Source organism: Dankookia sp. GCM10030260, from assembly GCF_042666655.1.
In the GTDB taxonomy this organism is placed as follows: Bacteria; Pseudomonadota; Alphaproteobacteria; order Acetobacterales; family Acetobacteraceae; genus Paracraurococcus.
Window position 1 is genome coordinate 220646 of sequence record NZ_JBHTDE010000005.1, and the last position, 55283, is coordinate 275928.

Consider the following 55283-nt stretch of genomic DNA (forward strand, 5'->3'; position numbering starts at 1 on the left):
GCGGCGGCGCCTTCGTAGCACTTTCCGGCATCTCGACCCATGTCGGCACGCCGAACCGGGCGCATGCCTCGGCCTCCAAGGCCGGGCTGGAGGGCCTGGTGCGGGCGATGGCGGTCGAGCTCGCACCGCAGGGCATCCGCTGCAACTGCGTGGCGCCCGGGGCGATCGACACGGTGCGCGGCGCCTCTGCCGGTGCCATGCCGAGCACGCTGCGGGAGGCCGGCATCCCTCTCGGCCGCCGCGGCTCGGTGGAGGAGATCGCCGCCGTGGTGCGGATGCTGGCGGGGCCGGAAGGCGGCTTCGTCACCGGCCAGACCATCCACGCCAATGGCGGCGCCTTCCTCGGCTGAGGCGGCTGCGATAGGCTTCCCCCCAAGGGCACCGAAGTGCCGGGGGGAGGGCGCATGAGCGAGCGCACGTTGCGCGGCAAGGTGGCGATCGCCGGGATCGGCGAGACCATCTACTACAGGCACGGGCAGTCGCCCGATGCGGAGTTCAAGCTGGCGCTGCAGGCGATCCTCGCCGCCTGCCAGGACGCCGGGATCGACCCGCGCGAGGTGGACGGCTTCGCCTCCTACGGCGGTGACCGGTCCGACGCGCCGCGGCTGGCGGCGGCGCTGGGCGTCCATGAGCTGCGCTTCTCCAACATGCATTGGGGCGGCGGCGGCGGCGGCGTCGCGGCGGCGGTCGCCAATGCCGGCGCCGCGGTGCATTCGGGCATGGCGAATTGCGTCATCGCCTTCCGCTCCCTCGCCCAGGGGCAGTTCGCCCGGTACGGCCGGGCCAACACGCTGGCGGCGGTGAGCGGCGATGACGCCTTCCTCGCTCCCTACGGGCTGATGTCGCCGGCGCAGCGCTTCGCCATGAAGATCACCCGCTTCATGACCGACAACGGCATCCGGCATGAAGCGCTGCGGGCCATCGCCATGGCCTCCTACCACCATGCGCAGACCAACCCCCGCGCGGTGATGTACGGCAGGCCGCTGACGACGGAAAAGTATGACGCCTCCCGCTGGATCATCGAGCCCTTCCACCGGCTGTTCGATTGCTGCCAGGAGAACGACGGCGCCGGCGCGGTGCTGGTGGTGCCGGCGGACCGCGCCAGGGACCTGCCGCACAAGCCGGTCTACCTGCTCGGCGCGGCGCAGGGCGGGCATCACCGCAGCGCGGCGCCGGTGCACAACGCGCCCGACTATGCCTCCGCCCATTTCAAGACGGTGGCGCGGAACATGTGGGAGATGGCGAAGCTCGGCCCCAAGGATGTCGATGTCGTGCAGGCCTATGAGAATTTCACCGGCGGCGTGCTGCTGAGCCTGGTGGAGCACGGCTTCGTCGACCCGGCGACGGCGAACGAATTCCTCACCCTCGACAACCTGCAATTCGATGGCGGGACGATGCCGATGAACACCAGCGGCGGCAACCTGGCCGAGTGCTACATGCACGGGCTGGAGATGGTGAACGAGAATGTCCGGCAGCTGCGCGGCACCGCCATCAACCAGGTGGCCGATGCGCAGGTCGCGGCCGTCCTCGGCGGCCCGATGGTGACGCCCGTCAGCAGCCTGGTCCTCGGTACGGAGGCAAGCCTGTGAGCACCGCCCTTCCCGCCGGCCTGCCGGCGCCGGCGATCGAGCCGCTGACCCAGCCCTATTGGGACGGCACCCGCGCCGGCCGCCTGGTGGTGCAGCGCTGCCGAGGCTGCGGCAAGCACCAATGGGGCCCGGAATGGGTCTGCCACCGCTGCCATTCCTTCGACCTGGGCTGGGAAGACGTGGCACCGCGCGGCCGGATCTGGTCCTGGCAGCGGCCGCACCATCCGGTGCATCCGGCGCTGAATGGCCATGGCCCCTATACCATCGTGCTGGTCGAGCTGCCGGGCGCCGATGCCATCCGCATGGTCGGCAACCTGCTCTGCCCGCCCGATGCGTCGGTGACCATCGGCGCCGAGGTCGAGGCCGTGTTCGAGCCGCACGAGGATGCCACGCCGCCCTATACGCTGGTGCAGTGGCGGCTGGTGGGCTAGCCCGCCGCGGCACGGGGGCGGGCGGCCTCGCGCCTGCCCGCCTTAGGCCGGCTCGTCGCCGCAGCGGCTACTCGGCCGCCTGGACCAGCCGCGGCGCGGCCGCCTTGCCGCGCATCTCGGCTTCCTCGTGCTCGGCCGCGGCGATCGCGCGGTCCAGCGCCGCACGCAGCCCCTTCGCCGTCTCCAGCGTCAGTTCCACCCCGGCCCGCGCCGCGGGGCCGAGGCCGGTGTTGAGGAAGTCGAGGGTGATGACGTCGCCCAGCGGCGCATGCCGGGCGTGATCATAGGCGACCACCGCCTGCGCCAGCGGGAACCAGTCCTCGCCGCGCTTCGCCATGCCCTCCGCCTGGGCGATCTCGACGATCGAGGTGCACATCGCCGCTCGCCCCCTACTTCGACAGGTGCTTGCCGAGGAAGGCGTGCACCTTGGCCCAGCCGTCCATCGCCTGCTCCGGCCGGTACAGCGGCCGGTGCCAGTAGAAGAAGCCATGGCCGGCGCCGTCGTAGCGATGGAATTCGTAAGACTTGCCGTGCTGCTTCAGCGCCGCCTCGTGCTGGTCCACCTGCTCCGGGCTCGGCGCCCGGTCGTCGTTGCCGAACAGGCCGAGCAGCGGGCAGGACAGGTCCTTCGTCATGTCGATCGGCGCGACCGGCGTCTTGGCGTTCAGCTCCTCCGCGCCCATCACCACGCGGCCGCCCCAGAGGTCGACGCAGGCATCGACGTCGCGCTTCTGCGACGCGTAGATGACGGCGTGGCGGCCACCGGAACACGACCCGAACAGGCCGACCTTGCCGTTGTGCTCCGGCTGCGCCCGCATCCAGGCCACCGCGGCGGCGGTGTCGCCGACCATCTGCGCGTCGGGGATGCCGCCCTCGGCGCGCACCTTGGCGGCGACGTCGTCCGGGTTGCCCTCGCCGGCACGCTCGTACAGGTTGGCGCAGATCGCCAGATAGCCGTGATGCGCGAAGCGGCGGGTGGTCTCGATGTAGAATTCGCTCCAGCCCGGCAGGTGGTGCACCAGCACGACGCCGGGGAAGGGGCCCGGCCCGGCGGGCTTGGCCACATAGGCAGTGATCGGGGTGCCGCCATCGCCCGTGAGGGTGACGTTCCCGCAGCTCATGTCGCGGTAGAATGCCATCGGTCTTCCTCCATGCGCCTGGGTCTTGGGCCGCGAGCGGGCCAGGCCGCGAGTATTCGACGATCGCCCGCCCCGGGGCAACCGCCGCGGCTCAGCGGGCCGCCAGGCGGCGCGCCTCCGCCGCGCTCGGCTTCGGCAGGCCGAGATTCTCCCGCAGCGTGTCGCCACGGTAGTCCTTCTGGTAGACGCCGCGCCGCTGCAATTCCGGCACCACCAGCCGGGTGAAGTCCTCGTAGGCGCCGGGCATGTGGGTGGCGGCCATGACGAAGCCGTCGCAGGCGCGGCCGTGGAACCATTCCTCCATCTGGTCGGCCACCATCGCCGGCGTGCCGACGAAGGCGTGGTGTTCCTTGATGGTGCCGCGGCCGGAGAAGTGGACGAAGTCGGCGACGCTCGGGTTGCGCTTGCCGCTCAGCGCGACGACGCGGTCGCGGAAGCCGTGCCAGGACAGCCCGGCGAGCTCCTCGTCGCTCAGCGGTTCCTCATAGGGCTTGCGCGCCAGGTCGTAGTTCAGCACCTCGGACAGCAGGGTCAGCCCGTCGATCGGCTTGGACAGGGTGTCGAGCATCGCCTTCTTCTCGCGGGCGATCGCCTCGGTCTCGCCGCACACGACGTAGCAGGCCGGGGCGACATGCACCTGGTCGGGGTCGCGGCCCTCGGCGGCGATGGCGGCCTTGAGCTCGGCATACTGTTTCTGCCCGGCGGGCAGCGACGGGTAGATGACGAAGACCACCTCCGCCCAGCGCCCGGCGAATTGCCGGCCGCGGCCGGACTGCCCGGCCTGCAGCAGCACCGGATGGCCCTGCGGCGAGCGCGGCACGGAAAACGGCCCGCGCGACTTGAAGTATTTCCCCGCGTGGTTCAGCCGGTGCACCTTGGCGCCGTCGGCGAAACGGCCGCTCGCCTTGTCGAGGATCAGCGCGTCGTCGTCCCAGGCGCCCCAATGGCCCATCACCACCTGCATGAACTCCTCCGCCCGGTCGTAGCGCAGGTCGTGCTCCAGGTGCTCGGTCTTGCCCATGTTGAGCGCCTCGCTGTCGTTCAGCGAGGTGACGATGTTCCAGGCCGAGCGGCCGCGGGTCATCAGGTCCAACGTGGCGAAGGTGCGCGCCACGTGGAACGGCTCGTAGTAGGTGGTGGAGTAGGTGGCGCCGAGGCCGAGCCTCGTCGTCGCGCAGCCCATCGCGGTGACGATGGAGACCAGGTCCATCTTCACCGCACGCACGCCGTTCTCGACCGTGCTGCGGTAGTCGTCGGAATAGATGTCCGGCATGGCCAGGCGGTCGTCGAAGAAGGCCATGTGGAATTTGCCGTCCTCCAGCACCCGGCCGATGCGCTGGTAGTAGTCCGGCGTCAGGAAATCCGTGGCGGAGGCGGGGTGACGCCAGCTGGCCGGCAGGTTCGAGCAATTCTGCGCCTGCAGGAAGGCGATCATCGTCATCTGGCGCTGGGCGGCCATGGCGTTTCCTCCGGGGTCTCTCCCTTCGCACATACTCATGTATACACGAGTGTGCGGTCAAGCCGGGCAGGGGGGGAGGCTACTCCGCCTCGCGCCCGCGGCGGTCGGCCGGGCCGGTCGGCAGCGGCCGGCCGGCGCGGCGCTGGGCGGCGGCGCGGACATCCTCCGCCACCACCCGCATGCGGCTTTCCAGCGCGCTGCGGATATGCTGCCGCGCCGCCTCCTCCGCCCGCGCCGGGTCGCCGGCCAGGATGGCGGCGACGATCGCCTGGTGCTCGGCCAGCGCGGTCGCGACCCGGCCGGGCGCGTGGTAGGTGGTGCGGCCCAGCAGGGGGACGAAATTCAGCAGCGCCCGCAGATTCTTCAGCAGGAAGCGGTTGTGCGCGGCGCCGTAGATATGCTCGTGGAAGGCCTCGTTCTCCCGCGCATGCGTGCGCGGGTCCGCGGGCAGCGCCTGCATCCCTTCCAGGATGGCACGCAGGATGCCGCGCTCGGTCGCATCGGCGTGCTGCGCCGCCAGGGCCGCTGCGGTGCCTTCCAGCGATTCCCGCACGGCGTAGAATTCGGCGATGGCGCGCTGGTCGTAGATCACCACCGACAGGCCGCCGCCGGGGGCGTGTTCCAGCAGCCCCTCGGCCTGCAGCCGGCGCATCGCCTCCCGCACCGGGGTGCGGCTGATGCCCAGCCAGGCGGAGATGTCGGCCTCCATGGTCCGCTGGCCGGGCTCGATGCTGCCCTCGCGGATCGCCTCGTGCAGCCGTTCATAGGCCCATTGGCTGCGGCCGCGCGAAGCGGGGCCTTCCAACTCCGCGGCAGGATCGTCGATGCTCATGCGGGGTCTGTCTAGCCGCTATCCCGCTTCGGCGTCACTGCGCCACGAGGCCAGCCAGCCTCACACGCTCCCCCCACAACGCCCACTGCCGTTCGAGGAAGCGGCCGAAATCGGCGGCCGAAAGCCGCAGCGGCGCCAGCCCATGGCCGGTGAGCCTGGCGCCCAGATCGGCATCGGCCAGCACGGCGCCCAGTGCCGCCTCCAGCCGCGCCAGCACCGCGGCCGGCGTGGCGGCGGGGGCGACCATGGAGAACCACACGCTGGCATCGAAACCCGGCAGGGTAGCGGCCAGCGGCGGCACGCCGGGCGAGAGCGGGAAGGGCCGCCCGAGGCTCTGCGCCAGGGCGCGCACCCGCCCGGCCTCGGCCTGCTGCATCCCGATGCCGAAATCGGCGAAGGTGACGTCGAGCCGGCCGGTGGAGACATCCGTCAGCGCCTCCGTGCTGCCGCGATACGGCACCAGGGTCAGCTTCAGCCCGGCCATGTCGGCCAGCATCGCGCCCATGATGTGACCCCCGGCGTTGCCGTAGCCGAGGCTGAGGTCGCGGCCCCGCACGGCGCGGATCCAGCCGGCGAGATCCTCGCCTGGCGCGGCGGGCGGCACCACCAGCACATAGGGCGTCTCGGCGATGCTGCCGATCGGCGCGAAGTCGCGCAGCGGGTCGTAGGGCAGGCGGCGCAGCGTGTGCGGATTGATGGCGCCGACCGAGGTGCCCATCATCATCAGCGTATAGCCATCCGCCGGCGCCTTGGCCGCGGCCTCGGCGCCGACCACGCCATTGGCGCCCGGCCGGTTCTCCAGCACCACCGCCTGGCCCAGGGCACGGCCGAGCGGGTCGGCCAGCATGCGGGCGAGGATGTCGGTGCCGCTGCCCGCCGGGAAGGGCACGATCAGGCGGATCGGGCGCTCCGGCCAGGCGGCCCGGGCGCGGCCGGCGGCCAGCAGCGCGGGCAAGGCCAGCAAGGCGCGGCGGGAGAGCGGGGCAAGGCCGGGGAGGGAAAAGTGTTCCCTCCCCAAACCCCACCCTGCCTTCTCGTAGGCTTGGCACCTGCCGCGCAGCGAATGCCGACCCACAGAAATAGAGGAGGGTCCAGGGAGGATACTTCCTCCCTGGCCTTGCCGCGCTTCCTCCATCTCACGCACCTCCCAGGCTGCGCATGGTGGCGCGCACCGGCTGTCGGTCGATCGCCAGCACCGCCTCGGCCGCCGCCCGGGCGCGCTCCGGCGTCAGGTGCAGCCCGGCCGCGAGGCTGTATTTCCGCAACGCGCCGTCGCGGTCCAACTGGCGCTCGCCGGCCCCGCTGTTGACCCGCACATGGTGGCGCCGGCGGCTGCCGTCCTGCATCTCCAGCTCGACGCCGCCGGAGAAGTAATCGGGGTAGCCGGTCTCGGGGTCCGCCGCGCAGGTGGTGCGGGCGCACAGCGCCAAAGTGCGCTCGTCCGCCATTGCCGCGGGCCGCAGTTCGCCCAGGCCGAAATGGCCGAGCCTGAGACAGGTGGCGACGATGAAGGGGGCGCTGAACTTGGCGGCGTATTCGGTCTGCGGCCGCGCCTTGGCGGCAACCGGCTCGGCGATGATGGGCAGGGTCGGCGCCGGCAGCAGGATGCGGATGGACCGGATGGCGTCGACGTCCAGTCCCTCGGCCTGCAGCGCGATGGCGGCATCCGCCGCACCATGGGCGAAGTGGCAGACCGGGTAGGGCTTGATCGCCGTCTCCGCCAGCTTCCAGTCGGTGCCGAGCCCGGCCGAGAGCTGCGCCAGGTCCGCATCCTGCAAATGCGCCTGGAGATGCGACTGGAACAGGCCGAACTTGCCCTCGTAAGGCCGGGTCGGGCCGACGAAGCCGTGCTTGGCCAGGGTCGCCGCGGTGATGCCGGCGACCGCGCCCCAGCCCGGGTGGAAGCGCTTGGTCCAGGCGCCTTCCTCCAGGAAGACCTGCACGCCGGAGGCCGTGCTGGCGGCGATCCCCTGCGCCGAGACCAGCTGCGCCGCGGTCAGCCCCAGCAGCCGGGCGGCGACGACGGTGCTGCTGAAATGCGCGATCACCCCGGTGCCGTGGAAGCCGGCATGGTGGAAGCCACCGCGGGCGGCGAGGCCGATGCGGATGGCGACCTCCATTCCCGCCACATAGGCCGCCATCAGCGTCTCGCCGTCGGCGTCGAGATGCTCGCCCAGCGCCAGGGCGCAGGGCAGGGTGGCGACGCTGGCATGGACGATGCTGGCCAGATGCGTGTCGTCGAAGTCGAGCCCGTGCATCAGCACGCCGTTGGCCAGCGCGGCGTCGCGCAGGGGCAGGCGTTCCGGCCGGCCGACGACGCTGCATTCGCCGGCCCCGCCCAGCGCGGCGATGCCCGCCATCGCCTTGGCGGCGAAGGGGAAGGCGTTGGCGGCGAAGCCGACGCCGACGGCGTCCAGCATCTGGATGCGGGCGCGCTCGCGCACCGCCTCGGGGATCGCCGCATAGTCCAGGCCGGCGGCAAATCCGGCGATGTCGGTGGCGTGGCCGGCCGGATGGGTCATGCTACGCCGCCTTGCCCGCCGGCTCGTGCGCATCGCGCCACGCGACATAGCGGGCGAGGCCGGCGCGGAGGCCGACCGCCGCCTCCCAGCCGATCTCCCGCCGTGCCTTGGCCGGGGAGAAGCCGAGATGGGTGCCGCCGGCCGACTTCACCGTGCGGGTATCGGGCCGGTAGTCCAACTGCAGGCCGCCGGCGCCACAGACTTCCAGCAGCGTCCCGACCAGATCGGCATGGGTTGTGTCGACCCCGGTGCAGAGATTGAGCACCTGGCCGCCCCGGCCACGCAGCATCGCCGCGATGCAGCCGGCGGCGACATCGGTGACATGGACATAGTCGTGCACCTCCCGCCCGTCGCCGACGATGACCGGGCGTTCGCCGCGGCGGATGCGGTCATGCGTCTCGGCGATGAAGTTGGCGTTCACCGCGCGGGCATGCTGGCGTTCCCCATACACGGAGGAGAAGCGCATGGCGCTGAACCCGATCCCGTGCCGCTGGGCGTAGAGCAGGCCGAGTTGTTCCCCGAGCAGCTTGGTGGTGCCATAGACCGCGGCGCCGGGGGAGACGCTGGCCATGGTGGTCGCGCAGTCCTCGTCCAGCACCTCGGCCACCGTGTTGCCATAGGCGGCGACGGAGGAGGCGAAGACCACGTGGCGGGCGCGGGCGATCCGCGCCGCCTCCAGCGTGTTGGCCACGCCCGTCGTGTTCACCGCGACGCCGAGCGGCGAGTTCTGGGTGAAGGGCAGGGTGAGGAAGCCGGCCAGGGCGAAGATGCCGTCGACCCCGGCGGTCGCGTCGATCAGCTCGTTCAGCCGCAGGATATCGCCGCGCACCAGGTTGATGCGCGGGTCGCCGACCAGGTGGGCGATGGTCTCCGGCGTGCCGAGCGCGAAATTGTCGAGCAGGCGGATCTCGGCGGCGCCCTGGTCGAGGAGCTGGTCGGCGATGTGCGAGCCGATGAGGCTGGCGCCCCCGGTGATGAGGTAGGCGCGGCCGGCGACCGTCGTCGTCATGTTCGTTTCCCCACGCCGCGGGGTCGCGCCCCGCCGGCCTTGGCGAGATGCTTCCACGGCCCGGCGGCGGGAGTCAACGCAGCCGCACACACTTGTATGCAAGCCTTGCGACCCCGCTGCCGCCGGCTTCGCGCGCCGCGCCGGATGTGGCTGAATGCCGTCCGGCACTTGGGGACCACCGGCAATGACGCTTCCGCTGCGCATCGGCATCTGGGCCCTGGTGCATGGCAACCGGGCGGCGCTGCACGACCCGGAGGAGCCCTACGATGCCTCCTGGCCGCGCAACCGGGCGCTGGTGCTGGAAGCCGAACAACTCGGCTACGACTGCACCCTGGTGGCGCAGCACACCGCCAACCCGCACCAGCCGGACCTCGACCAATTGGAGGCCTGGACCGCCTCGGCCGCGCTGGCGGCGGAGACCAGCCGGATCGAGATCATCGCGGCCATCAAGCCGATGCTCTACCACCCCGTCGTGCTGGCCAAGATGGCCCTGCAGATCGAGCACATCAGCCGCGGCCGCTTCGCCATCAACCTGGTGAATGCCTGGAACCAGAAGGAGATCCGCGATGCCGGCATCCCCTTCCTGGAACACGACGAACGATACGCCTATGGCGGCGAATGGCTGGCGGTGGTCGAACGCCTGCTGCGCGGCGAACGGGTCGACCACGAGGGCCGCTACTTCCGCATCGCCGACTACATGCTGCGCCCGGCCGGCACCTTCCGGCCGCGCCCGCGCATCTATGTCGGCGGCGAGTCCGAGCCCGCCCGCGTGCTGAGCGCGGCGCAGGCCGATGTCTGGTTCATCAACGGCCAGCCGCTGGCCGACGTGCGGGCGCTGATCGAGGATGTCGCCCGCCGCCCGCCGCCCGCGCCCCGGGCCACCGCTGCGCTACGGCCTGTCCGCCTTCGTCATCGCGCGGGAGACCGCGGCCGAGGCCGAGCAGGCCTACCGGCGCCTGCTGGCCCTGGCGGCGCAGGACGGCGACATCAAGGCCTATGTGAAGGCCAACACCGACCCGGCGGTGGTGATGCGCCAGACCATGGCGAAGTCGGTGCGGGTCGGCACCAACGGCGGCACCGCCGCCGGCCTGGTCGGCAGCTACGACCAGGTGGCGGAACGCATCGCCGCCTTCCATGCGATCGGCGTCGAGACGCTGCTGGTGCAGTTCCAGCCCTTCGAGCCGGAGATGCGGCGCTTCGCCGCACATGTCATGCCGCGGCTGCGGGCCTTGCGCGCCGGCTGAGGCTCACTCCGCCCGCGTGCCGGGGGCGGCAATCGCCGCGCCCCGGCGGGCGATCACGGCGGACATGAACGCGCGGGATCCCTCCGGCGTCGAGCCGGCGGCCAGCATGCGGGGCAGCGGCTCCGGCGGGTTGCAGCGTGCGGAGCATCGCCGTGCTGGATCGGGCGCGGAGCCGACCACCCTGCAGGCTTGTTGGCCGCGCGCATCCGGCCGCCCCGCCACGCGGGCAAGGGGGGCGCCGTTGTCATCGGCGCGAGGCCACCGCTAGGCTCGGCGCGGCATCGGGGGAGGCACGTCATGCGGGTGATCGCGCTCGAGGAACACTTCACCGCGCCGCACCTGGCCGGGCGGATCGACGCCGCCCTGCTGCGGGCGCGCGGCTTCCAGCCGCGCCGCGTCGCCCCCGGCGCGCCCAACCCGATGGAACTCGCCGCCGAGATCGGCGAGCGTCGCCTGGCGCTGATGGATGCGGCCGGCATCGACCTGCAGGTGCTGTCGAATACCGGGCCGGGGCCCGATTTGGTGCCGGGGCCGGCGGGCGTGGCGCTGGCCGCGGCGTTGAACGACCACCTGGCCGAGGCGGTGGCCCGCGCGCCGGGCCGCTTCGCCGGCTTCGCCGTGCTGCCGATGGCCAGCCCCGCGGATTGCGCCGCCGAACTCACCCGCGCGGTGCGGGCGCTGGGCTTCAAGGGCGCCATGGTCAACGGCACGACCGATGGCCGCTTCCTCGACCACCCGGCCTATGACGACCTGCTGGCCGAGGCGGTGGCGCTCGACGTGCCGATCTACATCCACCCGCATCTGGCGCCGGCGCCGGTGCGCGAGGCCTATTTCGGCGGGCTGGAGGCCGGCGCCGGCCGGGTGCTGGAAGCCGCCGGCTGGGGCTGGCACCAGGAGACCGCGCTGCAGGTGCTGCGGCTGGTGCTGGCCGGGACGCTGGACCGGCACCCCAGGCTCAAGCTCATCATCGGCCATATGGGGGAGATGCTGCCGATGATGCTGGCGCGGGCCGACGAGGTCTTCGCCAACGACATCGAACACCTGCAGCGCCCGATCAGCCGGGCGATCCTGGAGCAGGTCTGGATCACCACCAGCGGCATCTTCACCACGCCGCCCTTCCTGGCGGCGCTGCAGACCTTCGGCATCGACCGCATCATGTTCTCGGTCGACTACCCCTATGCGCCGAACGCCAAGGGCCGCGCCTTCCTCGACCGCGTCGCGCTGGCGCCCGACGACATGGCGAAGCTGGCCGGCGGCACCGCGGCGGCGCTGCTGCGGCTGTAGCACCGGCGGAGTTGACGCCGCGGCGTTTCCGTGGACCGCTTGCGTCCAGTGGCATGCCGCGCCGCAGCGTGCGCGACTCCGGAGGCGATGGACCGAGCCGATGACCCAATCTGCCATCGTGCTCGGCGCGGGAATGGTCGGCGTCTCGGTCGCGCTGCACCTGCGCCGGCGCGGCTACGACGTGGTGCTTATCGACCGCCGCGGCCCGGGCGAGGGCGCCTCCTTCGGCAATGGCGGGCTGATCCAGCGGGAGGCGGTCTATCCGCACCCCTTCCCGCGGGCGCTGGCCGAGCTGCGGCGGATCGCCGGCAACCGCGCGACCGACGTGCATTACCACCCGCTGGCATTGCCCGGCTTCGTCTCCCCGCTGCTGCGCTACTGGTGGAATTCGGAACCGACGCGCTACTTGGGCGCGGTGCAGGCCTATGCGAAGCTGATCGCCACCTGCCTCGATGAGCATTACGCCCTGGCACGCGGCACCGAGGCCATGGCGCTGCTGCGGCCGATCGGCTGGCTGCGGATCTTCTCGCAGCCCGAGGCGCTGGCCACGGCGCTGGCCCAGGCCGAGACGGCGCGGCGCGACTACGGCGTCGGCTTCGCCGCGCTGGACGGCGCGGCGCTGGCCGCGGCCGAGCCGTCCCTGCTGGTCGCGCGCGCCGGTGCCATCCACTGGACCGACCCCGTCTCGGTCAGCGACCCGCATGCGCTGACGCTGGCTTACGCGGGCATGTTCACCGCCGAGGGTGGCCGGCTGGCGACCGGCGACGCCACCACGCTGCGCCGCGCCGGCGCGGGCTGGCAGGTGCAGACCGAGGCCGGCCCGGTGGAGGCGGCGGAGGTGGTGGTGGCGCTCGGCGCCGCGGCGGGGCAGGTGACCGGGCCGCTCGGCTATGCGCCGCCGATCTTCGGCAAGCGCGGCTACCACATGCATTACGGCCTCCGCGGCAATGCGGTGCTGCACCGGCCGATCCTGGATGCCGAAAGCGGCTTCCTGCTGGCGCCGATGCGGGCCGGCATCAGGCTGACCACGGGCGCCGAATTCGCCCGCACCGATGCGCCGGCCACGCCGGTGCAGCTGGAACGTGCCGAGCCGGCGGCGCGGGCGCTGCTGCCGCTGGCGGACCGCGTGGAATCCGCGCCCTGGATGGGCGTGCGGCCCTGCACGCCGGACATGCTGCCGATCATCGGCAAGCTGCCCGGGCAGCCCGGCGCCTGGTGCGCCTTCGGCCATGCGCATCAGGGCCTGACGCTCGGGCCGACCACGGGCCGGCTGTTGGCCGAGATGATGTGCGGCGAGGCGCCTTTCGTCAGCCCCGCGCCCTACCGGGCGGAGCGCTTCTAGACGCCGCTCCGCGCCTCGTCCCATGCTGGGCGCGCTCAGGGGGAAGCGAGCGATGAAATTCGCGCTGCATTTCGGCAACAACACCTTCCCGGACGGCGCTGGCGCCGCCCGGCTGGCGCGGCTGGCCGAGGCCGCCGGCTTCGATTCCGTCTTCGCGGTGGACCACGTGGTGCTGCCGGATGCCTATGACAGCACCTACCCCTATGCCGCGGGCGGGCGGCTGCCGGGCAACCAGTTCTCCGCCATGCCGGACCCGCTGATCTGGATGGCCTTCGCCGCCGCCGCGACCACGCGGCTGCGGCTGATGACCGGCGTCATCATCCTGCCGCTGCGCAACCCGCTGGTCCTGGCCAAGCAGGTGGCGACGCTGGATGTCATGAGCGGCGGGCGGATCGAGCTGGGCATCGGCGTCGGCTGGCTGAAGGAGGAGTTCGAGGCGCTGGGCGTGCCCTTCGCCGCGCGCGGCCGCCGCGCCGACGACTACCTCGCCGCCATGCGCGCGCTGTGGCGCGACGAGAGCGCCAGCCATGCCGGCGAGTTCGTCCGCTTCCAGGGCGTCAGCTGCAGCCCGCGGCCGGCGGCGCGCGCGGTGCCCATCATCGTCGGCGGCCATTCCGAGGCAGCGGCGCGCCGCGCCGGGCGCCTGGGCGACGGGTTCTTCCCCTCGATCGGCGCGCAGGTGGACACCATGCCGCTGCTCGACGTGGCGCGCCGTGCCGCGGCCGAGGCCGGGCGCGACCCGGCGGCGATCGAGATGCTCGGCGGTTGCCCCGGCGCGCTGCCGGGGTCCGGCGAGGATCCGCTGGCGGCGGTGGAGGCACGGCGGCGGCAGGGCATCGACCGCGTGGTCCTGCCGGTCGGCCGCTTCATGCCGGACCTGGAGGACAGCCTGCCGCGCTTCGGCGAGACGGTGATCCGCGCCTTCGCCTGATCGCTGCAGCGGCCTGCCTATTGCCGCCGCCCGCCGCGACATGCGGTGGCCATCGGGGGCAGGACGCTAGGCGCCGATGAAGGCGGTGGGTACTTCCGCGGCGTGGTCGCGGATGGTGAAGAGCCGCGTGCCCGGCTTCCGCCCGACCCGCAGCGGCGAGACCGGCACCCCCGCCGCCTCCAGCCGCGCATGGGTGGCGCCGACATCCGGCACCCGCCAGGTCAGGCCCCAGATGGTATCGGGCGCATCGGTGATGCCGCCGGCGAGCTCGTGCGAGACCTCCACCACCAGGTCGCCGCAGCGGAAGAACAGCAGCCGCGTGCCCCAGGCGGGGTTGCTGCGGTCGAGCCGCAGTTCAAGCCCCAGCCTGCCGGCGAGCAGGGCGATGGTGCGGTCCGGATCGCCGCTGCGGATCACCGCGTGGTCGAGCCGCGTCTCGGATGCGGCGGAAGGGCCAGGCGGCGTCAGCAGCATGTGCAGGCCGCGCGCGGCATCCGGCAGCAGCGGCACCGCCTGGCGGTCCAGCCAGGGCAAGGCCGGGCCGGCAGCCGGCAGGCCGCGGCGTTCCAGCAGCCGCGCCGCGCCGTCCGGGTCCGCCGCCGCGAAGCCCAGCGCGCCGAGCGCCGCGCGCGCGCCCTCCGGCCGCTGCGCCACCTGCCGCGCCAGTGCGGTCGCCTCGCCCCGCGGCGCCACCAGCACCAGGGCGGTATTCGCCAGCGCGAAGCGCGCCCATTCGAGCCCCGCCGCCTCGCCCCGCGCCGTGCAGCCCTGCGCGAACAGCGATTCATAGGCCGCGACGGTGGCGTCCAGCGCCTCCACCACCAGGGTGATATGGTCCAGTCCGAGGATGAGGTCGGTGTCACGCGATGCCATGCTGCGCGTCCTCCGCGATGGAGGCCGACGCTGCCGCGGGATGGAAATCGCCGCAATGGGGTTGCCGTGCGCGCCCGTGCTCCGCACCCTGGCCAATCCACCGGAGGAAACATCGATGAGCGACGACAGCGCATTGTTCGACAAGGGCCTGCCCATCCGCCGCAGCGTGCTCGGCAGCGACTACGTGGACCGCTCGCTGGGCTCGGCCGACGACTTCATGATGGGCATCCAGCGGGCGGCGACCGCCTGGGGCTGGGGCTGGGCCTGGGGTGACCCGGCGCTGGACCGCCGGACACGATCGATGATGAACCTGGCCATGCTGACCGCGCTCGGCCGGCCGCATGAGCTGAAGCTGCACGTGAAGGGCGCGCTGAACAACGGCATCACGGTCGAGGAGATCAAGGCCGCGCTGCTGCACGCCACCGCCTATTGCGGCATCCCCGCCGGGCTCGATGCCTTCAAGGCGGCACACGAGGTCCTGGTGAAGGAAGGTGCGATCCCGGCGAAGGATTGACGGGGCCGGTATCCGCGGCTTGGCTTGATGGAAGCCAGGTCGCGGGGTCCAAGAACAAGATGAACACCTACGACTACATCGTGGTCGGCGCGGGATCCGCCGGGGCGGTGGTCGCCAACCGGCTGTCCGCCGATCCGGCGCACCGCGTGCTGCTGCTGGAAGCCGGGCCGCCCGGTCATGTCTGGACGCATGTCCCGATCGGCTATGCCCGGATGCTGACCAACCCCGCGGTCAACTGGCTGTATGCGTCCGAGCCCGAGCCGGCGACCAACGGCCGCCGCATCCCCGTGCCGCGCGGCCGCATGCTGGGCGGGTCCAGCGCGCTCAACGGCCTCGCCTTCGTGCGCGGCCAGCGCCAGGATTTCGACACCTGGGCGCAGCTCGGCAATCCCGGCTGGAGCTACGCGGACGTGCTGCCCTTCTTCCGCCGGATGGAGCGCTACGAGGGCGGCGGCGACGATGCCTTCCGCGGCCGCGACGGCCCGCTGCGCGTCACCAACCCGAAGCCCGACGACCCGATCTACGCCGCCGTCATCGCCGCCGCGGCCGAGCTCGGCATCCCGCACAACCCGGACTACAACGGCGCCACGCAGGACGGCATCGCGATGAGCCAGGCGACCATCGCCGGCGGCCGCCGCATGTCCACCGCCGCCTGCTACCTGGCGCCCGCCCGCCGCCGCCCCAACCTGCATATCGAGACCGGCGCGCTGGCCGAGGCGCTGCTGCTGGACGGCACGCGCTGCACCGGCGTCCGCTATTCCGTCGGCGGCGTGGCGCGCGAGGCGCGCGCGGGGCGCGAGGTGGTGGTCAGCGGCGGCTCGATCAACTCGCCGCAATTGCTCGAGCTGTCGGGCATCGGCCAGCCGGACCGCCTGCGCGGCCTCGGCATCGAGGTGCGCCAGGCGCTGCCCGGCGTCGGCGAGAACCTGCGCGACCACTATGCGCCGCGCACCCGCTGGGCGGTCGGCGCGAAGGGCTACACCTTCAACGACCGCGGGCGCGGCCTCGGCCTGGTCGGCCAGGCGATGCGCTTCGCCCTCACCCGCGGCGGCATGCTGAGCATGGTCGGCGCGCCGTTGCGCGCCTTCCTGCGGTCGCGCGAGGGGCTGGAGGCGCCGGACCTGCTGCTCGGCTGGGTGCCGATGCTGATGGAGCCGGGGCCGCGGGGCCCGCGGCTGTCGGCGCAATCGGGCATGACCTGCTACGCGCATCCGATGCGGCCCGAAAGCCGCGGCAGCATCCACGTCACAGCCGCCGACCCGCATCGGCCGCCGGCGATCAATTTCAACTTTCTCTCCTCGCCGGTGGATGCGGAGCTGACGGTCAAGGCGATCCGCCTCGCCCGCCGCATCATGACCGCGCCCAGCATGGCGAAGCTGCAACTGAGCGAGATCGCGCCCGGCGTGGATTTCACGCGGGACGACGAGATCATCGCCTGGGTGAAGCGCGCGGCGGAGACGACCTACCATCCCGTGGGTACGTGCAGGATGGGCACGGATGCGATGGCAGTGGTGGATGCGCGGCTGCGGGTGCACGGCATCGCCGGGCTGCGCGTGGCGGATGCGTCCATCATGCCGACGCTGACCTCGGGCAACACCAATGCGCCGAGCATCATGATCGGCGAGAAGGCGGCGGATATGGTGCTGGCCGACGCCGCCTGAAAACAAGGAAGGCTGGGGGAGAAGGTATTCTCCCCCAGGCCCCCTCATCTATTTCTGTGAGTCGGCACTTGCCGCGCGGTAGGTGCCAACCCACAAAAAGCAAAGGTGGGGTTTGGGGAGGAAATGCTTTTTCCTCCCCAATCTTCAAGCCTCGTTGAGCCGCGCCAGCACCTTCGGCGGCGACATCGGCAGCGCGTAGAACCGCTTGCCGAGCGCGTCGTAGATGGCATTGGCGATCGCCGCGAGCGGCGGCACGATCGGCGCCTCGCCCACGCCGCGCACGCCCTGCGGGTGCTTCGGGTTGGGGATCTCCAGCATCACCGCCTCGATCATCGGGACGTCGGAGCAGACCGGCATCCGGTAGTCGAGGAAGCCGGCGTTATCGAGCTTGCCGTTCCTGTCGTAGAGGTATTCCTCCGACAGCGCCCAGCCGATGCCCTGGACGACGCCGCCCTGGATCTGGCCTTCCACGTAGCTCGGATGCAGGGCGCGTCCCACATCCTGCGCCGCGGTGTAGCGCAGCACCCGGACGATGCCGAGATCGACGTCCACCTCCACGTCCACCACATGGGTGGCGAAGCCCGGATCAGCGCCCACGGTGTTGAGCTGCACGCCGGCGCCGATCGGCCCGCCGGTCTCGGTCGCCTTGGCGGCCAGGTCGGCCAGCGTCAGCGGCGGGAACTTGCCGGCATTCGGCCCGGCCGGGGAGGCCTCGCCATTCTCCCAGTTCACCGCCTCGGGGTCGATCTTCCAGAGCTTCGCGGCGCGCTCCTTCAGCTGGCCGATCACCTTCTCGGCCGACTGCGTCACCACCATGGCGGAGGCGAAGGTGACGCGGCTGCCGCCCGTGAGGTTGCTGTAGCCGATGCTGGCGGTGTCGCCGATCAGCACCGAGACGCGGCTGTGGTCGATGCCCAGCAGCTCCGCGGTGACGTTGGCGATCGAGGCACGCGAGCCGCCGACGTCGGGGTGGCCGGTGGTGACCACCACGTTGCCGTCCTCGGTGATGTTGAGCTGGGCCGAGGATTCGCCGCCGGCATTGTACCAGAAGCCGGAGGCCACCCCGCGGCCACGCTTCACGCCGGGGCGCGGGTTGCGGTCGAGCGGCGCCTTGTAGTGGTCGTGGTCGCGGATGGACTCGATCGTCTCCTCGAAGGTCACCTTGCCGAAGGTGGCGCCATAGGCGGCCTTCGAGCCGGGCTTCGCGGTGTTCTTCAGGCGGATCTCCAGCCGGTCCATGCCCAGCTTCTCGGCGATCTCGTCCACCACGCATTCGGTCGCATAGGCGCCGAGCGGCGCGCCCGGCGCCCGGTAGGCCGCGACCTTGGAGCGGTTGGAGACGACGTCGTAGCCGACCGAGAGCACGTTGGCGATCTCGTACGGCGCGAAGGAACAGCCGACCGGCCCGCGCAGCGGCCCGCCCGGCAGGCAGCCCGCCTGGATGTAGAAGTCGCCCTTGGCGGCGACGAAGGTGCCGTCCTTCTTGGCGCCGATCTTGACCGTGCTGAACGACCCGGAGGTCGGGCCGGTCGCCCGCATCACCTCCTCCCGGGTCATCACCATCTTCACCGGGCGGCCCGACTTCTTCGACAGCAGCAGGGCGACGGGCTCGAGGTAGATGATGGTCTTGGCGCCGAAGCCGCCGCCGATCTCGGCCGGAATCGCCCGGATATTGCTCTGGGAAACCCCGGTCAGCAGGGAGGTCATGGCGCGGACCATGAACTGGCCCTGGCTGCTGCTCCAGATCGTCGCCTTGCCGTCGGCCGAGTAGCTGACGGTGCAGGCCTGCGGCTCGATATAGCCCTGGTGGATCGGCCGGGTGCGGAAGGTCCGCTCGACGATGATGTCGGCCTCGGCGAAGCCGGCCTCCACGTCGCCCAGCTTGGCGGTCATCGTGCCGGCGATGTTGGACGGCTTGCCCTCGAACTTGGCGAAGTCATGCAGGATCGGCGCGTCCGGCTTGATCGCGTCCTCGATCTCGATGACATGTGGCAGCACCTCGTAGTCCACCACGATCAGCGCGCAGGCGGCGGCCGCCACCTCCTCGGAGATCGCGGCGACCGCGGCGATGGGATGGCCGTGGAACAGCGCCTTCTCCCGCGCCATCACGTTGCGGCACATCCAGCGCATGTCCTGGATGCCGAGCATCACGGATGTCTCGAGCGGGAAGTCGACGATGTCCTTCGCCGTCACCACCGCCTTCACGCCCGGCAGGGCTTCCGCCTTGCTGGTGTCGATCGACCGGATCCGGGCATGCGCATGCGGGCTGCGCAGCACCTTGCCCCAGATCATGCCCGGCATGGTGTTGTCGGCGGCGTAGGTCGCGCGTCCCGTCACCTTGTCGGCGCCGTCGGGGCGGATGGTGCGGCTGCCGATCCACTTGTTGTCTTCGACGTGCAGCTTGTCGGTGATGACGTTCATCAGACGGTCTCCCGCATCTCGGCGGCGGTCTCGAGCACCGCGCGGACGATCTTGTCGTAGCCCGTGCAGCGGCACAGGTTGCCGGCCAGGCCGAAGCGCACCTCGGTCTCGGTCGGGTTCGGGTTCTTCTCCAGCAGGGCGCGGGCCGAGATCAGCACGCCCGGCGTGCAGATGCCGCATTGCAGCGCGGCCATCTCCAGGAACTTCTGCTGCAGCGGGTGCAGCGTCTCGCCCTTCGCCATGCCCTCGATGGTGCCGATCTCGGCGCCCTCGGCCTCGACCGCCAGGACCAGGCAGGCACAGACCAGCCGGCCGTCCACGGTGACGCTGCAGGCGCCGCAGTCGCCGGTGCCGCAACCTTCCTTGGTGCCGGTCAGGCCCAGCGTGTTGCGCAGCACGTCGAGCAGGCTGCTGCCCGGATCGGCGAGGAATTCCACCGGCTCGCCGTTGATGCTGGTGGTGATGTGGCTCTTCGACATGGGTCAGTTCCCCCCGGCGCGCGCGGCGGCGATGGCGACGGTGCGCTTCAGCAGCACGCCGGCGACCTTGGTGCGGTAGGCGATGGTGCCGCGCTTGTCGTCGATCGGGTTGCAGGCGGCGCTGCAGGCCGCGGCGGCGGCGTCAAGCGCGGCATCCTCCAGCCGGCTGCCGATCAGCGCCTTGGCGGCGGCCTCCACCAGCAGCACGGTCGGGGCCACGGCGCCGAGGCCGACCCGGGCGGCAGTGACGACGCCACCCTGCATGGTCAGGCTGACGCCGACGCCGACCACGGCGATGTCCATCTCGGTGCGCGGGATCATGCGCAGATAGGCGTCCGCGGAACCGGCCGGGCGCGGCGGCAGGGTGAAGCTGACGACGATCTCGCCTGGCTTGAGGGTGGTGCGGCCCGGCCCGGCCGGGACCGCTTCCACCGGCATGGTCCGTCGCCCCTCCGGGCCCTGCACCGTCACCACCGCCCCGGCCGCGATCATCGCCGGCACGCTGTCCCCGGCCGGCGAGCCGTTGCAGAGGTTGCCGCCCGGCGAGGCGCGGCCCTGCACCTGCTTCGAGCCGATCAGGTTGATCGCCTCCAGCACCCCCGGCCAGGCCTTGCCGAAGCCCTTGTGCTCGGCGAGCTTAGCGCCGGAGACCGCGGCGCCGATGCGGAAGCCGCCCTCCGGCGTCTGCACGATCTCGGTCATTTCGGCGATCTTTTTGATGTCGACGATGAGGCCGGGCTTCGCCGTGCCGGCGCGCATCTGCACCAGCAGGTCGGTGCCGCCGGCCAGGATGCGGGCGGCGCCCTGCGCCGCCGCGAAGGCGCCGACGGCTTCGTCCAGCGTCTGCGCCGCCAAGTATCGGATGTCGGTCATTCTCGTTCCCGTGATCGTTTCCGGTGCCCCATACGGCCAGCGGTCGCCGCCCGCGTCCACGGGCTGCCGCCCTGGTCAGGTGCGGGGCTTGCAACGACGCTACGCCGGGAAGTGCGGCCGGCATAGCCCCTTCGATAGCCGGCTATCCGGGTTTGGCGCCGGACCGGGCGATGAGGCCCGCCACGCGTGGCACCTCCTCGGCCAGGAAGGCGCGGAGCTCGGGCGTGCCCATCTGCGGCCAGAGCACCGTCGCGGTGCCGTCGAAGAACTCCTGCACCCGCCGGTCGCCCATCGCCTCCCGCATCGCGGCGGCCAGGCGGGCGATGGCCTCGGGCGGGGTGCGGGCGGCGACGAACAACCCGGCCCAGGGCACCGCTTCCGCGCCGGGCAGCCCGGCCTCGGCCACCGTCGGCACCTCGGGCGCCAGCCGCACCCGGGCGCTGTCCGTCACCGCCAGCGCCCGCAGCCGGCCCTCGCGGACATGCCCCAGGCTGGTCAGCGGGTAGTCCCACATCACGTCCAGCCTTCCGCCGATGACGTCGTTCAGCGCCTGGGTGCCGTTGGCATAGGGCGCATGGACCATGCGGATGCCGGTCGCCTGCTGCAGCGTCTCGGCGGCCAGGTGCGGCGAGGTGCCGACGCCGACCGAGGCATAGGTCAGCCCGTCCGGCCGCGCCCGCGCCGCCGCGACCAGGTCCGGCAGGCTGCGCCAGGGCCGGTCGGGCGCGGCGACGATCAGGTGCGGCGAGGCGCCGAGCCCGTGCACCGGTGCGAAATCCCGCTGCGGGTCGTAGCGCAGCGCGGGGAACATGGCGGATGCTGCCGCCATCGGCCCCTGGCTGCCATAGAGCAGGGTATAGCCATCGGGGGTGGAGCGGGCGACGGCCTCCGCCCCGATGGTGCCGCCGGCGCCGGGCCGGTTCTCCACCACCACAGACTGGCCGAGGCTGACCCCCATGCGCTGCGCCAGGGTGCGGGCGCTGGTATCGGTGATGCCGCCGGCGGCGAAGGGGACGATCCAGGTGATCGTCCGCGCTGGAAAGGACTGCGCCGCGGCAAGGCCGGGCAGCAGCGCGGGCGCTGCCAGCAGGGCGCGGCGGGTGGGACGGAACATGGCGTGGCCTCCCCAGGCGGTTTTCCCGCAGCCTAGCGAGGCAGCGGGGCGACCGCGACGATTCCGTCAGCCGGCGCGCCCGGCATAGACCGCCGTCTCGAACGCCGCGAACACGTCCAGCACCGCGGCATCGGCGAAGGGCAGGATCTGCGTCAGCAGCAGGCCGGCGATGCCGCTGCGCGGGTCGAGCCAGAACCAGGTATTGCCGAGACCCGCCCAGGCCAGGCTGCCGGCGGCGCGACGGCCCGGCACGTCGGCCCCGTTGATCAGGAAGCCGAGGCCCCATTTGCAGGCCATGCCGGGGAAGGGGTCGCAATCGTTCGACATCGCCGGCATGGCGCTGCGCAGCGGGCGGAAGTCCAGCGCGCCGATCTGGTTGCGGCCCATCTCCGCCACCGTCTCCGGCCGCAGCACCTGCACGCCGTCAAGCGTGCCGCCGTTCAGCAGCATGCGGAGGAAGCAGAGATAGTCCGGCCCGGTCGAGAGCAGCCCGCCGCCGCCGCCGTAGAATTCCGGGTTCTCCGGCAGGGTGAAGTCGATCGGCATGAGGCTGCCGTCCGCCGCGCGCTGGTGGACGCGGGCGCGGCGGGCCTGCTGCGCCGGGCCGGGGACGAAGCCGCTGTCCACCATGCCGAGCGGCGCCAGGATACGGTCGCGGACATAGTGTTCCAGCCGCTCCCCGCTGGCGGCCTCCACCGCCTGGCCGACCCAGTCGGTGGCGATGCTGTACTCCCACCGCTCGCCGGGGTCGAAGACCAGCGGCGCGCGCAGCGCTTCCAGCTTGCCGCTGCGCGGCGCCAGCAGGCCGCTGGCCGCCATGTAGCGGCCCATCTCCGGGTTCCAGGTGTTGTAGGTGAAGCCGGCGGTATGGGTCAGCAGCCGCCGCAGGGTGACCGGCTGCCTGGCCGGACGCAGGACCGGCGCGCCGGCCTCATCAAAGCCTTCCAGCACCTGCGGCGCGGCCAGATGCGGCAGCAGCGGCCCGAGCGGCGCGTCGAGGTCGAGCCGCTGCTCCTCCACCAACTGCATCGCGGCGACCGAGGTGATCGCCTTGGTCATCGAGGCGATCCAGAACACGGTATCCAGCGTCATTGGCGCCGCCGCGTCGAGGTCGCGCCGGCCGAAGGCGCCCTGGTACGTCGTGCCGCTGCGGTCGGCGGCCATCGCCACCACGCCGGGGACCGCGCCGCCGTCCACGGCCCGGCGCAGGACGGCGTCGATGCCCGGCATCAGGACAGCGCCAGGTCGCGGTAGCCCTCGGCCGCCACCCGGTCGCACCAGGCGCGGTAGTCCGGCGCGCTGCCGCTGTAGCGGGCGATGATGCGGGTCTCCTTGCCCTCGACGTTGCGGTTCACCCCGGTCATCCAGCTGTCGACCTCATTGGTCAGCAGGCCGGCGCCAATCTGCTTCACATGCTCGGTCCAGGCGGCGACGGCCTGGGCGCTGGCTTCCGCCCGGGTCAGGCCGCTTGCCTGCATGTGGCGCAGCAGGGCCGCGACCCATTCGACGTTGTACTCGATGCTGCGCGGGATGTTGCCCAGCGCGGTATGTGGGCCGAGCAGCATGAACATGTTGGGGAAATCCTCCACCAGCATGCCCAGCATGGTCTGCGCGCCCTGCGCCCATTTCTGCTTCAGCGGCAGGCCGCCCTCGCCGCGGATGTCGATGCGGTCGAAGGCGCCGGTCAGCGCATCGAAGCCGGTGGCGTAGATGATGATGTCGAATTCGTACTCGGCCTCGGTGGTCCTGAGGCCGGTCGGGGTGATCGCCTGGATCGGCGTCGCCTTGCTGTCCACCAGCAGCACGTTCGGCTGGTTGTAGACCTCGTAGTACCTGGTCTCGAGCGGCACGCGGCGGGTGCCGAAGCCGTGGTTCGTCGGGATCAGCATCTCCGCCACCCGGGGGTCCTTGACCCGCTGGCGGATCTTGCGGGCGACGAAGTCCGAGATCTCCTTGTTCGCCGCCCGGTCGGTCAGGGTGTCCTTGAAGTTCCCCACCCAGATGCATAAGCCGGGGGAGGCATAGAGTTCCTCGTAGAAGGCCTCGCGCTCCTCCTTCGTCACCTCGAAGGTGCCGCGCGGGTCGGGGGTGTGCAGGAAGCAGGAGAAGGTCTCCTGGCAGCGCTGGAACATGGCGGGGTAGTCCGCCCTGATCTTCGCCTGCTCCTCATCGGTGATCTTGCGGTTGTGCAGCGGCGCGCACCAATTGGGCGTGCGCTGGAAGATGGTCAGGTGGCCGGCGGTCTTGGCCACTTCCTGGATGGTCTGCACGCCGGTCGCGCCGGTGCCGATGACCGCCACCCGCTTGCCCGCGAAGTCGATCGGCTCATGCGGCCAGCGGGCGGTATGGAAGGCCAGGCCGCGGAAGCTGTCCATGCCTTCGAACCGCGGCAGGGTCGGCGCCGAGAGCACGCCGATCGCGGTGATCAGGTAGCGGGAGACGTGGCGGCTGCCGTCCTCCAGCGTCACCGCCCAGTGCCGCGCGGCCTCGTCCCAATGCGCGGCGGCGACGCGGGCGCGGAACTGGATGTCGCGGCGGAGGTCGAATTTGTCGGCCACCATGTTGAGGTAGCGCAGCGTCTCCGGCTGCGGCGCGAAATGCTCGGACCAGTTCCATTCCTCGAGCAGCTCCTTGGAAAAGGAGAAGCCGTAGGAATAGCTTTCCGAGTCGAAGCGGGCGCCGGGATAGCGGTTCCAGTACCAGGTGCCGCCGACGCCGGTCCCGGCCTCGAAGACCCGCGCCTTCATTCCCATCTCGCGCAGCCGGAGCAGCTGGAACATCCCCGACATGCCGGCGCCGATGACGATGGCGTCGTAATCCAGGGCCTGTTCGGCTTCGGCCGATGCTTCCAGCGAGGCGGACATCTTGACGTCGCTCCTGCATGCCATGGCGGGCGGGGCGCGGTCTGTTCGGTTCGTTTCCCCTGGACCGGCGGCATGCGGGACCGGTCCGGCGCGAGGTTAGACCCCGATGCGGCGGCTCTGCAATTATCGCCCCGATTGGACTCGGCGCGGCGGCCGCACCTAGCATGCGCGGATGTCCCCCCCGACCGTACCGCCCAGCACCGGCCGCGCCTGGCTGATCCTGGGCAGCGCCTTCCTGGCCTTCACGGTCGGCGCCAGCGTGATGCATTCCTACACCGTCTTCCTGCTGGCCTTCGTCGCCGATTTCGGCTGGACGCGGGCGGAATCCTCGCTGGCCTATTCGGTCGGGCAGCTGGTCGGCGGCTTCAGCTCGCCCTTCATCGGCAACCTGGTGGACCGGTTGGGAACGCGGCGGATGGTGCTGCTGGGCACCGCGCTGCTGGTCATCGGCCTGGTCGGCAGCGCCCAGGCGGATGCGCTGTGGCAGGTGGTGCTGCTCTATGGCGTGGTGATGACCTTCGGGGCGAATTGCGTCGGCCTGCTGGTCTTCGTGCCCCTGGCGTCGCGGCTGTTCCCGACCCGGCGCGGCATGGCGATCTCGGTCCTGCAATCGGCCAACGGCTTCGGCCGCGCCGCCTCCGCCCCCGCGGCCCAGGTGCTGATCACCGGGCTCGGCTGGCGCGGCGCCTACATGGTTTCGGCCGCGGTGGCCGCCCTGGTGCTGCTCCCCTTGGCCCTGTTCTTCGACCGCCGCAACGCCGCCGGCCGGGCCGCCCCGGCGGCCGTTGCCGGCGACCATGCCTGGACCCTGGCCGAGGCGATCCGCACGCCGCAATTCTGGCTGCTGTTCTTCGTCTACATGTGCACCAGCATCGGCAGCTTCCTGGTCTCGCTGCACCAGATCGCCTTCGCCGTCGATGTCGGCTTCGATCCGTTGTACGCCGCCGGGGTGCTGGGGATGGGCGCCTTCCTGGCGATGCCGGGGGTGATCGCGACCGGGACCCTGTCCGACTACATCGGCCGCGAGTATTCGGCGCTGCTGGCCTATGGCATCTCGATCGTCGGCGTGTTCTGCGCGCTGGCGATCACCGAGCCGGGCGACCACCTGCTGCTCTGGCTGCATGCCTGCTTCTTCGGCCTGACCTGGGGCGCGCGCGGCCCGGCGATCACCGCCAAGACCGCCGACCTCTTTCCCGGGCCGCGGCTGGGCACCATCCTCGGCGTCATCACCATCGGCTCGGGGCTCGGCGCCGCCATCGGCTCCTGGGGCGCCGGCTTCATCTTCGACGTCTCCGGCAGCTACCGCGTCGCCTTCATCGGCTCCATCGTCGCCTATGCCGCCGGGTCCCTCGCCTTCTGGGCGCTGCGCCGCCCGGTAGCCGGCCGCGCGGGCGGGGGATAGGCTCGCGGCCAAGAAGAAGGATCGCTCCGTGCCCGAACCCATCCGCCTGCTGCTCTGGACCGACACCCCCGGCCCCTACGAGGCCGCGATCGCCGCCGCCGGCCTCGCCCCTCGCGTCCGCGTCGAGGCGCTGTCGCGCAAGGCGCAGCCCTCCGAGGCACAGATTGCCGAGACCGAGGCGCTGCTCGGCTGGGGCGTGCCGGCCGGCCTGCTGCCGCGCATGCCGAAGCTGCGCTGGGCGCAGTCCCTGACCGCCGGCGTCGAGGGCTGGCTGGCGCTGCCCGACCTGCCGCCCGGGCTGATCCTGACCTGCGCCCGCGGCACGCATGGCGAGTCGATGCCGGAGAACATCCTCGGCGCGCTGTTCCACATCGCCAAGCCTTATGCCGCCATCGCCGAGGACCAGAAGGCAAGCCGCTGGACCCGGCGGGTGGCGACCCCGCTGAACGGCAAGACCCTCGGCATCCTCGGCCTCGGCGCGATCGGGCAGGAGGTGGCGCGGCTGGCCGTGGCGCTGCGCATGCAGGTGATCGGCACCCGCCGCAACCCGGCGCCGCTGCCGGGGGTGGAGGTCCTGCCGCCCGAGCGCACCGACGAGGTGCTGGCCCGCGCCGACTATGTCCTGCTGCTGCTGCCGGCGACGCCGGAGACCGAGAATTTCATGAATGCGGACCGTCTGGGCCGCATGAAGCAGGGCGCCTGGCTGCTGAATTTCGGCCGCGGCCAGGCGATCGTCGATGCCGACCTGATCGCCGCCGTCGGCGACAAGCACCTCGGCGGCGCGGTGCTGGACGTGTTCCGCGAGGAGCCGCTGCCCGCCACCCATCCCTTCTGGACCACGCCCGGCATCCTGGTGGTGCCGCATATGGGCGGCATGCACCCGCAGCGCGACCAGGTGGTGGCGAAGCTGCTGGCCGAGAATCTCGGCCATTTCCTGGATGGCAGGCCGCTGCGCCAGGTGGTGGACCGCAAGGTCGGCTACTGATGCGCCTCAACCACGTCGCCAACCGGCTCGACCCCCGCCATTTCGAGACGGTGGTGGAGATGCTGGTGACGCAGCTCGGCTTCCGCGTGCTGCGGCGGACCGAGCGTTCCATCTGGCTGCGCCAGGCGGGCGCCAACGTGGACCTGCAATTCAGCCGCAGCGAGACGACGCGGCGCGACGCCGACAAGCTGCGTTCGCAGGTCGCCTTCCTCAGCGAGACGCCGCGGGAGGCCCTGCAGGCGCTGGCCGACTGGGCCGCGGCGCATGGCATGGCGGCCAGCGTCGGCGCCTATTCCGACCGCGAGTTCTACCTCGACGCGCCGGAGGCCTTCGTCGACTTCGTCGTGGAGGCGATGCGCCCGGAACTGGCCGACTACGCCGTGCCGGATTGAAGGAGCCCTCCATGCCATTCCTCGACCGCCCCGACGGCCGTATCCGCTACGAGGTCCATGGCGCCGGCTTCCCCGTGCTGCTCTTCGCCCCGGGCGGGCTGCGGTCGCGGCTGGAGATGTGGCCATCGCCGCCCGGTGGCCCGGCGCGGCCCTGGGTGGACTGGACCCGGGCGCTGCCCGAGGCCGGCTTCGCCGCCATCGCCATGGACCAGCGCAACGCCGGGGAATCGCGCACGGAGATCCGCGCCGACCACGGCTGGCACAGCTATGCCGCCGACCACCTGGCGCTGATGGACCATCTGGGCTTCCAGCGCTTCCACGTGCTCGGCGGCTGCATCGGCGGCAGCTTCTGCCTGAAGGCGATCGAGGCCGCGCCCGACCGCGTGGTGTCCGCCGTGCTGCAGAACCCGATCGGCCGGCATCCGGAGCATCCCGAATACTTCCCCGACAGCCATGCCGAATGGAGCCGCGAGCAGCGCGCCGCCCGGCCGGAACTGGACGAGGCGGCGCTGGCCGGGTTCGGCCGCGCCATGTGGGACCACGACTTCGTCTTCAGCGTCCCGCGCGAATTCGTCCGCACCTGCCCGGTGCCGACCATGCTGCTGCCCGGCACCGACATCCCGCACCCGGCCGCGACCAGCACGGAGCTCGCCGCGCTGCTGCCGGGCGTGGACGTCCTGGCCGAATGGCGCGGGCCGCAGCACCTGGACCGGCAGCGCGGCCGCGTGGTCGACTTCCTCCGCCGCATGACACCCTGAGGCACCGCTGATACGCTTCCCCAAAACGAAGGGGGAAGCGCGTGTCGGACCAACCGGAGGAATTCGACTACATCGTCAGCGGGGCCGGCTCGGCCGGCGCCGTCGTCGCCGCGCGGCTGTCGGAGGACGGCCGGCACCGCGTGCTGCTGCTGGAAGCCGGGCCGCCCGACACCAACCCCTGGATCCACATCCCGCTCGGCTTCGCCCGCACCTATGTGAATCCCAAGGTGAACTGGAAGTTCGAGAGCGCGCCGCATGCGCACCTGAATGGCCGGCGGATGTACGTGCCGCGCGGCAAGACGCTGGGCGGCACCAGCTCGATCAACGGCATGGTCTACATGCGCGGCCATCCGCGCGACTACGACGGCTGGCGGCAGCGCGGCTGCACCGGCTGGGACTGGGATTCGGTGCTGCCCTTCTTCCGGAAGGCGGAGAACCAGGCGCGCGGCGAGGACGAGTACCACGGCACCGGCGGCCCGCTGAACGTCTCCGACCAGGCGGAGACCTCGGAACTGGCCGAGGCGATGATCGCCGCCGCCGAGCAGGCCGGCATCCCGCGCAACCGCGATTTCAACGGCGCGCGGCAGGAAGGCGCCGGCTACTACCAGTCGACCACCAGCGGCGCCCGCCGCTGGTCCTCGGCGCGGGCCTACCTGGCGCCGGCGCGCGGGCGGCAGAACCTCATCGTCCGCACGCTCTGCCAGGCGACGCGGCTGCTGTTCGAGGAGGGCCGCGCCACCGGCATCGAATACGCCTCCCCCGCGGGGCGGCAGCGGGCGCGGGCGCGGCGGGAGGTGATCGTCTCCGGCGGCGCCTATGGCTCGCCGCAGCTGCTGCAGCTCTCGGGCCTCGGCCCGGCGGACCACCTGCAGGCGCACGGCATCCCTGTGGTGCGCGACATGCCGGCGGTGGGCGCCAACCTGCACGACCACTTCGCGCTCTACATGCAGTGGCGCTGCACCAGGCCGATCACCTTCAACGATTTCGAGAAAAGCTGGCCGCGCAAGATCGGCGCCGCCATCCGCTATGCGCTGACCCGGAAAGGCCCGATGGCGGTGAACGGCATCCGCGCCGGGTTGCTGACGCGGACCGATGCGCGCCTGGAACGCCCCGACCTGCAGATCAACCTGCTGGAATGGAGCACGCTCGAACGTTCCGGCACCCGCGTCGTTGCGCATGATTTTCCGGGCTTCACCCTCGGCCCGGTGCACCTCTCGCCCGACGGCCGCGGCACGGTGCGGCTGAACGGGCCGGACCCGCTGGCGCCGCCGGCGATCACCTTCGGCTTCCTCGGCTCGGAGTACGACATGCGGGCCATGGTGGCAGGCGCCAGGCTGGCCCGGGCCCTGGTGCGGCAACCGGCCCTGGCGCCGCTGGTGGCGGCGGAGGTCTTCCCTGGGCCGGGCTACGACGACGACGCCGACCTCGAGCGCTTCGTGCGCGAATCCGGCGTCACCAACCACCACCCCGCCGGCAGCTGCGCCATGGGCACCGGGAGCAATTCGGTGGTCGATCCGCGGCTGCGGGTGCATGGCGTGGCCGGGCTGCGGGTGGCGGATGCCTCGATCATGCCCGCCGTCGTCGCCGGCAACACCAACGCGCCCTCGATCATGATCGGCGAGAAGGCGGCGGCGATGATCCTGGAGGACGCGGCCTGACCCGGTGATGCATCGCGGCGGCCCACCGTCGCAGGGTGGGATCCAGGCAAGGCGGGAGGGGCAGTAGCCCTCCGCCGGACGCCTTCGGCGTCCAACCCTCCGCCTGTCGTTGCAAGGCGGCCCGCCGATCTCGAGGCAACCCCCGGGGCCCCTCCGCAGTTGGCGCTGTCCCGCCGAGGAACCCCGATGCCGCCCTTGCCCGCATGACCCTCGACCAGGCGCTCGCCTTCGGCATCCTCGGCGGTACCGTCGGCCTCTTCCTCTGGGGCCGGCTGCCCTACGACCTGGTGGCGCTGCTGGCGCTGCTGGCCGGCATCCTCGCCGGCATCGTGCCGATGTCCGGCGCCTTCGGCGGCTTCAGCGACGACATCGTCATCATCGTCACCGCCGCGCTGGTGGTCAGCGCCGCGGTCGCCCGGTCCGGCGCGGTGGAGACCGCGATGCGGCCGCTGCTGCCGCATCTGCGCACCCGCCGCACCCAGGTGCCGGTGCTGGTGGCGGCGGTGATGGTCGCCTCGGTCTTCACCAAGAACATCGGCGCGCTGGCGATCTTCATGCCGGTGGCGCTGCAGCTGGCGCGGCGCACCGGCACGCCGCCCGGCGCGCTGCTGATGCCGATGGCCTTCGCCTCGCTGCTCGGCGGGCTGGTGACGCTGATCGGCACCTCGCCCAACATCATCGTCTCCCGCGTGCGGGAACAGCTGACCGGCCAGCCCTTCGGCATGTTCGACTATGCGCCGGTGGGCATCGTCATCGCCCTGGCGGGGCTGGCCTTCCTCGCCTTCGGCTGGCGGCTGCTGCCGGCGGCGCGGCGCGGCGCGGCCACGCCGCAATCGGCGATCGAGGCCTATACGACCGAGGCCCGCATCGCCCCCGACAGCCCGTTCGCAGGCCAGACGGTCGGTGCGCTGCAGGCGCATTCCGACAGCCGGGTCGCGGTCGCCACCATCCTGCGCGAAGGCCTGCGGCGCGACGCCCCGCCCGAGGCCTGGGTGCTGCGCGCCGGCGACCTGCTGATCCTGGAAGGCGAGCCGGAAGACCTCGAATCCCTGCAGGCCCGCGCCGGGCTGACCCTGGTGGGGGAAAAATCCACCGCCGACGACGTGCCGGAGGCGGCCAAGACCGTGGTCGAAGGCGTGATCACCGCGGAATCGCCGCTGGTCGGCGCCACCCCAACCGGTGCCGCGCTGGCCGCCCGCTTCGGGGTCAGCCTGCTGGCGGTGAGCCGGCGCGGCGAGCGCGTCCGCGACCGGCTGAAGCAGCTGGTGCTGCGGCGCGGCGACGTCGCCATCCTGAAGGGCGAGGCGGCGCGGCTGCCGGACACCATGGCCGCGCTGCGCATCCTGCCGCTCGGCGAACGCGGCATCGAGCTCGGCCGCAGCCGGCGGAGCTGGCTGCCGGCGGTCGTGCTCGGGCTGGCGATGCTGGCGGTGGCGACGCATGCCGTGCCGGTGACCGTCGCCTTCTTCGCCGCGGCCGTGGCCATGCTGCTGCTGCGCACGCTGACGCCGCAGGAGGCCTACCAGGCGGTGGACTGGCCGGTGATCGTGCTGCTCGGCGCGCTGATCCCGGTCTCGGAGGCGATCCGCACCACCGGCGGCACGGAATTGGTCGCCGGCTGGCTCTCCGGCACGATGGAGGCGCTGCCGCCGCTCGGCGCGCTCGGGCTCATCATGCTGGTGGCGATGGCGGTGACGCCCTTCCTGAACAATGCCGCCACGGTGCTGATGCTGGGGCCGATCGCCGGCAGCCTGGCGCAGCGGCTGGGGCTCAGCCCCGATGCCTTCCTGATGGCGGTGGCGGTGGGCGCGGCCTGCGACTTCCTCACCCCGATCGGCCACCAGTGCAACACGCTGGTGATGGGACCCGGCGGGTACAGGTTCGGCGACTACTGGCGGCTGGGGCTGCCGCTGTCGCTCATCGTGCTGGCGGTGGGCGTGCCGATGATCGCGCTGGTCTGGCCGATGGCGCGGTAGCACGAGGCCAGGGAGGAGGTATCCTCCCTGGACCCGCCTCTATTTCTGGGGGCTTGGCACCGGCCGCGCGGCGCGGCCTAGTCCAGGTCGCGCCGGGCCGCTTCCAGCGCCGCGGTGAACTCCGCCCGGTCGTCGAGCAGGTTGGCGAGGGCGAGCGCCAGCTTCGCCAGGAACAGCACGCGCCGGTCGGGCGGCACCGCGTCCAGCGCCTCGGCCAGCTGGTCGTAGGCGTCTTCCAGCGACGGCGTGTCGAGGCGTTTCGGCAGCATGGCTCAGCCCTTCCCACAGGCGGTGTCGAGCGCGGCCCGCAGCAACGCCGGCGTCGGCCGCCGCCAGCGGGCGCAGACATGGGTGTCCGGCCGGGCGAGATAGGCGCTGCCCGGCGGCGCGTCGTACAAGGCGGCGACGCGGCCGGCGGGATCGGCCAGCACCGTCTCCGCCCGCCCCGGCAAGGCCTGCGGCGCGACCAGCAGGCAGGCCACCGGCACCGCCGCCGCGGCCGCCGCGCGCAGGACCGCCTCCAGCGTCGCATCCGGCCCCTCCGGCCCGGCGAATCCGATCAACTGGAAGCCGCGGCCGAGATGGTCGAGCAAATGGTCGTCCGCGCCCAGCTTCACGTTCCGCAGCGGCGCGCCCGGCGGCACGCCGCCCGCGAAGCCGGCATCACCGGCCGCGTTCAGCGCCGAGCGCGCATAGACATGCGGCCGCGAGGTGCGCCAGTGCAGCAGCTCCTTGCAGAAATCCTCGCTCAGCGTGAAGGACAGCACCGCGTCGCGTAGCACCCGGTACCCCTCGGTCGGCGGGGTCATGAAGCGGGTGCTGCGGCCGGCCTCCGCGCAGATCTCCCGCGCCGCGCCGACGCGCTCCTCGGAATAGCTCCGCAGCAGCGCCGGGGGGGCGGCACCGCGCGCCACCAGCGCCAGCCGCCAGGCCAGCGCGTCGGCATCCTGGATGCCGGTATTGGCGCCGCGCACGCCGAAGATCGGCAGCAGGTGCGCCGCGTCGCCGACGAAGCAGACCCGCCCGGCCACATAGTCCGGCAGGGTCAGTGTCGAGGCCGAATAGACCGCGGCCCAGTCGAGCTCCCAGGCCACCGGCCGGCCGACCATGGTGAGGATCGCCGCGATGCGTTCCGCCAGCCGCGCGGGCTCCAGCGCCGCCTCCGCCGTCTCGCCGTCCGGCAGGCGGTAGTCGAGCCGCCAGATGCCGTCCGGCTCGCGGTGCACCAGCACGTTGTTGCCGGGGTTCCAGTCCGGGTCGAAGTAGCACAGCCGCTCGGTCGGCAGGCCGAGATCGGCGCGGATATCGGCGATGACGAATTGGCCGGCATAGGCCCGCCCCTCCATCCGCAGCCCGAGCATGCGCCGCAGCGGGGACCGCCCGCCATCGGCCGCGACCACCCAGTCCGCGCGAAGTTCGTATTCGCCCTCCGGCGTGTCCACCCGCAGCATGGCGCCCGCGGCATCCTGCGCGATGCCGACCAGCCTGCTGCCCCAGCGCAGGTCGACCAGCGGCTCGGCCTCGATCGCCTCGACCAGGTATTGCTCGATGTACTGCTGCTGCAGGTTCAGCCCGGGCTGGAAGCGGTCGTCCGGGTCGTGCGGCAGTTCCATCCGCCAGACCTCCCGGCCGCGGAAGAAGGACCTTCCGCGCGACCAGGGCAGGCCCTTTTCCAGGAAGGGGGCGATGGCGCCGGCGGATTGCAGGATCTCCTGGCTGCGCCGGGTCAGCACGATGGCGCGGCTGCCGTGCGAGACCTGCAGCTCGGCTTCCAGCAGCACGCAGCGGCAGCCCTGCCGCGCCAGTTGCAGCGCGGTCAGCAGGCCGACCGGCCCGCCGCCGACCACCACCACGGGCACCGCCGCCGCGGCGCCGTCCAGTTCCGGCGGCCGGCGGAACGGGTGCACCCGGTAGCGGTAGTAGATCGAGGCGCGCGGCGCCGCGTCCGGCTGGTGCATGCTGTCTCCCGGGTGGCGGCCGACACTCCGCCACGGACCGGGCGGCGGGTCCAGCGACGGCGGAACGCGTCCATGGAGGCATGCGGGTCCGCCGTCGCCTGGCCTGCGTGGCGCGGAGTCGCCCTTCCGGGCGCCCAGGCCCGCCGGCGATCCGCGCTAATGCGTCATGCCGTGCGCATGGCCGTGCTGCGGCGCCGGCCTGGCGCGCGGCGCCGGGTGGCGATGCGGGGCGGCGGCCGGCGGCGCTTCGGCCGGCGGCGCCGCATGGTCGGCATGCGGCGCGGCGCCGTGCCGCATCCCCTCCATGCCGTGCACCATGCCCTCGTCCACCGCCACTGCCGCCGCATCGCCCGGATAGGCGCCGATGACGCGGCGCATCAGTGCGATCTCCTGGCCCTGGTCGGTGACGATGTCGGTGTTCAGCAAGCCGAGGAAGCCGTTCCGCGCCGCCGGATCGGCGTGGTAGCCATGCGCCATGTCCAGCGCCGCCTGGTGGTGCACGATCATCGCCTTGGCGAATTGCACGTCCCGCAGGCTCACCGGCCCCATCGCCGCGCCCAGTGGCCCAGGGATGGGGGAGCGCAGGAAGCGCTGCATCTGCCCCATCCCCTCGGTCGCCGCCGGCTGCATCGCCAGCCGGGCGAAGCCGAGGTCGAACACCCGCGGCGGCAGCGCGAGGTTGCGCGCCACCTCGTCCAGCAGGCCGATCTCGAAGGCCTGGTTGCGGATGATGCCGGCGGCCAGCGCCCGCAGCATGGGGCTCCGCGCCTCGGGGTCGGCCAGGTAGTCGCGGCTCATCGACAGGGCGCCGGCATGGTGCGGGCGCATCCCGGCGACATAGTCGCGGTCGGCCTTGCGCGCGGCCGGGTCGGCCGGGGCGTACCAGGTGCTGGGCACCGGGGCGCCGCCGGGGTCGTAGCCGTCCTCGATGGCGGCGCGGGCCGGGCCGGCGAGCAGCGCGAGGGCGGCGGCCGCGGCCAAGGCGGTGCGGAAACTGGGCATGGGCATGGTCCTGTGGTCCCGCCACGGCATGGCGCGGCGGCCCCGGGTCGGGGGTGTTCATCCTGGCGGGCACGCGGTGGTCCGGTTCAGCCGGCGCGTGGCGGCCTCGGCTCGGGCGGGATGGCGCGGCCGGGCAGGCGGGCCGCCGCCGCGGCCCGGGCGGGCAGGGCGACCGGCCGGGCGCGCGGCGTGGCCGGCAGCGGCAGCGCCGCGACCTGCACCCCGCCGCAGAGGGCGGCGGCGCAGCAGGCCGGAGCCTCCGCCGGGTCGCCCGGCAGGCCGGGCGCCTGGTGATGCGCCGCCGGCATCGCATGGCCGGGGCAGGGGTCCGCCATGGCAGGGGCCTGCGCCGCCATCGCGGCATGGCGCGGCGGCGCCAGCGGCAGGACCAGCAGGGCGAGCGCCAGCAGCGCCAGCACGGCCCGCCGCAACCCGTCCGACCACCTCCCGCCGCGCATCCGACCTCTCCCGGCCGCCACCCGGGGAAGATGGGGTTTCCCCCCATGGGAAGGTCAAGGGCCATGCGATGCTGCCGCGTGGCCCTTTGCGGCGTTGACCCGGTATCGCCTACGGGAACCCGCGCGTGCAGTACCTGCTCTACCAGGCCCAGGAGGAATGGGCGGCCCGGATGCGGCCCCTCGCCCGCCACACCGCGGCCCTGCTGCGGGCCTCCGAGGCCGGCCGCGCCGCCAGCCTGCCGCTGCATCTGCTGCAGGACCTGGGCACCACCCATGCCAAGCCCGAATTCGGTCTGGCGGGGACGCAGGTCGGTGGCCGCCCGGTCCCGGTGCGGGAGGAGGTGGTGGCCACCGCCGCCTTCGGCCGGCTGCTGCGCTTCGCCAAGGACACCTCCCGGCCCGGCCCGAAGCTGCTGGTGGTGGCGCCGCTGTCCGGCCATTTCGCCACAAGGCTGCGCGGCACCGTCGCCGCCCTGCTGCCGGACCACGACGTGCACGTGACCGACTGGGCCGATGCGCGCGAGGTCCCGGCCGCGGCCGGTCCCTTCGGGCTCGACGACCAGGTGGCGCAGATCATCGAATGGCTGGGGGTGATGGGCCCGGGCGGCCACCTGCTGGCGGTCTCGCAGCCCGCCGTCGCGGCGCTGGCCGCGACGGCGCTGATGGCGGAGGACGCCAACCCCGCCCGGCCGCGCAGCCTGACCCTGATCGCCGGTCCGGTGGACCCGCACATCGCCCCGACGCGGGAGGGGCGGCTGGCCCGCGCCATGCCGGCCGGCTGGTTCGCCGCCGCCGAGACCGCGGTCGTCCCGCCGCCCTTCGCCGGCGCCGGGCGGCGGGTGCGGCCGGGGACGCAGCAGCTCGCGGCCTCGGTGCTGGCCGACCTGCAGACCCACGCCCTGGCGCAGGTGACGCAGCTGCGCGCCCTGGCCGCGGGCGACGCCGCCGCCGCCGCGGCGCACCGGGCGCGCTACGACGAGCTGCGGTCGGTGATGGACGTGGCGGGGGAGCTCTATCTCGACACCATCCGCCGGGTCTTCCAGTCGGCCGAGCTGGCGCGCGGGCAGATGGCTTGGCGCGGCCGGCCGGTGCGGCCCGAGGCGATCCACGACACCGCGCTGCTGGTCATCGAGGGCGACGCCGATGCGAGCTGCCCGGCCGGCCAGGCCAGCGCCGCCTTCGGCCTGTGCCGCGGGGTGCCGGCGGCCGCCCGGTACCACCACCTGCAGCCCGGCGCCGGGCACGACGCGCTGTTCGAGGGCCCGGCCTGGGAGGCGGCGATCTGCCCGCTGGTGGCCGGGGTGATCCGCGCCGGCGGCTGAGGCCCGCGCGCAACTCTGCCCTGGGCGCCGGGCCGGGCAGCGGCTAGGCTCACGGACCGGCTATTGCGCCTCCGGCGAATCGACCCATCTGCGCAGCGAAGGGCAGCGCTGCCGGTCAATCGACCGACCAGCCTTGAGCCGCCGCCGAGTCGAGGACCCGCCATCGTGAACATCCAGGTGCCCGCCAACGAGATCACCCCGGCCAATGCCTCGCTCGAGGGTCGTCCGACGCGCGCCGAGGCCGAGGCGGCGATGCGCACCCTGCTGCGCTGGACCGGCGACGACCCGGACCGCGAGGGGCTGATCGACACCCCGGCGCGGGTGGTCCGCGCCTACGAGGAATTCTTCGCCGGCTACGCCACCGACCCGGTCGAGCTGCTCGCCCGGTCCTTCGAGGAGACCGACGGCTACGACGAGATGGTGGTGCTGCGCGACATCCGGCTGGAATCGCATTGCGAGCACCATGTCGTGCCGATCATCGGCCGCGCCCATATCGCCTACCTGCCGGCCGGCCGGGTGGTCGGCATCAGCAAGCTCGCCCGCGTCCTGGAGGTCTATGCCAAGCGCCTGCAGATCCAGGAGAAGCTGACCGCGCAGGTGGCCAACTGCATCAACGACGTCCTCAAGCCCAAGGGCGTCGCCGTGGTGATCGAGGCGGCGCACCAGTGCATGACCACCCGCGGCATCCACAAGCCGGGGGTCACCATGGTGACCAGCCGGATGCTCGGCGCCTTTCGCGACGATGCCTCCACCCGCCGCGAGTTCCTGGCGATGATCGGCGGCCAGCGCGGCGCGATGGAGGGGTGACACCGACGGCCATGTTCGATGACCGCCGGCATGGCTTGCCGTACCATCCGGCGCCGGGCGGCTTCCGGCTTGGCGCGGATCGCGGAATGCGGGCATCGGCGTGACCCGGGGCGCCGGCCGCTGGTCGGGCGCGCCGCGTATCGATCATTCCTTCGCGTTTGAGTTGTGCTAAAGGCGCGCCGTCGGTGGAATTACCTGTCCGACTTGCGCCGAAAATCGCTTCGGCTGCAGCGCCACCGGCCGGAGCGGCAGCATGGACCCGCGCCCGATCAGCGTCGCCGACGCGCCATGCGCCGGGCCCGGGCCCGGGCCGGCGGCCGGAACCGGGCCGGGCGCGGCGGCGGAGGACCGCCTCGGCCCCTATCGGCTGATGGCGGATATCCTCGACAGCCTGCATCTCGGCGTCTGCCTGTTCGATGCGGCGGACCGCACCCTGCTGTGGAACCGCAGCTTCCTGCGGCTCTTCCCGGAACATGCCGGGCATGTCGCCGTCGGCGAGCCCTATGCCGCCAACCTGCGGCGCTTCTACGGCGCCCGCCTGCCGGCCGCCGAGCCCGGCATGATCGACCGCTGCATCGCCGAGGGCGTCGCCCGGCACCGGGCGCAGACCCAGCCCTTCATCTTCGAGCACCGCGGCCAGTGGGTCCGCGTCGCCTCCCAGCCGGTGCCCGGCCTGGGCCGGCTGCGGGTCTGGACACCCATCAGGCCGCCGGGGAACGCCGATGTCGTCTCGCCGCCGCCGGAGGACGGGCAGCGGCAGCCGGTGATGCCCTTCGGCACCGAGGACGGCGACGCGATGAGCCTGCTCGACGCCGAGGGCCGCATCGCCTGGGCGAACCATCGCTTCGCCCGCTGCTTCGGCCTGGCCGACCCGGCCGCGGCAGTGGGCCGGACCCATCAGGCGGTCTACCGGGCGCTGCTCGAAGCCGAGCCCGTCGCGCCGGACGAGGCCGCGGCCTGGCCGCAGATGCTGGCGGATGCGGAACGTTTCACCGGCGCGCCCTTCGAGCTGCCGCTGCCGGGCGGCGGCTGGCTGCGCGTGCTGCAGCAGCGGCGGTTCGACAACACCGTCGTCAGCAGCTTCGCCGACATCACCGCCATGAAGCGGCTGCAGCGGGAACTGGACCAGGCGCGCGAGGCGGCGGAACGGGCCAATGCGGCCAAGGACGCCTTCCTCGCCACCGTCAGCCACGAATTGCGCACGCCGATGAACGGCATCCTGGGGATGCTCGATTCGCTGAACGACGGGCGCCTGCTGGCCGACCAGGCCGGCTGGCTCGGCGTCGCCCGGGATCAGGCCGAGGCGCTGCTCGGCCTGCTCGACGACATCCTCACCTTCTCCCGGCTCGATGCCGGCCATGTCGCGATCGAGGCGGTCCCGGCCAGCCCGGCCGAGGTGCTCGACGCGGTGGTGCGGCTGCTGCGGCCGCGGGCGGCGGGCAAGGGGCTGGCGCTGCACGGCACGGTCGATGCCGCGGTGCCGCCGCTGGTGGTCTGCGATCCGGCGCGGCTGCGCCAGGTGCTGCTCAACCTCATCGGCAATGCGGTGAAATTCACCGAGGCCGGCGGCATCGACATCGCCGTCGGCCGCGGGCCGGACCTGCCCGGCGGGCGCTTCCTGCTGGAATTCACGGTGGCGGACACCGGGATCGGCATCCCGGCCGCGGCGCTGGGGCGGATCTTCGAGCCCTTCATGCAGGCCGACGGCGGCATCGGCCGGCGCTTCGGCGGCACCGGGCTGGGCCTGGCCATCTGCCGCGACCTGGTCGCCGCCATGGGCGGCGAGCTCGGCGCGACCAGCACGCCGGGCCGGGGCAGCCGCTTCCGCTTCTCCGTCGCCTGCCAGGCGGTGCCGGCGGCGCCCGCGGCGATGCGGCCGGAGCCCGACATGCCGGCGCTGCCGCCGCTGCAGGTCCTGGTGGTGGACGACCATCCGGTGAACCGGGAGATCGCCCAGCTCCACCTGGAGCGGCTGGGGATGTCGGTGGTGACGGCGGCCAGCGGCGCGGCGGCGCTGGCCGCCTGTGCCGAGCCCTTCGACCTCATCCTGCTCGACCTGCAGATGCCGGAGATGGACGGCTACGAGACGGCGCTGGCGCTCCGCGCGAGCGGCCTGCCGGGGGCCGCCGCGCCGGTGATCGCGGTGACGGCGCATGCCGGGGAGGAGCACCGGCTGCGCTGCCTGGCGGCCGGCATGCAGGGCTTCGTCACCAAGCCGGTCCGCCCCGCCGCGCTGGCCGCGGCGATCGCCGCCATCGCCGTCCCGTCAGGCGCCCCGCCTGCCGCCATGCCGGCCGACCAGGCGGGGACGGGCATCCTGGACGTCGGTCAGCTCGAGACCCTGCTGCGGCGATGCAGCGCGCCGGGCTGGGTGGCGCTGGTCGGGGATTTCGAGACCCATGCCCGCGGCGCCGTCGCCCGGCTGGCCCGCGCGGCGGACCGCGGCGACCCGTATCACGAGGTCGCGCACGGGCTGAAGGGGGTCGCCTGGAATTTCGGCGCGCGGCGGCTGGGCGACCTGGTCCAGGCGCTCGACGGGCTGGATCCGGCCGAGCTGCGGCAGCGGCTGCCCGAATTGCGCCAGGTGATGGAGGCGTCGCTCGCCGCGCTGCGCCGGCTGCGCCCCGGGGGGTGAGGCCGGCGCGCCGCGGCATGGACGGCGCCCTACCGGCAGTCCCGTGCGGCGTGCTGCGCGCTGCGGTCGGCCCGGCCGGCATCGCCCGGGCGGCCGCTGGCCTGGGCCCGGGCGGCGGCGTCCTGCGCCTCGGCCACCGCCTCGGCGCAGGAGGAGCCCGGCACCGGGACCATGGCCTGGGATGCCGCGGCATGGGGGCCGGGGACATAGATCCCGGGCGCGTAGGGCGAGGCCTGGGAATAGGCCGGCGGCGGCGGCGAGGCTTCCCGCCGCACGGCGCAGGCGCCCAGGGCGAGGCTGGGCCCGAGGATCACGAGCAGCGCGGCAATTCGCATGGCAAAGGGTCCGTCCCGGGGTGGAACGCGCCTCAGCGCGGCCTGTCCGGGACGGTTCCCCCGCCCTGGATCACCGACGCCGGATCATTCGGCCGCCTCGGCCTCGACCTCGACCAGGAAGCGCGGGTCGGCCAGGCCGGCGACGACCAGCAGCGTGCTGGCCGAGCGGGACTCGCCCTGCCAGGCGCCGCGCTTCGCCCGCCAGGCCGGGATCAGCGCCGGGTCGGTCAGGAAGACGGTCAGCTTCACCAGGTTGGCCGGGCCCATGCCATGTGCCGCCAGGATGGCGCCGAGATTGGCCAGGGCCTGGTCGATCTGCGCCTCCCCGGCCTCGGCCGTGCTGCCGTCGGGCGCGGTGCCGACTTGGCCGGAGATGACGAGGCGGCGCTTCGGGTCGGTGACCAGCACGGCATGGGCATAGGCGCCGGGCTTGTGGACGGCGGGCGGGTTCGAGGTCTCGATCGGCATGGCGTTGCTCCCGTGGCGGGGCGCGACGGCCCGGCCGGGACAGGCTTGCAATTCCGGGGGCCGAGGGCTATAGGAATATAGTCAAGGCAACGCGTCCGCCGCCTGCGTCCCGGTGCCCGCACAGGGCGGGTTGAGGATTGCAAATCCTCAAATCCTCAAGGCCCCCGCGGCGGAAGCCGGGAATTCCCGGCCATGGCGCGGAAAAGGTCCGGGACGGGCTCAATTCCATTTATTGGATTTGAGCCGGATTGAGCCGCATTGAGCCGGATTGAGCCGATCCCGGTGCGGTGGGCCGCGGCTCAGGTCTTCGGCAATTGCTCGACCGTCACGCCCGCTGGCGGCGCTTCGGGCAGGCTGCCATCCGGGCCCGGCGTGAGCCTGACCAGCCAGTCCTTCAGCGCCCGGCGCAGCTGGAATTCGAATTCGACGTTCAGGTCGTCCATCGCTTGGCGCAGCAGCGCCTCGGCCGCCCGCGGCCGGCCGGCATCCGTGCCGCTGACCGCGCGGCGCGACTGCGCCTCGACGAAGCCCAGGCGCTGGCCCTCGGCCGAGAGGATCTCCAGCCGGCAGCCGACCAGGCAGGTCAGGCTGTCGCGGCCCTGGACCATGGCCGCCTGGGTGACGACGAAGCGGGCCTCCCCGGTGGTGCCGACGGCGATCAGCCGGTCCTGCGCCATGGTCCGCACCGCCTCGACCGGCGAGGGCAGCAGCCGGGCGCCGATATCGCCCGACTGGCTCGGCGGCCCGCCCGGCGCCACCTCGATGGCGGCGACGTTCAGCGACAGCGGCGTCAGGTGGTTGAAGCGCATCGGCCCGGGCGGGACATAGGCAGGGTCGGGCGTGCTGCAGGCGGCGACGGCCAGCGGCAGCAGCAGGAGGGCACGCCGGTTCGGCATCAGGGGGGGGCTCCTGCCTGGGGTCTGGGTGTCAGGATAGGGGAAGCCGGTGAAGTTGCGAACCCGGTCCGGCTATCGCCGCGCGGCAGGCGCCGACCCGGGAAAACAGCTGAGGGGGGGCGGGGGAGATACCTTCTCCCCCGGCCTTGCCTGGCTCAGCCGCCGCCGCGGATTTCCGCCCGGTCGAAGCGGAAGTCGAGGTTGCAGAACTCGCAGGTCATGGTGATGGCGCCGTCCGCCTGCGCCATGTGGTCGAGGTCGTCCTCGCCGAAGCCCTGCAGCACCCCCGACAGCCGGGCGCGCGAACACCGGCAGCCGTAGGACAGCGCCCGCGGCCGGTCGAGCATCAGCCCCTCGGCATGGAACAGCCGGTGCAGCAGCTCGCGCGCCGGCAGGGTGTCGTTCAGCAGCTCGGCGTCGGTCAGCGTCCGCGCCAGGGCCAGCGCGGTGCGCCAGGCCTCCTCCTGCGCCTCGGCGTCCAGCATGGGGTCGATGCCGCCCTCGCCGGCGACCTTCTCCATGATGAAGGCGCTGGCCCGCCAGCCGGCGGGGGTCCGGGCGCAGGCCAGGCGGACATGGGTGCGGAGCTGCTCGGAGGTGCGGAAGTAGTGGTCGGTCATCTCGGCCAGGGTGTCGCCCTCGATCGCCACGATGCCCTGGTAGCGTTCCATGTCGCCGCCCTGGTCGCAGGTGAAGGCGAGATAGCCCGTGCCGAGCAGCTCGGCGTCGGTCGGCTCGGGCGAGGTTTCGAGCAGCGCCGCCAGGGCGTCCTTGTCGGCCATGGCATAGCCGCGCAGCGCGCCGCCCTCGGTGCAGTCGGCCAGCAGCATGCGCACCGGGCCGTCGCCCTTGGCCTGGATCGAGAAGCTGCCGCGGAATTTCAGCGCCCCCGCCAGGCCGGCCGCCAGCGCCATGGCCTGGCCGGCGAGGCGGGTGACGGCGGGGTGGTTGGCATGCCGGTTCAGCAGCGCATCGGCCAGCAGGCCGAGCTGGATCAGCCGGCCGCGCACCGGCTGGTCCTGCAGGTGGAAGGGCTGCAGGCCGCGCGGCACCACGATGTCGGGCACCGGCGGGCGGTCGTGCTGGAGGAAATCCGGGGTGGCGGAGGGCTGGGTCGGGTCGGACAATGTGGGGGAACCTGTGCTCAGGCCCATTAGATAAGGTGGGCGGCCGCCCAGGGCCACCCGGCCGGGCGAATAGGGTCAGTGGCGGACCAGGGACAGCACCACTTCCAGGGTGATCAGCAGCACCACGGTGATCTCCAGCAGCTCGGCCCGGCTGGAATGCGCCTCGTCGTACAGCGCTTGGTAGGTCTCCCGCAGGGTCTGCAGCTTCCGGTCCACCGCGGCGCCGACCACCGGCACCCGGAACAGCGCCATGGCCGCGGCATAGACCCGGGCGAGGTAGACGTCCTCGGTCACCTGCAGGGCATTGTCGGCGTGCTCGGTGAGCTCGGTCACCTCGGCGACCAGGCCGTGCAGCCGGCGGGCCAGCCGGGCATAGCGGCGGGCCGAGAGCAGGAAGGGGGTGCGGCGGGCGGCCTCCACCGTGTCGTAGATGCGCGGCAGCTCGGCATCCAGCAGCTCGTCGTAGAAGCGCATCTCCAGCAGCTGGGCATTGGCCACTTCCAGCACGTCGCGGACATCGGTGTCGCCGCGCGGCTCGTACAGGAAGGCGCGGTCCCAGGTGAGCACCACGAGGTCGTCGGTATAGTAGCTGAAGCGCTGCCGCAGCAGCTCGGCCTGCGCACCGGCCGAGAGCGGCCGGGTCTCCCCGGTCAGCAGCGGGATGAGGTCGACGCGCTCCAGCAGCGCCTCCGCGCCCAGCGGCTCGTCCAGCCGGTTGACCACCGCGAGGAGGTAGTCCTCCTCGATATGCGTCCCGGCGGGGCGCTCGATCGCCTCCCGCAGCGGGCCGCGGACGGCGTCGAGCAGGTCGCGCCACAGCGCGCCGGCGGCGGCCGCGCCGGGGCCGACCGCCTGCTGCAGCTGGTTGGCCCGGGCGGCGAAGCCGGACCAGGGCAGGTCGGCGACCGGCAGGGTGACGGCGAGCGAGACGACGCCGAAATCGTAGATCCGGGCGGTGACCTGCGCCTCCGCGCCGCCGCCTTCGAGCCCCAGCCGGAGCGGCGGCAGCGGCAGGATCAGCGGCGGCTCGCCGAAGGACATGGCCTTGGGCGGCGTGCCGGCCAGGCCGCGGCGCTCCCCGGCGCGGGGGGCGCGGGCGGCCCAGAGGGATTCGGCCCGCTTCAGGTCGATCGCATAGGCGATGTCGAACAGCCGGAGGGCGGTGACCTGGCCGGCGCGGACCAGCAAATCGGCAGGGGGAGCCGCCGCCGGGGCAACAGCCTCGGCGGCGGGCGCGCTCACCCCGCCCCCATGGCCCAGAGCAGCACGCCCTTCTGCGCGTGCAGCCGGTTCTCGGCCTCGTCGAAGACCACGCTCTGCGGCCCGTCGATCACCTCGGCCGCCACTTCCTCGCCGCGATGGGCGGGCAGGCAATGCTGGAAGATGGCGTCGGGCAGCGCCTTGGCCATCAACTCGGCCGTCACCTGGTAGGGCGCCAGCTCGTTGTGCCGGTTGGGCTGGCTGCCGTCCGCATTCTCCTGGTGCATGGAGACCCAGGCATCGGTCACCACGCAGCGGGCGCCCCGCACCGCCTCGGCGGGGTCCTCGGTCAGAAGGATGTCGGCGCCCTCGGCCCGGGCCCAGTCCAGCAGCGGCTGGGGCGGGCGGAGCGACGGCGGGCAGGCCAGGCGCAGCCTGAAGCCCAGCCGCGCCGCGGCCTGGATGAAGCTCTGCGCCACGTTGTTGCCGTCGCCGATCCAGGCCACCGTCTGCCCGGCGATCGGGCCGCGGTGTTCCTCGAAGGTCAGCACGTCGGCCATCAGCTGGCAGGGGTGGCTGATATCGGTCAGGCCGTTGATGACCGGCACCGTCGCATGCGCCGCCATCTCGCGGATGCGGTTGACGTCGCCGGTCCGCATCATGATGCAGTCCACGTAGCGGGACAGCACCTTCGCCATGTCGGACACCTCCTCCCCGCGGGAGGACTGCATGTCGCGGCTGTTGAGATAGACCACCTCGCCGCCGAGCTGGCGGATGCCGACCTCGAACGAGACGCGGGTGCGGGTCGAGGGCTTCTCGAAGATCAGCGCGACATGCTTGCCGGCCAGCGGCTTGCCGGCCAGCCCGCCGCGCTTGGTCTGGGCCGCGAGGTCGAGCATGCGGCGCAGCGTCGCCGGCTCGAAATCCATCAGTTCGAGGAAGTGCCGGGGGGGCTCGCCCCCCCCGGTCCCGGCCTTGAGGGCGACCACGCTGCTCATTTCGCCGCGTCCCGGGCCTGGGACGGGGTGATGCGCAGCATGGCGCGGTCGAGCAGGCGCAGCGCCTCGTCGGCCTCGGCCTCCGAGATGATGAGCGGCGGCGCCAGGCGCAGCACGTTCATCCCGGCGGCGACGGTCAGCAGGCCCTCGGCCACCGCGGCGGCCTGGGCGTCGCCGTTGGCGACCTCGGGGTGCAGGCGGATGCCGAGCAGCAGGCCGGCGCCCTGGATGCCCTCGATCACCGTCGGGTGGCGCCCCGCCAGTTCCAGCAGGCCGCGCCAGAGATGGCGGGCGACCTGGTCCACGTGATCCAGGAAGCCGTCGCCCAGGATGACGTCCAGCACCGCGTTGCCGGCGGCGCAGGCCAGCGGGTTGCCGCCATAGGTGCTGCCATGGGTGCCGGCCTTCAGCACCTTGGCCACCTTCTCCTTGGCCAGGATGGCGCCGAGCGGGAAGCCGCCGCCGATGCCCTTGGCCGAGGACATGACATCGGGCTCGATCCCGGCCCATTGGTGCGCCCAGAGCTTGCCGGACCGCCCCATGCCGGTCTGCACCTCGTCGAGTGCCAGCAGGATGCCGAACTCGTCGCAGGCGGCGCGCAGGTCGCGCAGGTATTGCAGCGAGGCCGGGCGGACGCCGCCCTCGCCCTGGATGGGTTCCACCATGACCGCGGCGGTGGTGCCGTCGATCGCGTCGCGCAGCGCGTTCATGTTGCCGAAGGGGATATGCTTGAAGCCCGGCATCGGCGGGCCGAAGCCGGCCAGGTATTTTTCATTCCCCGTCGCCGCCAGCGTCGCCAGCGTGCGGCCGTGGAAGGCGCCCTCGAAGCAGATCGTCACGTTGCGCTCGGGCTGGCCGTTCTCGGCGTGGTACTTGCGCACCGCCTTGATCATGCCCTCGTTCGCCTCGGCGCCCGAATTGCCGAAGAAGACGCTGTCGGCGAAGCTGGTATCGACCAGCCGCTGCGCCAGCCGTTCGGCCTGCGGGATGCGGTAGAGGTTCGAGGTGTGCATCACCTTGGCGGCCTGCTCGGCGATGGCCTGCACCAGATGCGGGTGGCCGTGGCCGATCGAGGCGGTGGCGATGCCGGAGCCGAAATCGAGGAATCGTCGCCCGTCCGTGGTCCACAGCCAGGCGCCGTCGCCCCGCTCGAAGGCGAGGTCGGCACGGTTGTAGGTCGGCATGAGGGCGGGGATCACCGGATTGGTCTCCAGACTTCCCCTGCGCCGGCGCAGGTTGCGGGCGCTTCCCGGGGAAGCCGGCGATTTGGCCGGAAACGACGCACGGCGTCAAACCGTCCCGGGTGACATTTCGGCGTAGCGGGGGCGCCGGAGCGCCCCCGCGCGCCGCTCAGCCGCGCTTCTCGCCGGAATTCTCGTAGGTGAAGGTCGGCAGGCTGCCGAGGCTGTCCTTGGTGGCGCCGGCCAGGGTCCAGCGGTTGTTGCTGCCGCCGGCGGCCTGCAGGCGCTCGTACGGCACCGCCACCAGCTTGGCGCCGATGCCGAGGAAGCCGCCGACCGAGATCACCGCGATCGGCCCGCCGGTGCCGCCGGCCGGGATCAGGATGTCGTCGACCTCGCCGATGCTCTCGTTGTTCTCGTTGTAGACCGAGGCGCCGATCAGCTTGCTGGCGCGGCGGCCGCTGCGGAGGGCGGCGCTGTCGACCGCCAGGGTGCCGGTGGTGGCGCCGGCTGCCGTGCCGCCCGGGCGCGCCGCGTTGGTCCCGGCCGGGTTGGTCCCGGTGGTGTTGGTGCCGAGGGTGCGGTCCATGGCGCGGCCGGCGGCGGTGCCGGGCGGGTTGCCGGGGGTACCGTCGGCCGGGGTGCGGTTGCCGGTGACGGCATCGGCGCCGCGCTGGGTGGCGGTGCTGGGCGGGTTGCCCGGCGTGCCGTCGCGGGCGGCCGGGGGCGCCGGGGCCTGGGTCGCCGGGGTTTGGGCCGGGCTGCCGGGGGTGCCCTGCGCGACGGCGAGGCAGGGGCCGAGCAGGCCGGCGAGGGCGGTCATGGTGACCAGGCGTTGTCGGGTCGTCATGGGGCGGCTTTGCCTCCTGAGGGAATCGCCGGCCCCGAGGTTGGTCCCGGGGCCGGTACAAGCCGCTGCAACGCCGCGCAACGAGCCCGGTTTTCTCCGCCTTCAGGCCGCGTCGCCGGTATCCGCGACCAGCCCGGCGGCCTGGACGCCGGCCACCGCGCAGACCTCGTCCTGGGCCGAGACGTCGCCGCTGATGCCGACCGCGCCGAGGATCACCCCGTCGGCGCCGCAGACCAGCACGCCGCCCGGTACCGGGACCGCGCGGCCGCCGGCGAGGTCGGACAACGCGTTCATGAAGCCCTGCATGGCGGTGGCGCGGCGCGCCAGCTCCCGCCCGCCGAGGCCCAGCGCCAGCGCGCCATAGGCCTTGCCGAGCGCGATCTCGGGCCGCAGCAGGGAGGAGCCGTCCTCGCGCTGGGAGGCCTTCAGCTGCCCGCCGGCATCGAGCACCACCACGGTCAGCGGCAACAGGGACAATTCGCGGCCCTTGGCGCGGGCGGCGGCGACGATGGTGTTGGCCTGGTCGAGGCTGAGGCCGTTGGTCGGGTAGGTCGCCATGGATCGATCTCCTGCGGGGTTCGGTGCCGGCTTGTGCCCTGCGGCGGGGCGGCCGGCCAGCCCCGGCGGCTGGGTCGGCGGCGCCGGGCATGGCAGGATGGCCGCATGGACGAGGACCCGACCCGCCCCCGCAAGCCGCAGAAGCCCCGCCGCGCCCCACGCCCGGCCGGCCCGGCCCCGACCGAGGCCGCGCTGCGCGAGGCGGCGCTGGCCCACCTGGCCCGCTTCGCCGCGACCGAGGTCGGGCTGCGGCGCGTGCTGCAAAGGAAGGTGGACCGCTGGGCGCGGCGGGCCGAGAGCGAGGGCGCCGCGGCCGAGGCGATCGCCCCGCAGGCCGCCGCCGCCCGGGCCGCGGCGGCGGTGGTGGCCAGGGCGATGGTCACGGCCGGGGCGGTGGACGATGCCGCCTTCGCCGCCTCCCGCGCCCGGCGGCTGACCCGCGGCGGGCGCTCGCGCCGGGCGATCGCGGCGCATCTCGGCGCCAAGGGCGTGGCGCAGGACACCGCGGCGGCGGCCATGCCGGCGGTGGAGACCGAGCTGGACGCGGCCCTGGCGCAATGCCGCCGCCGGCGGATCGGCCCCTTCGCCCGGGACGAGGCGCCCGAGGACCCGCAGGCGGCGCGCGCCCTGCGCATGAAGGCGCTGGCGGCGCTGGCCCGGGCCGGGTTCGGGCGGGAGGTGGCCGAGGCGGCATTGGATATGGACCCGGGCGAGGCGGAGGACCGGCTGATCGCCCTGCGGCAGGGGTAGGCCGGGGGAAGGTATTCCCCCGGGCCCCCCACCCATGTCCGTGGGCCTGGCATTCGCCGCGTGGCCGGGGCCGAGCCCCCGCTCATGCCGACGGACCAGTCCCTGACCGGTCCGGGCGCCCGAATGGGCGCCGCGCCCGGTGGCGCGAAGCCAGGCAAGCCGGAGGTTTGCGCCCGGCGTCCGAAGGGGCCCTGGGCGTGTCAAGCTTCAGGGCGTTGGCATCAGACGAACCTACCCGGGTCGATGATCCATTCCTCCCGCTCCCAGGCCAGCCAGGCGCGCGCCATCCGCGCCGCGCACCACAGCCAGATCAATCCCAGCAGCACCAGCCCGGGCCCGGGCGCGGCGACCGGCGCCAGCATCCCGAGCAGGCCGAACCAGAAGGTCCTGACCGCATAGGCATGGTGGGTGGACCAGGCGGTGCCCCGCGCCGGGCCCCACCAATGCGCCAGCACCCCGGCGGCGAACCAGGGCAGCCCGATGGCAAGGCCGGCGGAGAAGCACAGGTTCATCCACAGCACCCGCCGGCGGGCACGCCTCTCCGGCGTCACGGGCGGCCGAGCTCCAACGCCCTGGCATAGACCTGCTTGCGCGGCAGCCCGGTCGCCTCGGCGACCGCCGCCGCGGCGTCCCGCACGCTCATCCCGGCGGCGAGGGCATCGCGCAGGCGGGTCTCCAGCTCCTCGGCCGAGCTGCGCTCCTCCGGCGCCGGGCCGACGACGATGCAGATCTCGCCGCGCGCCTCGGCCGTCGCGTAGTGGGCGGCCAGCGCGGCCAGGCTGCCGCGGCGGACCTCCTCGAAGCGCTTGGTCAGCTCGCGCGCCACCGCGGCGGGGCGGTCGCCGCCCAGCCCCTCGGCCAGGGCGGCCAGGGTGCCGCCCAGCCGGTGCGGCGCCTCGTAGAAGATCGCCGCGGCCGACAGGCCGGCCCGTTCCAGCGCCCGCAGCCGGGCGATCTCCGCCGCGCGCGGCCCTGCCTTCGGCGGCAGGAAGCCCAGGAACAGGAAGGGATGCGGCGGCAGGCCCGACAGGGTCAGCGCCATCACCGCGGCGTTCGGCCCGGGGACGGCATGCACCGGGAGGCCCTCGGCGATCGCCGCCCGCACCAGCCGGAAGCCGGGGTCGGAGACCAGCGGGGTGCCGGCATCGGAGACCAAGGCCACCTTGGCCCCGCCACGAAGCCGTGCGAGCACCTTCGGGGTCTGGTCATCCTCGTTGTGCTCGTGCAGAGGGACCATGGCCACCGAAACACCGTGCCGCGCCAGCAGGGCGCCCGTTACCCTGGTATCCTCGCAGAGCACGGCATCCGCGCCGCGCAGCGTGGCGAGGGCACGCGGGGAGAGGTCGCCAAGATTGCCGATCGGCGTTGCCACCAGCGTCAGCCCCGGCTCCACCGGGAAGGTGCCGGACGGCGTCGGTTCGCCACCAGGGTCGGGAGGATCGCTTGCCAGTTCCGTCATGCTCCGCGCCGCGGCGCCCCCTTCGGAGGCTGATCGCCGCCGCCCTGCTGCTCTTGCCCGCAGCGGCCTGCGCGCCGCAAGCCCCGCCACGCCCGGTGGTCTTCGCCCCCGCGCCGCAGGCCATGCCCGCCGAGCCGCCGCGCAGCCGGGTCGGGCTGCTGCTGCCGCTGTCCGGCAGCAACCGGGCGCTGGGCGAGGCGATGCTGAACGCCGCGCAGCTCGCGCTGTTCGACCAGGGCGACGTGGGCGTCGAGTTCCTGCCACGCGACACCGGGAGCACCGCCGCCGGGGCGGGGGAGGCAGCGCGGGCGGCGCTGGCCCAGGGCGCCCGCGCCTTCGCCGGGCCGCTCACCCTGGGCGAGACCGGCGCCGCGGCCGCCGTCGCGCGGGCCTCCGGCGCCCCGGTGCTGGCCTTCACCAGCGACGCGGCGCAGGCCGGCAACGGGGTCTGGGTCATGGGGGTGACGCCGGGCGAGCAGGCTGACCGCATGGCCGCCGCCGCCGCCGCCGCCGGGGCCAGCCGGCTCGGCCTGCTGGCCCCGGACGATGCCTATGGCCGGCTGCTCGCCGCCGGCATGCGGTCCCGCGCCACGATCCTGGCCCTGCCGCCGCCGCTGGTGCTGCTGCATCCGCGCATCTCCGACCCCGCCCAGGTGGCGCGCGACCTCGCCGCCCAGGCCGGGCCGGAAGGGCTGGACGCGGTGCTGCTGGCGCAGGGCGGCGACCGCGCCAGGCAGGCCGCGGCGGCGCTGGCCGCGGCGCTGCCGACCCGGCCGCGCTTCCTCGGCACCGGGCTCTGGGCACAGGACGCGACCCTGGGCCAGGAACCGGCCCTGGTCGGCGCCTGGTTCCCCGGGCCGGACCCGCAGGCGCGGGCCAATTTCGACAGCCGCTACCAGGCCGCCTTCGGCGAGAAGCCGCCGCGCCTGGCCGGCATCGCCTACGACGCCGCGGCGCTGGCGGCCCGGGCGGTGCGGGAGCCGGGCGGCAACCCGCCGCTCGGCCAGCCCATGCTGGGCGCCGACGGGCCGATCCGGCTCGACCCCGGCGGGCTGGCGCAGCGTGGCCTGGCGATCTTCGAGGTCGCCCCGGCCGGCGAGGCGCTGGTGGTGGAGCCGGCGCCGGTGCCCGGCGGCCCGGGCACCTGAGCCGATGCGCCGGCTGCCACGCCTGCTCGGCGCCGCGGGGCTGATCGGCGCGGTGCCGGCGGCGGTGCTGCTGGCGCTGCTGCTGCACGGGGCGGTGGAGCCGGCGGCCGGGCTGCTCGGCCTGGGGGCCTGCCTGGCCGGCGCGGTGCTGGTGGCCGCCGTCTGGATCGGCAACCTCGGCCGGCTGGCCGAGGCGCTGCGCCGCGCGGCGGCCGAGGATGGCAGGCTGGAAGCCCCTTCCGGCACCCCGCTGCTGCCGGCGGTGGGCGAGATCGCCGAGGGGGTCGCCCGGCTGGCGCGCACCCTGGCCGAGCGCGGCGCGCTGGTCGGCCAGCTGCGCCGGGCGGACGAGGCGATCGTCGAGAGCCTGCCCGACCCGCTGCTGGTGCTGTCCCCGGCCCGCCTGCCGCTGCGCGCCAATGCCGCGGCCCGCGCCCTGTTCGGCGGCGGCGTCCAGGGGCCCGCCACCGGCGACGTCGCGGCGCTGCTGCGCCACCCGGCCCTGGCCGAGGCGGTGGACCGGGCGCTGGCCGAGCAGCGGCCGCAGACCGCCGACCTGGTGCTGCCGGTGCCGATCGCGCGGGAGATCGCCGCCCAGGTGATCCCGATGGAACCGGCCTTGGCCGATGGCGGGCGGATCGTCATCGTGCTGTCCGACCGGACGCGCGAGCGGGCGCTGGAGCGGATGCGGGCGGATTTCGTCGCCAATGCCAGCCATGAGCTCCGCACCCCGCTGGCCAGCCTGATCGGCTTCATCGAGACGCTGCGCGGCCCGGCCGAGGACGACCGGCCGGCCCGCACCCGCTTCCTCGGGATCATGGCGGAGCAGTCCGAGCGCATGCGCCGGCTGATCGACGACCTGCTGGGCCTGTCGCGGATCGAGCTGACGGAACACCAGCCCCCCATCGGCCAGGTGCGACTGGCGGCGCTGGCCCGGGCCGAGCTGGAGGCGCTCGAACCCTTGCTCCAGGCCCGGCGGATGACGGTGCAGGCGCGGCTGGAGGAGACCGCCCTGGCGGCGCCGGCGGATGCCGAGCAGCTCGGCCAGGTGGTGCGCAACCTGCTGGAGAACGCGGTCCGGCACGGCCGCGAGGGCGGCAGCATCATCCTCTCGGTCGAGGCCGGGGCGGACGGCGGCAAGCGGGCCGGGGTGGTGCTGGCGGTGGCCGACGACGGGCCGGGCATCCCGCGCGAGCACATTCCCCGCCTGACCGAGCGCTTCTACCGGGTGGATGCCGGGCGGTCGCGCAGCGCCGGCGGCACCGGGCTGGGGCTGGCGATCGTCAAGCACATCGTCAACCGGCACCGCGGCCAGCTTTCGATCGAGAGCGAGCCGGGGGAGGGGGCGAGCTTCCGGGTCTGGCTGCCGGGCAGCCTGGCGGCGGCGCGGCCGGCGGCGGCGGAATAGCCCGGCCGCGACGGAACGATTCCGCCGGTTGCGGCCTGCCTGCCGCATCGCCTGGCCGTGCCGCGGCGTTGCGGGGGTCCATGATGGATGCATCGGCATCGGGGGCGCGGGAAGCGCGGCTGAGCCAGCCGTTCGGGCATGGCCATCCGGGCCATGGCGGCCGCGCGCCCGGCGCCCCATCTCCCGCGGGACCGCGGAGCGTGCCATGACCGAAGACTTCCCCGCCGATCCCTTCGCCGCCTTCTCCGACCGGCTCGCCGCCCTGACCGCCGCGGCCGCCGCCCGGGTGGTGTCCGTCCATGGCCGCGACGGCCGCGCCCGCTCCGGCCTGCTCTGGGCCGAGGGGCTGGTGGTCACCGCCGAGGAGGCGCTGGAGCGGGACGACGAGCTGTCGCTGACCCTGCCGGATGGCCGCGTGGTGCCGGCGACGCTGGCCGGGCGCGACCCCGGCACCGACGTGGCGCTGCTGAAGGCCGAGACCGGCGGCTTCGTGCCGCTGGCCGCGGCCCCGCCGGCGGCGCTGGCCACCGGCCATGCGGTGCTGGCGGTCGGCCGCGGCGAATACGGGCCGAGTGCGGCCTTCGGCCTCGCCTCGCTGGTCGGCGGCCCGTGGCGGTCGATGCGCGGCGGCCGGCTGGACCGCCGCATCCAGCTCGGCCTGCGGCTCGACCCCAGTGCCGAGGGCGGCGCGGTGCTGGACCATGCGGGGCGGCTGGTCGGCATGGCGGTGCCCGGGCCGCGCCGCCGGGTGCTGGCGATCCCGGCCGAGACGATCGCCCGGTCGGTCGAGCAATTGCGCACCCGCGGCCGGGTCGCCCGCGGCTATCTTGGGCTGGCGATGCAGCCGGTGCAGGTCGGCGAGGGGCGCGGGCTGATCGTGGTCGGCGTCGATCCGCGCAGCCCGGCGGGGCTGGCCGGGGTGCTGCTGGGCGACGTGCTGGTGGCCTGGGACGGCGCGCCGCTGGGCTCGGTGCGGGATATGCTGGCGCGGCTCGACCCCGACAGCGTAGGGACGACGGTGACTCTTGAGCTTATCCGCGCCGGGCTGCCGCATCGCCTGCGGGTCCGGATCGGCGAACGGGCGGCAGCATGACCATGGTGGCCCTGGCAGACCTACCCCTGAAGCCATCGCGCGCCGGCGCGTTGCCGGAGCGAGTCCCGGTCGCGGTCGCGCTGCGGCCGGACGACCCGGACCGCGCCGCCCGGCTCGCGGCGCTGTTCGGCGTGCGCGTCGTCACCGACCCGGCCATGGCCGATGTCCTGGTGGCGGATGCGCCGCCGACCGGGCGCGACGGCCCGCCCGTGCTGGTGCTGGCCGAAGGCGCCGCGGCGGTGGCCGCGCTGAAGGCAGGCGCCCGGGCGGTGCTGTCGCCCGACGCGCCGGCGGCCCAGCTCGAAGCCACCCTGGCGGCGGTCGCCCGCGGCCTGGCGGTGCTGCCGCCGGCGGCGCTGGCGTCGCTCGCCGGGCGGGACGCCGTGCCGGTCGAGGCCGGGCTGACCCGGCGGGAGCGCGAGGTGCTCGACCTGCTGGCCGCCGGGGCCTCCAACAAGGTGATCGCGCGGCGGCTCAACCTGTCCTTCCACACCGCCAAGGCGCATGTCGCCTCGGTGCTGCAGAAGCTGGGTGCGGGCAGCCGGGCGGATGCGGTGGCGCGCGGGGCGCGGGCGGGGCTGGTCTTGTTGTAGTCCTTCGGGGCCCTCGGCGGTTGCCCTGGCCCCCCGCAGGGACTACCTGACCGGACGATCGGCGCCCCTTCCCGGGGCCCCCCATTATCAGATCGATGGATATGAGCGACCCAGCCGAGATGCCGCCGGTGACCCCTGCGGCGGAAGATGCCGCCGCGGCCCAGGACAATGCCGCTCCCGCTGCCGAACCGACGCCCGAGGAGCGCATCGCCGCGCTCGAGGCCGAGGTGGCGCAGTTCCGCGAGCGCTGGATGCGGTCGGAGGCGGAGATGCAGAACCTCCGCCACCGGACCCAGCGCGAGGTCGCGGATGCGCGGCAGTACGCCATCCAGAAATTCGCCGGCGACGTGGTGGAGGCGGCGCAGAACCTGCGCCGCGGCCTCGACGCCCTGCCGGCGCAGGCGGAAGGCGAGCCGGCGATCGTGACCAAGCTGCGCGAGGGCTTCGAGGGCGTCGAGCGCAGCTTCCTCGGCACGCTGGAACGCAACGGCATCGCCCGCAAGGAGGCGCTCGGCCAGCCCTTCGACCCCGAGCTGCACCAGGCGATGTCGGAGCAGCCAGCGCCCGAGGGCGTCGCCCCGGGCACCGTGCTGCAGGCCTGGACGCCGGCCTGGACGCTGAACGGGCGGCTGCTGAAGCCGGCGATGGTCGTGGTCGCCGCGGCGGGCTGAAGCAGACCGGGCGGCAGCCGGGCGCTTCCGCCTAATTCTTCGGCAATGGGGCGATAGGGCTTGTTCCAGCCCGATCGCGCCAATACATCCCGGGTGTCGGCCGCCATCCGGTGGCCGGGATCCCACATCCGAACCCGCCAGGTTGCTGCCCCCGCAGGGCAGGTCGGGCGGGGGACATGTTCAGGGGACGGACGCGGTGCCTCTCTCGGGGCCGCCTCCGCCCGCCGCAGAGGAGAAGTACGGATGAGCAAGGTTATCGGTATCGACCTCGGCACCACGAATTCCTGCGTCGCCATCATGGAAGGCAAGGAGACGCGGGTCATCGAGAACGCCGAGGGGGCGCGTACCACCCCCTCCATGGTCGCCTTCGCCAAGAACGGCGAACGCCTCGTCGGCCAGAGCGCCAAGCGCCAGGCGGTGACCAACCCGAACAACACGCTGTATGCGGTGAAGCGCCTGATCGGCCGCCGCTTCGACGACCCGGTGGTCAACAAGGACATCGCGCTCGTCCCCTACAAGATCGCGCGCGGCCCGAACGGGGACGCCTGGGTCGAGGTGGACGGCAAGCAGTACCCGCCGCAGCAGATCAGCGCCGACATCCTGACCAAGATGAA

The 55283-nt window shown here is 73.2% G+C and carries 53 protein-coding genes and 1 pseudogene (2 of these 54 running past the window's edge); 25 read left to right on the top strand and 29 right to left on the bottom strand.

Going from position 1 to position 55283, the window contains the following annotated elements; translation table 11 throughout:
- The 3 genes in view from ACFQS7_RS18520 to ACFQS7_RS18530 are tightly spaced (at most 54 nt apart) and all read left to right on the top strand, a layout consistent with a single transcriptional unit that may run on beyond the window.
- Window positions 1–350, top strand: partial view of an SDR family NAD(P)-dependent oxidoreductase gene (locus ACFQS7_RS18520; RefSeq protein WP_380068595.1) — the final stretch only. The gene continues 403 nt to the left of window position 1, outside the view; 350 of the gene's 753 nt are visible here — the last part of the coding sequence; its start codon lies off the left edge, out of view; its stop codon occupies window positions 348–350.
- Window positions 351–404: 54 nt separating this feature from the next.
- Complete coding sequence (locus ACFQS7_RS18525) at window positions 405–1589, top strand: thiolase C-terminal domain-containing protein (protein WP_380068596.1); 1185 nt, start codon at window positions 405–407, stop codon at window positions 1587–1589.
- Window positions 1586–2020: a Zn-ribbon domain-containing OB-fold protein gene (locus ACFQS7_RS18530; RefSeq protein ID WP_380068597.1), complete on the top strand. Its 435-nt coding sequence runs from the start codon at window positions 1586–1588 to the stop codon at window positions 2018–2020. The genes ACFQS7_RS18525 and ACFQS7_RS18530 overlap by 4 nt, the downstream gene beginning before the upstream one ends.
- A gap of 67 nt (window positions 2021–2087) precedes the next feature.
- Here the strand turns inward: ACFQS7_RS18530 and ACFQS7_RS18535 are convergent, their stop codons facing one another.
- From ACFQS7_RS18535 to ACFQS7_RS18565, 7 genes are all read right to left on the bottom strand, one after another.
- Window positions 2088–2396 (bottom strand): DUF6295 family protein, encoded by a 309-nt coding sequence (locus ACFQS7_RS18535; protein ID WP_380068598.1) that lies wholly within the window; start codon window positions 2394–2396, stop codon window positions 2088–2090.
- 13 nt (window positions 2397–2409) lie between these two features.
- Entirely contained in the window at window positions 2410–3159 is a 750-nt protein-coding gene (locus ACFQS7_RS18540; protein WP_380068599.1) for a dienelactone hydrolase family protein, read from the bottom strand.
- A 91-nt stretch (window positions 3160–3250) separates the two neighbouring features.
- Window positions 3251–4618 carry an LLM class flavin-dependent oxidoreductase gene (locus ACFQS7_RS18545; RefSeq protein ID WP_380068600.1) on the bottom strand — a complete coding sequence of 456 codons (1368 nt, stop codon included), beginning with the start codon at window positions 4616–4618 and terminating at the stop codon, window positions 3251–3253.
- 79 nt (window positions 4619–4697) lie between these two features.
- Complete coding sequence (locus ACFQS7_RS18550) at window positions 4698–5450, bottom strand: GntR family transcriptional regulator (protein WP_380068601.1); 753 nt, start codon at window positions 5448–5450, stop codon at window positions 4698–4700.
- 34 nt (window positions 5451–5484) lie between these two features.
- The gene (locus ACFQS7_RS18555; RefSeq protein WP_380068602.1) at window positions 5485–6414 is read right to left on the bottom strand and encodes a Bug family tripartite tricarboxylate transporter substrate binding protein; all 930 of its coding nucleotides are present in this window, start codon (window positions 6412–6414) and stop codon (window positions 5485–5487) included.
- A 172-nt stretch (window positions 6415–6586) separates the two neighbouring features.
- Entirely contained in the window at window positions 6587–7972 is a 1386-nt protein-coding gene (locus tag ACFQS7_RS18560; protein WP_380068603.1) for an MmgE/PrpD family protein, read from the bottom strand.
- A 1-nt stretch (window position 7973) separates the two neighbouring features.
- On the bottom strand, window positions 7974–8981 hold the full coding sequence (locus ACFQS7_RS18565) for an NAD-dependent epimerase/dehydratase family protein (protein WP_380068604.1): 1008 nt from the start codon (window positions 8979–8981) through the stop codon (window positions 7974–7976).
- 184 nt (window positions 8982–9165) lie between these two features.
- Between ACFQS7_RS18565 and ACFQS7_RS18570 the strand changes: the two are divergent.
- The 4 genes and pseudogenes from ACFQS7_RS18570 to ACFQS7_RS18585 all read left to right on the top strand — a co-directional run bounded on the left by ACFQS7_RS18570 (window position 9166) and on the right by ACFQS7_RS18585 (window position 13782).
- Window positions 9166–10225 (top strand): annotated as a pseudogene (locus ACFQS7_RS18570) (LLM class flavin-dependent oxidoreductase).
- 297 nt (window positions 10226–10522) lie between these two features.
- Window positions 10523–11509 (top strand): amidohydrolase family protein, encoded by a 987-nt coding sequence (locus ACFQS7_RS18575; protein ID WP_380068605.1) that lies wholly within the window; start codon window positions 10523–10525, stop codon window positions 11507–11509.
- A gap of 100 nt (window positions 11510–11609) precedes the next feature.
- Entirely contained in the window at window positions 11610–12851 is a 1242-nt protein-coding gene (locus ACFQS7_RS18580; RefSeq protein WP_380068606.1) for an NAD(P)/FAD-dependent oxidoreductase, read from the top strand.
- Window positions 12852–12903: 52 nt separating this feature from the next.
- Entirely contained in the window at window positions 12904–13782 is an 879-nt protein-coding gene (locus ACFQS7_RS18585) for an LLM class F420-dependent oxidoreductase (protein ID WP_380068607.1), read from the top strand.
- A gap of 66 nt (window positions 13783–13848) precedes the next feature.
- Here the strand turns inward: ACFQS7_RS18585 and ACFQS7_RS18590 are convergent, their stop codons facing one another.
- Window positions 13849–14655 carry a VOC family protein gene (locus ACFQS7_RS18590; RefSeq protein ID WP_380068608.1) on the bottom strand — a complete coding sequence of 269 codons (807 nt, stop codon included), beginning with the start codon at window positions 14653–14655 and terminating at the stop codon, window positions 13849–13851.
- A 115-nt stretch (window positions 14656–14770) separates the two neighbouring features.
- Here ACFQS7_RS18590 and ACFQS7_RS18595 point away from each other — a divergent pair, with 115 nt between their 5' ends.
- Window positions 14771–15169 (top strand): carboxymuconolactone decarboxylase family protein, encoded by a 399-nt coding sequence (locus ACFQS7_RS18595; protein WP_380068609.1) that lies wholly within the window; start codon window positions 14771–14773, stop codon window positions 15167–15169.
- A gap of 59 nt (window positions 15170–15228) precedes the next feature.
- Window positions 15229–16830, top strand: a complete 1602-nt coding sequence (locus tag ACFQS7_RS18600; protein WP_380068610.1) for a GMC family oxidoreductase — start codon at window positions 15229–15231, stop codon at window positions 16828–16830.
- A 144-nt stretch (window positions 16831–16974) separates the two neighbouring features.
- Here the strand turns inward: ACFQS7_RS18600 and ACFQS7_RS18605 are convergent, their stop codons facing one another.
- From ACFQS7_RS18605 to ACFQS7_RS18630, 6 genes are all read right to left on the bottom strand, one after another.
- The gene (locus tag ACFQS7_RS18605) at window positions 16975–19251 is read right to left on the bottom strand and encodes a xanthine dehydrogenase family protein molybdopterin-binding subunit (RefSeq protein WP_380068611.1); all 2277 of its coding nucleotides are present in this window, start codon (window positions 19249–19251) and stop codon (window positions 16975–16977) included.
- A complete protein-coding gene (locus ACFQS7_RS18610; RefSeq protein WP_380068612.1) occupies window positions 19251–19730 on the bottom strand; it encodes a (2Fe-2S)-binding protein in 480 nt (159 codons plus the stop codon). The genes ACFQS7_RS18605 and ACFQS7_RS18610 overlap by 1 nt, the downstream gene beginning before the upstream one ends.
- A gap of 3 nt (window positions 19731–19733) precedes the next feature.
- Window positions 19734–20603: an FAD binding domain-containing protein gene (locus tag ACFQS7_RS18615; RefSeq protein WP_380068613.1), complete on the bottom strand. Its 870-nt coding sequence runs from the start codon at window positions 20601–20603 to the stop codon at window positions 19734–19736.
- A 142-nt stretch (window positions 20604–20745) separates the two neighbouring features.
- Window positions 20746–21717 carry a Bug family tripartite tricarboxylate transporter substrate binding protein gene (locus tag ACFQS7_RS18620; RefSeq protein ID WP_380068614.1) on the bottom strand — a complete coding sequence of 324 codons (972 nt, stop codon included), beginning with the start codon at window positions 21715–21717 and terminating at the stop codon, window positions 20746–20748.
- Window positions 21718–21783: 66 nt separating this feature from the next.
- Window positions 21784–22947: a serine hydrolase domain-containing protein gene (locus tag ACFQS7_RS18625; RefSeq protein WP_380068615.1), complete on the bottom strand. Its 1164-nt coding sequence runs from the start codon at window positions 22945–22947 to the stop codon at window positions 21784–21786.
- Window positions 22947–24581 carry a flavin-containing monooxygenase gene (locus ACFQS7_RS18630; protein WP_380068616.1) on the bottom strand — a complete coding sequence of 545 codons (1635 nt, stop codon included), beginning with the start codon at window positions 24579–24581 and terminating at the stop codon, window positions 22947–22949. The genes ACFQS7_RS18625 and ACFQS7_RS18630 overlap by 1 nt, the downstream gene beginning before the upstream one ends.
- 172 nt (window positions 24582–24753) lie before the next feature.
- On the opposite strand from ACFQS7_RS18630, the gene ACFQS7_RS18635 reads away from it, so the two are divergent.
- The 6 genes from ACFQS7_RS18635 to ACFQS7_RS18660 all read left to right on the top strand — a co-directional run bounded on the left by ACFQS7_RS18635 (window position 24754) and on the right by ACFQS7_RS18660 (window position 31752).
- Window positions 24754–25983 (top strand): MFS transporter, encoded by a 1230-nt coding sequence (locus tag ACFQS7_RS18635; RefSeq protein WP_380068617.1) that lies wholly within the window; start codon window positions 24754–24756, stop codon window positions 25981–25983.
- Between the two features lie 28 nt (window positions 25984–26011).
- Complete coding sequence (locus ACFQS7_RS18640) at window positions 26012–26968, top strand: D-2-hydroxyacid dehydrogenase (RefSeq protein ID WP_380068618.1); 957 nt, start codon at window positions 26012–26014, stop codon at window positions 26966–26968.
- Window positions 26968–27360, top strand: a complete 393-nt coding sequence (locus ACFQS7_RS18645) for a hypothetical protein (protein WP_380068619.1) — start codon at window positions 26968–26970, stop codon at window positions 27358–27360. Before ACFQS7_RS18640 ends, ACFQS7_RS18645 begins: the two co-directional genes overlap by 1 nt.
- 11 nt (window positions 27361–27371) lie before the next feature.
- Entirely contained in the window at window positions 27372–28118 is a 747-nt protein-coding gene (locus ACFQS7_RS18650) for an alpha/beta fold hydrolase (RefSeq protein WP_380068620.1), read from the top strand.
- Between the two features lie 41 nt (window positions 28119–28159).
- Complete coding sequence (locus ACFQS7_RS18655; RefSeq protein WP_380068621.1) at window positions 28160–29776, top strand: GMC family oxidoreductase; 1617 nt, start codon at window positions 28160–28162, stop codon at window positions 29774–29776.
- A 203-nt stretch (window positions 29777–29979) separates the two neighbouring features.
- Window positions 29980–31752, top strand: a complete 1773-nt coding sequence (locus ACFQS7_RS18660; RefSeq protein WP_380068622.1) for an SLC13 family permease — start codon at window positions 29980–29982, stop codon at window positions 31750–31752.
- 77 nt (window positions 31753–31829) lie between these two features.
- On the opposite strand, the gene ACFQS7_RS18665 is transcribed toward ACFQS7_RS18660, so the two are convergent.
- From ACFQS7_RS18665 to ACFQS7_RS18680, 4 genes are all read right to left on the bottom strand, one after another.
- Window positions 31830–32021 carry a hypothetical protein gene (locus tag ACFQS7_RS18665; RefSeq protein WP_380068623.1) on the bottom strand — a complete coding sequence of 64 codons (192 nt, stop codon included), beginning with the start codon at window positions 32019–32021 and terminating at the stop codon, window positions 31830–31832.
- 3 nt (window positions 32022–32024) lie between these two features.
- Window positions 32025–33710, bottom strand: a complete 1686-nt coding sequence (locus ACFQS7_RS18670) for an FAD-dependent oxidoreductase (protein ID WP_380068624.1) — start codon at window positions 33708–33710, stop codon at window positions 32025–32027.
- 156 nt (window positions 33711–33866) lie between these two features.
- Complete coding sequence (locus ACFQS7_RS18675) at window positions 33867–34718, bottom strand: DUF305 domain-containing protein (RefSeq protein WP_380068625.1); 852 nt, start codon at window positions 34716–34718, stop codon at window positions 33867–33869.
- 80 nt (window positions 34719–34798) lie between these two features.
- Complete coding sequence (locus tag ACFQS7_RS18680) at window positions 34799–35170, bottom strand: hypothetical protein (protein ID WP_380068626.1); 372 nt, start codon at window positions 35168–35170, stop codon at window positions 34799–34801.
- A gap of 125 nt (window positions 35171–35295) precedes the next feature.
- Between ACFQS7_RS18680 and phaZ the strand changes: the two genes are divergently transcribed.
- The 3 genes from phaZ (at window position 35296) to ACFQS7_RS18695 (ending at window position 39934) form a co-directional block, all read left to right on the top strand.
- Window positions 35296–36492: a polyhydroxyalkanoate depolymerase gene (gene phaZ / locus ACFQS7_RS18685; RefSeq protein WP_380068627.1), complete on the top strand. Its 1197-nt coding sequence runs from the start codon at window positions 35296–35298 to the stop codon at window positions 36490–36492.
- Between the two features lie 165 nt (window positions 36493–36657).
- Window positions 36658–37299 carry a GTP cyclohydrolase I FolE gene (folE, locus tag ACFQS7_RS18690; RefSeq protein ID WP_380068628.1) on the top strand — a complete coding sequence of 214 codons (642 nt, stop codon included), beginning with the start codon at window positions 36658–36660 and terminating at the stop codon, window positions 37297–37299.
- Between the two features lie 253 nt (window positions 37300–37552).
- Window positions 37553–39934 (top strand): ATP-binding protein, encoded by a 2382-nt coding sequence (locus ACFQS7_RS18695; protein WP_380068629.1) that lies wholly within the window; start codon window positions 37553–37555, stop codon window positions 39932–39934.
- A 29-nt stretch (window positions 39935–39963) separates the two neighbouring features.
- On the opposite strand, the gene ACFQS7_RS18700 is transcribed toward ACFQS7_RS18695, so the two are convergent.
- From ACFQS7_RS18700 to ACFQS7_RS18740, 9 genes are all read right to left on the bottom strand, one after another.
- Window positions 39964–40269: a hypothetical protein gene (locus ACFQS7_RS18700; protein ID WP_380068630.1), complete on the bottom strand. Its 306-nt coding sequence runs from the start codon at window positions 40267–40269 to the stop codon at window positions 39964–39966.
- An 84-nt stretch (window positions 40270–40353) separates the two neighbouring features.
- On the bottom strand, window positions 40354–40737 hold the full coding sequence (locus ACFQS7_RS18705) for a RidA family protein (RefSeq protein WP_380068631.1): 384 nt from the start codon (window positions 40735–40737) through the stop codon (window positions 40354–40356).
- 299 nt (window positions 40738–41036) lie between these two features.
- Window positions 41037–41633 (bottom strand): hypothetical protein, encoded by a 597-nt coding sequence (locus ACFQS7_RS18710; protein ID WP_380068632.1) that lies wholly within the window; start codon window positions 41631–41633, stop codon window positions 41037–41039.
- Window positions 41634–41788: 155 nt separating this feature from the next.
- Window positions 41789–42787, bottom strand: coding sequence for an Hsp33 family molecular chaperone HslO (locus ACFQS7_RS18715; protein WP_380068633.1), 999 nt, complete (start codon window positions 42785–42787; stop codon window positions 41789–41791).
- A gap of 48 nt (window positions 42788–42835) precedes the next feature.
- Window positions 42836–44002 (bottom strand): hypothetical protein, encoded by a 1167-nt coding sequence (locus ACFQS7_RS18720; protein ID WP_380068634.1) that lies wholly within the window; start codon window positions 44000–44002, stop codon window positions 42836–42838.
- Window positions 43999–44958, bottom strand: a complete 960-nt coding sequence (gene argF / locus ACFQS7_RS18725) for an ornithine carbamoyltransferase (protein ID WP_380068635.1) — start codon at window positions 44956–44958, stop codon at window positions 43999–44001. The genes ACFQS7_RS18720 and argF overlap by 4 nt, the downstream gene beginning before the upstream one ends.
- Window positions 44955–46157, bottom strand: a complete 1203-nt coding sequence (locus ACFQS7_RS18730) for an aspartate aminotransferase family protein (RefSeq protein ID WP_380068636.1) — start codon at window positions 46155–46157, stop codon at window positions 44955–44957. The genes argF and ACFQS7_RS18730 overlap by 4 nt, the downstream gene beginning before the upstream one ends.
- Before the next feature lie 151 nt (window positions 46158–46308).
- Window positions 46309–46989, bottom strand: coding sequence for a PRC-barrel domain-containing protein (locus tag ACFQS7_RS18735; protein WP_380068637.1), 681 nt, complete (start codon window positions 46987–46989; stop codon window positions 46309–46311).
- 102 nt (window positions 46990–47091) lie between these two features.
- Window positions 47092–47547, bottom strand: a complete 456-nt coding sequence (locus tag ACFQS7_RS18740) for a heme-binding protein (protein ID WP_380068638.1) — start codon at window positions 47545–47547, stop codon at window positions 47092–47094.
- A gap of 105 nt (window positions 47548–47652) precedes the next feature.
- On the opposite strand from ACFQS7_RS18740, the gene ACFQS7_RS18745 reads away from it, so the two are divergent.
- Window positions 47653–48297, top strand: a complete 645-nt coding sequence (locus ACFQS7_RS18745; RefSeq protein ID WP_380068639.1) for a RecX family transcriptional regulator — start codon at window positions 47653–47655, stop codon at window positions 48295–48297.
- A 221-nt stretch (window positions 48298–48518) separates the two neighbouring features.
- On the opposite strand, the gene ACFQS7_RS18750 is transcribed toward ACFQS7_RS18745, so the two are convergent.
- Together ACFQS7_RS18750 and rsmI are read right to left on the bottom strand one after the other, a co-directional pair.
- On the bottom strand, window positions 48519–48848 hold the full coding sequence (locus tag ACFQS7_RS18750; protein WP_380068640.1) for a hypothetical protein: 330 nt from the start codon (window positions 48846–48848) through the stop codon (window positions 48519–48521).
- Window positions 48845–49756, bottom strand: coding sequence for a 16S rRNA (cytidine(1402)-2'-O)-methyltransferase (rsmI, locus tag ACFQS7_RS18755; RefSeq protein ID WP_380068641.1), 912 nt, complete (start codon window positions 49754–49756; stop codon window positions 48845–48847). Before rsmI ends, ACFQS7_RS18750 begins: the two co-directional genes overlap by 4 nt.
- Window positions 49757–49851: 95 nt before the next feature.
- On the opposite strand from rsmI, the gene ACFQS7_RS18760 reads away from it, so the two are divergent.
- From ACFQS7_RS18760 to dnaK, 6 genes are all read left to right on the top strand, one after another.
- On the top strand, window positions 49852–50904 hold the full coding sequence (locus ACFQS7_RS18760) for a penicillin-binding protein activator (protein WP_380068642.1): 1053 nt from the start codon (window positions 49852–49854) through the stop codon (window positions 50902–50904).
- Window positions 50905–50908: 4 nt separating this feature from the next.
- A complete protein-coding gene (locus ACFQS7_RS18765; RefSeq protein WP_380068643.1) occupies window positions 50909–52312 on the top strand; it encodes an ATP-binding protein in 1404 nt (467 codons plus the stop codon).
- A gap of 205 nt (window positions 52313–52517) precedes the next feature.
- Window positions 52518–53405, top strand: a complete 888-nt coding sequence (locus ACFQS7_RS18770) for a S1C family serine protease (RefSeq protein ID WP_380068644.1) — start codon at window positions 52518–52520, stop codon at window positions 53403–53405.
- A gap of 2 nt (window positions 53406–53407) precedes the next feature.
- Entirely contained in the window at window positions 53408–53998 is a 591-nt protein-coding gene (locus ACFQS7_RS18775) for a LuxR C-terminal-related transcriptional regulator (RefSeq protein ID WP_380068645.1), read from the top strand.
- Between the two features lie 101 nt (window positions 53999–54099).
- The gene (locus ACFQS7_RS18780; protein ID WP_380068646.1) at window positions 54100–54669 is read left to right on the top strand and encodes a nucleotide exchange factor GrpE; all 570 of its coding nucleotides are present in this window, start codon (window positions 54100–54102) and stop codon (window positions 54667–54669) included.
- A 243-nt stretch (window positions 54670–54912) separates the two neighbouring features.
- Window positions 54913–55283, top strand: partial view of a molecular chaperone DnaK gene (gene dnaK / locus ACFQS7_RS18785; protein WP_380068647.1) — the 5' portion only. 1552 nt of this gene lie beyond the right edge of the window; only the first 371 of its 1923 coding nucleotides appear in the window; its start codon is at window positions 54913–54915; its stop codon lies off the right edge, out of view.

What these genes read in the sequence shown, in the direction of transcription:
- ACFQS7_RS18780 (WP_380068646.1), top strand. Translation starts at nt 54,100, where the DNA reads ATGAGCGACCCAGCCGAGATGCCGCCGGTGACCCCTGCGGCGGAAGAT.
- ACFQS7_RS18765 (WP_380068643.1), top strand. Translation starts at nt 50,909, where the DNA reads ATGCGCCGGCTGCCACGCCTGCTCGGCGCCGCGGGGCTGATCGGCGCG.
- ACFQS7_RS18605 (WP_380068611.1), bottom strand. Translation starts at nt 19,251, where the DNA reads ATGAACGTCATCACCGACAAGCTGCACGTCGAAGACAACAAGTGGATC.
- ACFQS7_RS18610 (WP_380068612.1), bottom strand. Translation starts at nt 19,730, where the DNA reads ATGTCGAAGAGCCACATCACCACCAGCATCAACGGCGAGCCGGTGGAA.
- ACFQS7_RS18635 (WP_380068617.1), top strand. Translation starts at nt 24,754, where the DNA reads ATGTCCCCCCCGACCGTACCGCCCAGCACCGGCCGCGCCTGGCTGATC.
- ACFQS7_RS18700 (WP_380068630.1), bottom strand. Translation starts at nt 40,269, where the DNA reads ATGCGAATTGCCGCGCTGCTCGTGATCCTCGGGCCCAGCCTCGCCCTG.
- ACFQS7_RS18595 (WP_380068609.1), top strand. Translation starts at nt 14,771, where the DNA reads ATGAGCGACGACAGCGCATTGTTCGACAAGGGCCTGCCCATCCGCCGC.
- ACFQS7_RS18775 (WP_380068645.1), top strand. Translation starts at nt 53,408, where the DNA reads ATGGTGGCCCTGGCAGACCTACCCCTGAAGCCATCGCGCGCCGGCGCG.
- ACFQS7_RS18745 (WP_380068639.1), top strand. Translation starts at nt 47,653, where the DNA reads ATGGACGAGGACCCGACCCGCCCCCGCAAGCCGCAGAAGCCCCGCCGC.
- ACFQS7_RS18560 (WP_380068603.1), bottom strand. Translation starts at nt 7,972, where the DNA reads ATGACCCATCCGGCCGGCCACGCCACCGACATCGCCGGATTTGCCGCC.
- argF (WP_380068635.1), bottom strand. Translation starts at nt 44,958, where the DNA reads ATGAGCAGCGTGGTCGCCCTCAAGGCCGGGACCGGGGGGGGCGAGCCC.
- ACFQS7_RS18615 (WP_380068613.1), bottom strand. Translation starts at nt 20,603, where the DNA reads ATGACCGACATCCGATACTTGGCGGCGCAGACGCTGGACGAAGCCGTC.
- ACFQS7_RS18770 (WP_380068644.1), top strand. Translation starts at nt 52,518, where the DNA reads ATGACCGAAGACTTCCCCGCCGATCCCTTCGCCGCCTTCTCCGACCGG.
- ACFQS7_RS18645 (WP_380068619.1), top strand. Translation starts at nt 26,968, where the DNA reads ATGCGCCTCAACCACGTCGCCAACCGGCTCGACCCCCGCCATTTCGAG.
- ACFQS7_RS18670 (WP_380068624.1), bottom strand. Translation starts at nt 33,710, where the DNA reads ATGCACCAGCCGGACGCGGCGCCGCGCGCCTCGATCTACTACCGCTAC.
- ACFQS7_RS18590 (WP_380068608.1), bottom strand. Translation starts at nt 14,655, where the DNA reads ATGGCATCGCGTGACACCGACCTCATCCTCGGACTGGACCATATCACC.
- ACFQS7_RS18620 (WP_380068614.1), bottom strand. Translation starts at nt 21,717, where the DNA reads ATGTTCCGTCCCACCCGCCGCGCCCTGCTGGCAGCGCCCGCGCTGCTG.
- ACFQS7_RS18695 (WP_380068629.1), top strand. Translation starts at nt 37,553, where the DNA reads ATGGACCCGCGCCCGATCAGCGTCGCCGACGCGCCATGCGCCGGGCCC.
- ACFQS7_RS18550 (WP_380068601.1), bottom strand. Translation starts at nt 5,450, where the DNA reads ATGAGCATCGACGATCCTGCCGCGGAGTTGGAAGGCCCCGCTTCGCGC.
- ACFQS7_RS18665 (WP_380068623.1), bottom strand. Translation starts at nt 32,021, where the DNA reads ATGCTGCCGAAACGCCTCGACACGCCGTCGCTGGAAGACGCCTACGAC.
- ACFQS7_RS18625 (WP_380068615.1), bottom strand. Translation starts at nt 22,947, where the DNA reads ATGCCGGGCATCGACGCCGTCCTGCGCCGGGCCGTGGACGGCGGCGCG.
- ACFQS7_RS18565 (WP_380068604.1), bottom strand. Translation starts at nt 8,981, where the DNA reads ATGACGACGACGGTCGCCGGCCGCGCCTACCTCATCACCGGGGGCGCC.
- ACFQS7_RS18585 (WP_380068607.1), top strand. Translation starts at nt 12,904, where the DNA reads ATGAAATTCGCGCTGCATTTCGGCAACAACACCTTCCCGGACGGCGCT.
- ACFQS7_RS18710 (WP_380068632.1), bottom strand. Translation starts at nt 41,633, where the DNA reads ATGCCGAACCGGCGTGCCCTCCTGCTGCTGCCGCTGGCCGTCGCCGCC.
- ACFQS7_RS18580 (WP_380068606.1), top strand. Translation starts at nt 11,610, where the DNA reads ATGACCCAATCTGCCATCGTGCTCGGCGCGGGAATGGTCGGCGTCTCG.
- ACFQS7_RS18630 (WP_380068616.1), bottom strand. Translation starts at nt 24,581, where the DNA reads ATGTCCGCCTCGCTGGAAGCATCGGCCGAAGCCGAACAGGCCCTGGAT.
- ACFQS7_RS18680 (WP_380068626.1), bottom strand. Translation starts at nt 35,170, where the DNA reads ATGCGCGGCGGGAGGTGGTCGGACGGGTTGCGGCGGGCCGTGCTGGCG.
- ACFQS7_RS18535 (WP_380068598.1), bottom strand. Translation starts at nt 2,396, where the DNA reads ATGTGCACCTCGATCGTCGAGATCGCCCAGGCGGAGGGCATGGCGAAG.
- ACFQS7_RS18705 (WP_380068631.1), bottom strand. Translation starts at nt 40,737, where the DNA reads ATGCCGATCGAGACCTCGAACCCGCCCGCCGTCCACAAGCCCGGCGCC.
- ACFQS7_RS18735 (WP_380068637.1), bottom strand. Translation starts at nt 46,989, where the DNA reads ATGACGACCCGACAACGCCTGGTCACCATGACCGCCCTCGCCGGCCTG.
- ACFQS7_RS18540 (WP_380068599.1), bottom strand. Translation starts at nt 3,159, where the DNA reads ATGGCATTCTACCGCGACATGAGCTGCGGGAACGTCACCCTCACGGGC.
- ACFQS7_RS18575 (WP_380068605.1), top strand. Translation starts at nt 10,523, where the DNA reads ATGCGGGTGATCGCGCTCGAGGAACACTTCACCGCGCCGCACCTGGCC.
- ACFQS7_RS18525 (WP_380068596.1), top strand. Translation starts at nt 405, where the DNA reads ATGAGCGAGCGCACGTTGCGCGGCAAGGTGGCGATCGCCGGGATCGGC.
- ACFQS7_RS18650 (WP_380068620.1), top strand. Translation starts at nt 27,372, where the DNA reads ATGCCATTCCTCGACCGCCCCGACGGCCGTATCCGCTACGAGGTCCAT.
- rsmI (WP_380068641.1), bottom strand. Translation starts at nt 49,756, where the DNA reads ATGACGGAACTGGCAAGCGATCCTCCCGACCCTGGTGGCGAACCGACG.
- ACFQS7_RS18600 (WP_380068610.1), top strand. Translation starts at nt 15,229, where the DNA reads ATGAACACCTACGACTACATCGTGGTCGGCGCGGGATCCGCCGGGGCG.
- ACFQS7_RS18675 (WP_380068625.1), bottom strand. Translation starts at nt 34,718, where the DNA reads ATGCCCATGCCCAGTTTCCGCACCGCCTTGGCCGCGGCCGCCGCCCTC.
- ACFQS7_RS18660 (WP_380068622.1), top strand. Translation starts at nt 29,980, where the DNA reads ATGACCCTCGACCAGGCGCTCGCCTTCGGCATCCTCGGCGGTACCGTC.
- ACFQS7_RS18740 (WP_380068638.1), bottom strand. Translation starts at nt 47,547, where the DNA reads ATGGCGACCTACCCGACCAACGGCCTCAGCCTCGACCAGGCCAACACC.
- ACFQS7_RS18715 (WP_380068633.1), bottom strand. Translation starts at nt 42,787, where the DNA reads ATGGGCCTGAGCACAGGTTCCCCCACATTGTCCGACCCGACCCAGCCC.
- ACFQS7_RS18545 (WP_380068600.1), bottom strand. Translation starts at nt 4,618, where the DNA reads ATGGCCGCCCAGCGCCAGATGACGATGATCGCCTTCCTGCAGGCGCAG.